Origin of the sequence: Candidatus Dorea massiliensis AP6, assembly GCF_964245105.1 — a bacterium.
GTDB classification, from domain to species: domain Bacteria; phylum Bacillota; class Clostridia; order Lachnospirales; family Lachnospiraceae; genus Laedolimicola; species Laedolimicola intestinihominis.
In genome coordinates this window covers 1-54,432 of the sequence record NZ_CAXTKW010000002.1, presented here as the reverse complement: position 1 = coordinate 54,432, position 54,432 = coordinate 1, and the positions used below count along the sequence as shown (strand labels likewise).

Here is a 54,432-nt window from a genome sequence, read left to right as displayed (position 1 = left end):
GCACCTTATCGTCGTAGGACGGCGCGCCCTGCAGCGGCATAATCTCATCCCACCACGCGGTTACACGGTCATCCTTGGAAAAGAAACGATGGCCGCCGATATCCATACGGTTACCGTTGTAACGCACTGTTCGCGAGATACCGCCGATCTCCTGGCTCTCCTCAAGAATCAGCACCTCGTACTCGTCAGATTTCTTCAATAATTCATATGCAGCCGTCACACCTGCCGGTCCGGCTCCTATAATCACTGCTTTCTTCATGTAAAGCTCCTTTTTCTTTCCGTTTATTCTCCATGGGCAGATCAGCCCATATTTCTTATATTGTACACGATCTGTCTGTATCCGTCAATCATATCAATTTCTGAAAATTCTATTAGCTGATTTTAGGCATTTCTACTCTTGAACCCGATTTTTCCCGATGCTATACTGGAACCATAAAAACGAGATTTCAAAACGCAGGAGAAAGGCAGGAGAACAGGCCATGTACTATTTTATTGTGAATCCCGGTTCCCGTTCCGGCAACGGAAAATACGTATGGCAGAAGGCGGAACGCATACTGGATCAGGAGGATGTGGAATACCGGGTATTTTTCACCGCCTACCGGACTCATGCTACCGAACTGGCCGCTGAAATCACTGCGCGGACGGAACGCCTGACACTGATTGCCGTGGGCGGAGACGGAACGGTCAATGAAGTAATAAATGGCATCCGGGATTTTTCCCGTGTAACCCTCGGCTACATCCCCACCGGATCCAGCAATGATTTTGCCCGGTGTATGGGGCTGCCCACCGATACCGAAGCTGCGGTTCAGAATATCCTGCATCCCACCCGCTTCGATAAGCTCGACCTGGGATTGATGGAGCTCGGCAGACAGAAGCGCTATTTTGCCGTAAGCTGCGGCTGTGGCTTTGACGCCGCAGTCTGCCATGAGGCACTGAATTCCCGGATGAAAAACTTTCTGAACCATCTGCATCTGGGCAAGCTTACCTACGCCGGTATTGCGCTGAAGCAGTTGATTTTATGTAAACCAGTCCCTGTAACTATTACTCTGAGCAATGGGAAATCACGGACTTTCTCGAAGGCCTATTTCGTATCCGGCATGAACTGCGACTGCGAGGGCGGCGGACTGAAGCTGGCTCCTCATGCGGATATCCACGACGGAGTTCTTGATATCTTCGTGGTCAACCGTCTCGGAAAGCTTCTGATCGCCCTGATGCTTCCGACTGCTTACGCGGGTTTCCACACCATTTTCCCGGGCGTCCACATCTTCCGGGCCAGGAGCGCGGAAGTGACTGTCACCGGCACGCTGCCGCTCCATACGGACGGTGAAACCTGCCTTATGGAAGGCACTGTAAAAATGGCCTGCTGCCCCCAGATCCTGACTTTGATTGCAGCCGGAAAGAACGCATAATTCTGATTTTATTTACATAACATTACTTTGCGGAACGCTTTTGTATATTATGGAGAATGTCCTGTAAAATGTGATTTTTTTCTTAAAAAATTATGAACCTGATTGAACCGGAAATAGCTTTGTGCTATACTGCGATTCAGAAATGAACAGCCCCGTTTTTCACAGGGTTTCTGATAAATTTTATTGTTCATAGAAGGAGGTTGACAGCATGAAAGCATTTTTCCAGAAATATAAGCACGCCTGGGTTCTGCTTTACGGCTTTATCTATCTGCCCTGGTTTTTCTGGCTGGAAAGCCGGGCCAACCAGCCCTACCATGTGATTCATGTATGGCTGGACGATAAGATTCCTTTCGTGGAATATTTCATTGTGCCGTATCTGCTATGGTTTGTATACATTGCCGCCGTATTCCTGTATCTGTTCTTCAAGGGAACGAAAAAAGAGTTTTACCGCTACTGTTTCTTCCTGTTTACCGGAATGACACTGTTTCTGGTAATCTCCACCATCTATCCGAACGGACACCTGCTGCGGCCCACCGAGCTTCCACGGCACAATATCTTCACCTTTGCGGTGCAGATTCTGTACCAGGCGGATACCCCGACGAACATTTTCCCGAGTATCCATGTATTCAATTCCATTGCAGCCCACCGGGCTGTGGTGAATAACCCGAAGCTTGGCCGCAATCGCCTGATTTACGGCGGTTCCTTTATATTGATGATTTCCATCATCCTGGCGACCATGTTCCTGAAGCAGCACTCCGCCCTGGACGTGATGGCCGGTATCGTGCTGGGTACTTTGATGGATCAGATCGTGTATCGGATGGAGTTCTCGTTCACACGGGAACGGGTGCCGAAGAGGAAGAGAGAGACCGTTATTTAAAAAGAATTTTATGAGAAATGAGAACGGCTGGCAGATCAGATATGTGTCTGATCTGCCAGCCTGATTTTGTTTTTTATTCTGATTCAGCGCCATTTGTCTCAATTATTTTTTATACCAGTAGAAAGAATCCTTCCGATAACGCTTGTAAGTGCCGTTTCCTTCGTCATCTGCGTCCACATATACGAATCCGCAGCGTTTCTTCATTTCTTTCTAGTTAAATCCAACAAACTTATTCGCAATCTTATAAGCCACTTCCGATATCTTCCGGCCTGTTCTGCCCGGCAGGTTCATAGTACGGCCCAGGACGCCCCATTTGAGCTCATAGTAGGTCTTCGGGTCTTTCTTTTTCAGGTATTTCCAGAGCTCGTACTTCTTCTCCAGGTTCTCCTCGGTACCGGAACGAATGGCAATAATCGAAGATACCACCATGATGATCTCCAGGTAATTCTTCATATAGTGGCGCAGCTTCCGGTTGGGAATCTGACGCACGTCGGAGAGCTTGTAGTCATCGATCATGATGCGGTTGACCTTCAGCTGCTGGTCGATGCGGCCAATCATAACGCTCTCGTTGACAGACTGATCACTGCGGCCAATGAAATAGCGGTAAAAGTTCACATCCAGATAGTACAGATACTTCACATGGGGCAACGGATGGTACACAAAGATGTTATCCACATAGAAGGTGTGCTTTGGCAGATCCAGTCCACATTCCCGGAGCAGCTTGGTGCGATAAATAACCGAATGCATCAGAATATACTGCCCCTTGTGCAGGAATTTCACATCATCCCAGGTAAAGACCTGATCCTGGGGAAACGCAGAGCGGTAGCTCATGACTTTTTTATGCTTTGCGCCCTCTTTTTCATAGACGAAATTACTGATAAGCATATCCACCATAGGCTTTGCGCCGGCCAGCTTCTCCAGAGTCTTTAATACCTCCTTGTAAGCGGAAATAGATACCCAGTCATCGCTGTCTACCACCTTGAAGTAAAGACCGGTGGCGTTGCGAAGGCCTGCGTTGACTGCCTCACCGTGACCGCCGTTTTCCTGATGAACCGCCTTCACGATGGTCGGATATTTTTCAGCATATTCGTCGGCAATGGCCGCGGTGCCGTCCCTGGAACCGTCGTCCACGATGATAATCTCCACTTCCTCGCCGCCTGCCAGCAGGGAATGAATACAGTTACGCATATAAGCCTCGGAATTGTAACAGGGAATTGCTACGGATAAAAGTTTCATGCTTCCTCCTTTTTACGCCAGAGAGCGGGCAAGGGCGATGGCCTTTGCCGCCATGGCGTCGATATTGTAGTATTTGTACTCTGCGAGTCTGCCCAGAAGGTGGAAATCCGGTATCTGCGCCGCCAGATCCGCATACTTTCGGTACAATGCGTTATTTTCCTCATTCATGATGGCGTAGTAGGGAATCTCGCCCTCTGCGCCGGTATACGCGAAGGGATATTCCTTCACAATCGTAGTGCTGTCGGCCTTCTGACCGGTCAGATATTTGAACTCGGTGATACGGGTGTAATCCTCGCTGACCGTGTAGTTCACCACGCTGTGCCCCTGGTAATCGGGCTTGTCATAGTGTTCAAAATCAAAGCGCAGAGTCCGATACGGCAGCCGTCCGAAGCGGCAGTCGAAGAGCTCGTCCACCGGGCCGGTATAAATAACTGTGCCATGGAACTCCTGACCTTCCAGCAGTACCTTGCCCTCCTTTTCGGAAATGACCAGTGCGTCCTTCGCGTTGGTATTGGTGCGGATCTCAATGTTCGGGTGAGCCAGCATTTTCTCAAACATGGGCGTAAAACCATCCCTGGGCATACCCTGATATTTGTCCCCGAAATACCGGTTATCATAGGAAATGACCACCGGAACGCGGCCAGTGACTGCCGGGTCGATCTCCTCCGGGGTCTGACCCCACTGCTTCATGGTGTAGCGCAGGAAAACATTTTCATAGACGTAGTCCGCGATGGCCCGCAGATCCTCGTCCTGCTGCTCCCGCAGCTTCAGAATCGGCACCCGCGCGCCGAAGCCGAAGGTATCCACCAGCTTTTTCTCCAATACTGCGGCTTTTTCCTCGCCGTAGACCATTTTCAGGGTATTCAGGTTGAAGGGAACCGGCAGAAGCTTGTCGCCCACCCGGGCTACTACCTCGTGGCCGAAGGCGTACCAGTCGGTGAAACGGGACAGCCACTCATAGACCTCCTCGTTGCCGGTGTGGAAGATGTGCGGGCCGTACCAGTGTACCAGGATGCCGTACTCGTCCTTCCCGTCGTAGCAGTTGCCGCCGATATGGTGTTTCTTTTCCAGTACCAGAACCTTCTTGCCCTGCTCCTCCGCCAGCACTCTGGCCGCCGCAGCGCCTGCGATTCCGGAACCGATGATAATGCAGTCGTACATGATAAATCGTTCCTCCATAAAACCTCTAGTATCTATGCTTAAAATATTCCGTATAGGCCGCAAAAGCCGCCGGAATCGAATATTTCTCTTCCATCTGCTGCTTTTCCACGAAGAACAGCTTTCCCGGGGAATCGTGGCTGTCCGAAGCGTCATTTTCCTGCTGCTCCGGCTCCTCTACCTTCACCACATATCCGGCCATATGCCATTCAATGTGGCTGAAAATATGCTTTGCCGCCGGAAGCGCCTGGATTCGGATGGCGGACAGACCTTCCGCTTTCACATAATCCAGCACCTGCTCCGAGTTCAGATAGCCTTCCAGGTTCGGCAACTCGTAGAGCCCTGCCAGAAGCCCTTTCGCTGGCCGTTTGCGGAGGGCAGCCTGATTGTCCGACACCAGTACCAAAACCGTCTTATCTTCGATTCTGCGGCTTTTGGGCGGAGTTTTCTTCGGGAGTTCCGTCTCCACGCCATTTTTATGTGCCTCGCATAATGCCGCCAGCGGACATTCTCCGCATTTGGGCGCGCCGTTAGGGACACAGACGATAGCTCCCAGCTCGATCAATGACTGGCTGAAATCACCGGCCCGGTCTGCCGGGATTACTGCCTTCACTTCCTGCTCAAAGCGCCGTTTTACCGACTGCTTCAGGATATCGTCATAGTTCTTTTCAATGCGGGACAGAACCCGGAGCACATTGCCGTCCACAGCCGGGTAGGGCAGGCCGAAGGCAATGGACGCGATGGCGCCCGCCGTGTAGCTTCCGATGCCCGGCAGTGCCAGAATCGCATCAAAATCCGCAGGCATCTGACCGTCGTATTCTGCCACCAGCTTCCGGGCGGCTTTCTGCATATTTCGGACACGGTTATAATATCCTAACCCTTCCCACAGCTTCAGGATGACATCCTCGGGAGCCTCCGCCAGATCGCGGATGGTGGGAAGCGCCGTCATAAAGCGCTCAAAATAGGGCTTTACCGCCTCCACTCTCGTCTGCTGCAGCATGATTTCCGATACCCAGACCCGATAGGGAGCCGGGTGCTCCCGCCAAGGTAGGACGCGGGCGTGGGTGTCATACCAGGACAGGAGCGGCTGCACGATAGCGGCCAACTGGCTGTCGCCCACTGCTGTAACATCCGATTTTTTCTGCTGTTCCTCTTTTTTTGTATTGCAGTCTACATTCAAATCTTTCTTCAAAAATAAACCTCTATTTTCTACTAAAAATAACTTTAAATTTTTTACTTAAAGACAAACCTCTATTTTCTTGTCTATCTTCAGCTCATCCGGCTTCACCAGGCAGTCATAAGCCAGCACCTTCACGCCGGCCTTCGCTGCTCTCCGCAGCGCCTCTCCAAAGGCCGGATGAGTCCGGTCGTTGGGCTCCAGCCGCGTGACGCCCTTCATCTGTATCACGAAGCAGACATACGCATCATATCCGTCCTCGACACAGCGCATCAGCTCCTCCATATGCTTCACGCCCCGCTCGGTGGGCGCGTCCGGAAAACGGGCCACGCCATCCTCCTCCAGGGTCACGCCCTTGACCTCCATAAAGGCCTTACGGCCCGCATATTCCAGATAAAAGTCAAATCGGGAATTCTCATACTTGCACTCGGGCTTCACAAAGATGTCTGTCATGCCCAGTCCGCCTGCCTTCAGCCATTCCGCCACCACCTTGTTGGGAGCCTGGGAATCCATATTCACCCACTGCTTACCTTTTTTCACGGAAACCAGGTCGAGCGCCGTCTTCCGGGCCGGGTTATCGAAGCGCTGCACATACAGCTCCGCGCCGGGAATCAGCAGCTCCTTACAGCGGCCCGTGTTTTTCACATGGCAGATCTCCTGCTGGCCGTTCTGCTCCACGTAAGCCACAAACCGATTGGACCGGGAGACGAAGCGGGCAGGCTCCATATGTTCGTATTTCATTTCTTACCTCTGCTGTTGCTGTTCCCGCTCTTCCTTCCAAATTTTCTGTCGAAAAAAGTAACTCAGAACAGCAACTGTTTTTATTCTAGCGATATATTTTTAATATGTCATAGAATCTTTCTTAATATTTTGTAAATTACCCTGTTTTTTTATCATCTATCTCGCCTGCTGCATCCTTAAAAATATATATTTTGCGAGACTGTTTTTGCATTAATGCACACAGGTATATCCGTTCTCAGCGTCAAAACCCACCGCCGTCACCAGACTCTCGGTGAAATGGTCATACACCAGCACATTGATACCATTAAGCGTTTTTAACTCACTCTCACCACTATACACGACAGACTGATTTCCCCCGCTGCCCTTCACTTCCAGATCGGAAGCCGCAAACTCCAGCACACAGGAACCATCCGCTCCGCCAGGCAACACGGTTCCGCCGTCCACGCCACCGATAAAGACACCACCCTGTTCCAGCACCTCCTCCGGCACGCCAAGCTCCGAGAGCACCTCGCCGATGGGCTGCTCTCCATTGTCATAAGCGCCGGTCAGACCAATCACATAGGTATAGGTTCCCTCATTTTCCGAAAGTAGCTGCAGGAAATCATACCAGCCTTCCTCCTCTGTCAGCATCTGGTTTGCGTCCTTCTGCTTCCAGTCGGCCGCATTTTCCTCCCAACTGGCATAAGTCTCATCGCCCCGATGATCGGCCAGATCATAGTTTGACGCCAGCCACCCAGCCAGATAACGGCTCAGCTTCCCGGTTCCCCGATAATTCAGATGGGAAGCCTCCGCCATATCCGTCTCCGGGTTAAGCCCCAGTTCATCGTACATCCGGTTGAAATCCAGGAACGGAATACCCTCCTCCTCCGCGATTTCCCCGCATCGGTTAAAAATCATCTGCTCGCTCTCGATGATGCCCTGATAAGGGGAAATCATAAACACCAGCGGAATGTCCTCTTCTTTTGCCAATGCAATGATTTTCCGCAGATATTCCTCGGACTTGGGAGCCAGGTCGCTGCTTTCGGTGATCTCACTCATATCTGCCATGGAGTCATAGGCTTTCGTCACATACAGCGGATAATAGCCCTTGGAGGCCTTGCCGTGGGGATCACCCCGATACGCCGCGAAATCCGCCCGGGAAAGCTCCGTATACCGGGAATGATACACCGGATAACCCAACAGATAGGGAATCAGATTGTCCGGCGTGCTGACCCGAATAGCTTCGATCTTATCTTTCGAAAATTTCATGCCGAAGGTGTTGGTTACCGTCCGGGCCTCCTCGATGTAGTCCCGGCCCTCGATGGCCCGCACCAGCTCCACCACCATGACCTTAGGTGTCTGATACTTCAGGCTCTCCTTCATGTAATAATAGGTGTTCCAGAGGGGCTGCAGGCTCCCCGCCAGATCGTAGGAGGAGATCCCCTCCTGATCCCAAAGCACCGCCGGGTTGATATCGGAATAGGTATGGCTGCTTCCGTAGAACATCACGTCGATGGTCCCCGGCTCCTGCTCGTAAAAGAGCTCCATGGGAACGATGCCGTCCTCCTGCTTGAGACGGAACGCATCGTTCAGCTTCCACAGAAGCCCCGCCGCCAGCGCCAGAAATACAACCGTACCGATTAGTTTCTTTTTCATGTAATTCTCCTAAAACTGGAAATAGATAAACTGCTGGGCGTCATATCCCGGCCCGTAGATGCCAAAGATGGCCACCGCCGCAATCAGCGCCAGCAGCACGCCCCACCGGAACCAGAGATTCTGCTTTGCCAAATAAACATCCAACTGCTGCTTTTTGAAGTATCGAACCAAATCCACCAGCAGTAAAATCAGAAGACCAACGAACAATACATTCATTTCTACCCGATCCAGGCCCAGATTATAAAGTTCTCCATTAAACAGACACCAGGGATCCGGCTTGGTCACCATCCGACGGATATAGCCGAAAGCATCCCTGAGGCTGCCCGCCCGGAAAAAGATCCAGGCAAAGGCCGTCAGGCAGAAGGTTACCAGCACCTGCCCCAGCTTGTAGCTGAGACAATCCGTCTTTGTATGCAGCTTTTCATTGATACGGTCCTTCATACCCCGCAGTTCATATCCAATGACCTGATAAAGCCCATGCAGTCCGCCCCAGACCACGAAGCTCCAGCTGGCGCCGTGCCACAGACCGCTGGCCAGGAAGGTCACCATCAGATTGAAATATCTGCGCCATTTCCCACAGCGGCTGCCGCCCAGGGGAATATAGAGATAATCCCGGAACCAGCTGCTTAAGGAGATGTGCCATCTGCGCCAGAACTCCCGCATGGACCGCGAGAAATAGGGCGTCTGGAAGTTCTCGATGATCCCAAAATCCAGCACCTTCGCCACGCCGAAGGCCATCATGGAATAGCTGGCGAAATCGCAGTAAATCTGAATCGTATAGGCAATGGCTCCCACGGTCAGGCCGAAGGTGCCATACATGTGATAGTTGTCAAAGACCTGATTGGCCAGAATGGCAATCCGGTCCGCGATGACCATTTTCTGGAACAGGCCAAATAAGAGCAGCGTCAGGCCGCCCGCCACCCGCCCATAATTCCACAGGGCTTTCTCCGGAAGCTCTCGAATCTGGCGGAGCAGATTGCCGGAGCGCTCGATGGGGCCAGACAAAATCACCGGGAAGAAGGACACGAACAGGGCGTAATTCAGAATGTTCCGTTCTGCCCTTGTGTCGCCCCGATAGACGTCCACCATATAGCCCAGGGACTGGAAGGTATAAAAGGAGATTCCCACCGGCAGGCCGATGCTGAAAGGCTTGTTTACAGGAGCAATCCCCGCAAGCCCAAGCAATGCATTTACATTACCCAGCAGGAAATCAAAATACTTCAAAAGGCCCAACACGCCCAGGCTGCACAGAAAGGTCAGCCCCATATAAAATTTCTTCTTTTTCGCTTCCGCCCGCTCCACCAATAGGCCGCCAGCGTAGGTGACCAGCGTGGAGAACAGCAGAAAGACCACGTATTTCGGGCTGGCGCTCATATAAAATACGTAGCTTGCAAGAAGAAGCCAGAGACAGCGCATTTTCTTCGGAATTACGAAGTAAATAAGCGCCGCCACAGGGAAAAAGATTGCAAATTGCAGCGAATTAAACAGCATTCGTTCTATATTCCTCCATCAGCTTCTCAAAGGCCGGCATGGAATCCACAATGGTCTTCTCGGATACGCAGTAGGAAATCCGCACATAGCCCGGGCAGCCAAAATCGTCGCTGGGTACCAGAAGCAGGTCAAACTTCTTTGCACGCTCACAAAAAGCGTAGGCGTCCTCCTCCAACGCCTTCATGAACAGATAGAAGGCTCCCTGAGGTTTTACACAAGTGTAGCCGATTTGCTTGAGGCCGTCCACCAGAATGTCCCGATTCTTCTTATAGGCGGAAATATCTCCGGTATCGTCCACGCACTTTGCCACCACCTGCTGAAACAGGGACGGCGCGCACACAAAGCCCAGCACCCGGGCAGCGCCCGCGATGGCCGGAGCCACATGCTCATGGTCGGCAATGCGATCCGGAATGACAATATACCCGATACGCTCGCCCGGCAGGGACAGAGATTTGCTGTAGGAATAGCAAACCAACGTGTTGTCATAATACTTTGTCAGGTAAGGCACCTTAATATCATCGTACACGATCTCCCGGTAAGGTTCATCAGTAATCAGATAAATGGGCGCACCATACTCCTCGGATTTCTTTTTCAGTATTGTGCAAAGATTCTTGATTGTTTCCTCGGAATAGACAACTCCTGAGGGATTATTCGGGGTATTTACAATAACCACCTTGGTCTTCGGTGTGATAGCCTGCCCGAAGGCTGCTGCGTCGATCTGGAAATCCGGCAACTTCGCCGGGATTACGTTCAGGGTAGCACCCACGCCCTCGACCCAGACACGATACTCCGGGAAGAACGGCGCAAAGGTAATGACTTCTTCTCCTGCGTTTAGCAGGGCTTTCAGACAGATATTCAGGGAAGCTGCAGCTCCGCAGGTCATAAAGATATTTTCCATTCGGAAGCTCTCGCCGAAACGACGATTCAAAGAATCTGCAATGGCCGTACGCACCTTCGGATCACCCGGTGCCGGAGAATATGCGTGAACTTTTTCCGGCGGCAGCTCCATCAGCTCCAAAATCGCCTTTTTCACGGATTCCGGCGCCGGGATGCTGGGATTGCCCAGGCTGAAATCATAGACTTTATCCTCGCCTATCTCAGCCTTTCTCTTCAGTCCGTAGGAAAAAATCTCTCTTATAACAGAACTTTTGCTGCCAAGCTCGTAGCATTCCTGTGATATCATAATTTGTCCTCCTCTGTGGATCCTTTTTATCCAGACTGCATGATGAAAAGTGCGCCTTATGCGCAGGCGCATTACATACTTGATATTATTTTACTATCCATGGAAAGAAAGTGCAAGAAAAATGCATATTTCACCCATATTCTGCGCCGGATGGTTCACCCAGAATTTTCCAGTTCGTATCATAAAAATGCCCCCGCGTCGGATTTCTCCAGCCCGGGGGCATTCTAAGTTCAATCAAAGAATCTCGAACAATTCGTTAAGGCTTATACCAGCTCCAGAACTACTTCCATAGCTGCATCGCCCTTACGCTGGCCGATCTTTACGATTCTGGTGTAACCACCATTGCGGCTTGCGTACTTCGGTGCGATCTCGTCGAACAGCTTCGCTGTCAGGTCAACCTTCTTGGTGTTCTTCTTCTTTCCTGCAGCTGCGGTCGGAACCTCAGTTACAGTGTAGAGAACCTTCAGCATCTGACGTCTGGCATGCAGTCTGGACGGCTGATCCTTTTTGATGGTCTTCTCTACTTCGTCGTATACGGTAACCTTCTTGCCGTCTACAACTTCCTTTACGCGCTTTCCGTCAGCGTCCTTACGCGGAACCTTAGCGGTTACAGTAACAGTATCGAAGTTGTCCTTCTCTCTTACTGCCAGTGCGATCAGTCCCTCAGCAATCTTGCGAACTTCCTTCGCCTTAGCCTCGGTTGTTACAATCTTGCCGTTCTCCAGAAGAGCGGTTACCTGATTTCTCAGGAGAGCCTTTCTCTGGCTGGATGTTCTGCTCAGTTTTCTATACTTTGCCATTTTGATTTTCCTCCATCTGTGGAGCCGCATCCCCATGCGTCTTCGGTCTTACTGGGGAGGGCTTTCTTCCATAGTGTTTACGTATCACCCAAGCGAAGATTACTCTTCGCTTGGGTTCAGCTGGAGACCCAGCTCCTTCAGTTTTGCAAGTACCTCCTCCAGGGACTTACGACCCAGGTTACGAACCTTCATCATATCCTCCGGAGTTCTGTTGCAAAGTTCTTCTACTGTATTGATTCCTGCTCTCTTCAAGCAGTTGAAGGAACGAACGGAAAGCTCCAGCTCGTCAATGCTCATTTCAAGCACTTTTTCCTTCTCATTGTCCTCTTTCTCTACCATAACCTCTGCGGTCTTGGCATTCTCGGACAGGTCGATGAACAGGCTCAGATGCTCGCTCAGTACCTTTGCAGCAAGGCTGACAGCCTCATCCGGAACCAGGGTTCCGTTGGTATATACGTCAAGTGTCAGCTTATCGTAGTCAGTTACCTGACCTACACGGGTATCCTGCACTGTCATATTTACACGCTCAACGGGTGTATAGATAGAATCGATCGCGATCACTCCGATGGGGAGATCCGGATTCTTATTCTTATCTGCACTCACATAGCCTCTGCCCTTCGTAATCGTCAGCTCCATGTACAGCTTGCTGTCTGCGCCGCCGTTCAGATGAGCGATGACAAGCTCCGGGTTCAGAATCTCGATATCGGGATCTGCCTGAATATCAGCTGCTGTGACTACGCCCTCTCCATCGAACTCGATGTAGGCGACTTTCGCTTCGTTGCTGTCGCTTGTATTCCGAATGGCCAGATTCTTGATGTTCATGATGATCTCAGTTACATCTTCCTTAACTCCCGGAATAGAACTGAACTCATGCAGAACGCCTTCGATCTTCACCTGGCTGACTGCTGCACCCGGTAACGAAGAAAGCATGATTCTTCTCAGTGAATTGCCCAGTGTCGTACCATAGCCTCTCTCAAGCGGCTCAACCACAAATTTTCCATACTTCTTATCATTTGAAATCTCTGCAATCTCAATTTTCGGTTTATTAAACTCGAACACTAAAAGGCTCCTCCTTCACATTTTGTTTGGGTGTTATGCTGTCGATATATATTCAGAATTACTTAGAATACAGCTCGACGATAAGCATCTCATCAACCGGAACGTCGATGACTTCTCTGCTCGGAAGCTCTTTTACAGTTCCCTTCAGAGCCTCGAGGTCAGCCTCAAGCCACTCCGGAACCAGTCTTCCTGCAGTTGCCTCTACGATATCCTTGTATCTCTGAGAGCCCTTGCACTTCTCTTTGATTTCGATCACATCGCCAGCCTTTACAAGGTAGGACGGGATGTTCACCTGCTTGCCGTTTACCAGAATGTGCTTGTGGTCAACGATCTGACGAGCCTCTCTTCTGGTTCTCGCAAGGCCAAGACGGAAAACAACGTTGTCCAGTCTGCTCTCCAGGATAACCATCAGGTTCTCACCGGTCTGGCCCTTCATTCTGTCCGCTCTCTTGTAGTAGTTGCGGAACGGCTTCTCAAGTACGCCGTAGATGAATTTCGCTTTCTGCTTCTCACGAAGCTGAAGTCCGTACTCGGACATCTTTCTGTTTGCTCTCTTTAACTCTCTTGTGGACTTCTTATCAATTCCTAATACTGTCGGCTCCAGACCAAGGGAACGACATCTTTTTAAAACCGGAACACGATTGACTGCCATAACTTACGTACCTCCTAAATTAGACTCTTCTACGCTTGGGCGGACGGCATCCGTTGTGCGGAACGGGTGTTACGTCACGAATACTGGTTACCTCCAGACCACATGCCTGAAGTGCACGGATTGCTGCCTCACGGCCTGAACCCGGTCCCTTAACCATAACGTCTACAGTCTTGAGTCCATGTACTAAAGCTGCCTTGGTTGCAGTCTCAGCTGCCATCTGTGCAGCATACGGAGTAGATTTCCTTGAACCTCTAAATCCCAGACCACCGGCACTTGCCCATGACAGAGCGTTTCCTTCGGTATCTGTCAGGGTAACGATTGTGTTGTTAAAAGATGACTGAATATGTGCCTGTCCGCGTTCAACGTTTTTCTTTACGCGCTTTTTTGTCACTTTCTTTGTAACTTTCGCCATTTTAAACTAACCTACTTTCTTAATTATTAAGGTAACACCACGGTCACTAAATTCATTCTCTCGCTTTGCTCGGAATTCATTAAGTGTCCGGGTGGGCTTTCGCACTAACCTCATGCTGCGCGCCTTGCGCTTGCATTCGCTAAGTGCTCAATGCCTACTTTTTCTTGTTTGCTACTGTTCTCTTCGGACCCTTGCGAGTTCTTGCATTGGTCTTTGTCTTCTGACCACGAACCGGCAGTCCCTTACGATGACGGATACCTCTGTAGCATCCAATCTCCTGCAGACGCTTGATGTTCATCGCGATCTCACGTCTTAAATCTCCCTCTACCATGTAGTCAGCATCGATTACTTCGCTGATTCTCTTGACTTCATCGTCAGTCAGGTCTCTTACACGGGTATCCGGATTTACCTTTGCTGCTTCCAGAATCTTGGTTGCGCTTACGCGGCCGATGCCGTATACGTAAGTCAGACCAATCTCTACACGCTTTTCTCTTGGTAAGTCTACACCAGAAATACGAGCCATTTGATTATTCCTCCATTTAATAAAAAATTGGGTTCGGGCGTTTTTTAATAGGTGCCCGCTGACACTTTCCTAAATGGGATACGAAAGTTCGCATCCAGCCGGATATTTTATCCGACCTTTCAGATACTCTGCGGTACGCATTTCTCCGTTTTAAGCAATATCATTGTGAATAATCTCCTGCTCACAAATATATATGAAAGCATTGTGTCCACCGAAGTGTTCAATGCCAGCCGCTCATACCTATTGTACTACAAGATTATCACAATCTGCGGAATTAACCCTGGCGCTGCTTGTGCTTCGGATTCTCGCAAATTACTCTGATACTACCTTTTCTCTTGATGATTTTGCACTTCTCGCAAATGGGTTTTACAGATGATCTTACTTTCATCGTAAAAATCCTCCTTTCACATCTTTCGTTCTTCTTCACTCTTCCACAACTGGGTTTTGAAGTGGAAAAATGCCGAAAAACAAGGCGTTTCTTGTTCCCGATCTCACGAATCTTCCAAAAACGCGCACTTAAAAACAGGCGCAGAATCCCCGTGGAGATCATACGTCTAGTATGATAACACACGGGGATTCAGAATGCAAGTACTTTTTTTATTTATACCGCTAATTTTTTCGCTATCTTTTTAGCGCTCCAGGCTGTTCAGCCACTGACGGCCCACCTCGATCTGGCGGCGTACCTCGGACGGAGCGGTTCCGCCGAAGGATACCCGGGCGTCTACGCAGTTCTTGATGCTGATGTCGCCCAGCAGCTCTTTGGTCACGCGTTTGTCGATGGCCTGCAGATCCTCGTCGGTCAGATCTTCGAAATCGCAGCCCTTGTTCTCGCAGGTCTTTACCATATGGCCCACGATGGAGTGCGCCTCCCGGAACGGAATGCCCTGCTTTGCGAAATGCTCCGCGATGTCGGTGGCGTTCAGGAAGCCCTTGCCCAGCTGCTTCTCGATCTGATCCATCCGGAACTCAGTCTTGTCCAGCATCTTCGCGAAAATGTCGATGGTGGCCTTCCAGGTGTCGATGGCGTCGAAGACGCTCTCCTTGTCCTCCTGGAAGTCCTTATTGTACGCCAGAGCTGTTCCCTTCATAACGGTTAGAAGCTGCATCAGGTCACCGTATACACGGCCTACCTTACCACGAATCAGCTCCGCCATATCCGGGTTCTTCTTCTGGGGCATAATGCTGCTTCCGGTGCAGAAGCTGTCGTCGATGGCGATATAGGAAAACTCAGAAGAGTTCCACCATGCGAACTCCTCTGCCCAGCGGGACAGATGCATCATGGAGATAGAAGCGTCGCTTAAAAACTCCAGGCTGTAGTCACGGTCGCTGACGGTATCCATGGCATTCTCCGTGGGTGCTTTAAAATGAAGCAGCTCACTGGTCAGATGACGGTCAATCGGCATGGTAGTTCCGGCCAGGGCGCAGGCGCCCAGCGGGTTGTAATTCAGACGCTCTACGGTATCCATCAGACGCTCAATATCTCTCTTGAACATCTGGAAATAAGCCATAAATACAAAGCCAATGGTAATGGGCTGCGCATGCTGCAAATGGGTAAAGCCCACGGTAATCTGATCCGCGTACTTCTCCGCCTTCTCCAGAATGACACTCTCCAGATAACACAGGCTGTTCAAAATCTCATAAATCTCTTTTCTCAGATACAGACGGATGTCCACCTGACACTGATCGTTCCGGCTTCTGGAAGTATGCAGCTTCTTACCCACGTCCCCGATGCGCTCGATGAGACGGCTCTCGATTCCCATATGGATATCCTCATCATCCACATTGAATACAATCTTTCCGTCCGCGATATCCTGACGAATCGCCTTCAGACCTGCGATAATCTGCTCCTTCTCCTCCTCAGACACGATGCCCTGCTTACCCAGCATGGTCACATGGGCAATACTGCCGTCGATGTCCTCGTTGTACATTCTCTGATCAAAAAAAATAGATGCATTGTATTTCTTTACAATATCATCCATATCTTTCTCAAATCTTCCGCCCCACAGACTTGCCATTTGTAATTACTCCTTTGATCCACTGTATTTGTATTGAAATTCCTGTTTAATCAGTTTATTATACTGTGACAGCTCTCTATTCGTCAAGTTTTTCACCATAAAAACAGGCCCTCTGCCCGTCTCTGAACCTTCATTCACGGGCAAAAGGCCTGTTCTCATAAAAGCTTATTTATCTCTCCAGATAATCCGTCCCTTGGACAGATCATACGGGGACATCTCAATCGTTACCTTGTCACCCGGCAGAATCCGGATGAAGTTCATGCGGAGCTTTCCGCTGATGTGGGCGAGAACCTGGTGTCCGTTCTCCAGCTCTACCTGAAACATTGCGTTCGGCAGCTTCTCCACTACTGTTCCTTCGATTTCAATTACATCCGCTTTTGACATGTTCTTCCTCCTTTTCGTGAAGCACAATGGCCCGTTTTACGTCAACATCGGTTATTTTCGTCAGGTCCCGGCCTTCGGGTGTCCTGTACATAGGCTGGATATGCTTGATCTTCTTCTTTTTCGGGTTCGCCATAGGGCGAAGCTTCCCATCTGTCAGATATACATATTCGCCTTCTGTTCTTAATATGATATATAATTTACCTTTATCATGTCCGGCCTTTGATCTGGCGAACATTCCTGTCTCCACTCTCTCCATAGATTTCTCCATCGGTCACTTTTTACAGTGTCAGAGTCAGAATTTCCGGCTCACCATCGGTAATCAAAATGGTGTTCTCGTAATGAGCGGAAAGGGAACCGTCATCGGTCACTACGGTCCAGTCGTCGTCCAGCCATGCGACCTCCCAGGTACCCGCATTGATCATGGGCTCGATAGCCAGGGTCATACCCGGCACCAGCTTAATGCCTCTGCGGTGCTGACGGAAGTTCGGAATCTGCGGATCCTCATGCAGATGGGTTCCGATTCCATGGCCTACCAGATCACGGACAACGCCGTAGCCGAACTGGTCAACGTAATCGTTAATCGCTGCGGAAATCTGATGCAGATGATTTCCGGCCTTCGCCATCTTGATGCCCTCGAAGAAGCTCTGCTTGGTAACGTCCATCAGCTTCTGGGCTTCGGGACTTACCTTGCCTACCGCATGGGTGCGGGCCGCGTCGGAGTGATAGCCCTTGTAAATCAGACCTGCGTCCAGGCTGACGATATCGCCCTCCTGAAGGATATGCTCCGCATGGGGAATTCCATGTACGACCTCGTCATTCACAGATACACAGATAGAAGCCGGATATCCGTTATAGTTCAGGAAGTTTGGAATACATCCTCTCTCCCGGATGAGCTTCTCGCCCAAACGATCAATATCCAGGGTAGAAATGCCCGGCTTTACAAAAGCCGCAAGCTCGTTGTGAACCTCTTCCAGCAGCTTGCCTGCTGTGCGCATCAATTCGATTTCTCTGGCAGATTTAATTGTAACCGACATAATTACGCTCCTAAAATCTTGACAATGGCGTTAAACACGTCTTCCATACTCTGAGTTCCGTCCACCTCTGCAAGCTTGCCCTGCTTGGTGTAATACTCGATCAGCGGCTGGGTCTGATTGTGATATACATTCAGACGGTTCTTTACGGTCTCCGGCTTGTCGTCATCACGCAGAACCAGCTTCTCGCCGCAGCGATCGCAGATGCCCTCAACCTTGGTCGGAGCATATACAATATGATAAGTGGAGCCGCATGCCAGGCAGGCTCTCCGGCCGCCCATACGGTTGATGATATTCTCATCCGGTACTTCCACGTTGATTGCGTAGTCAATGGTCTCACCCTTCTTTGCCAGTGCTTCGGTCAGTGCCTCAGCCTGCGGAATGGTACGGGGGAAACCGTCCAGCACATAGCCGTTCTTGCAGTCCGGATTCTGGAACCGATCCATGATAAGCTCCAGTGTCAGCTCATCCGGTACCAGCTGTCCCTGATCCATGTAGGACTTTGCTTTCTTGCCAAGCTCTGTGCCTTCCTTTATATTTGCTCTGAAAATATCGCCCGTGGAAATGTGCGGGATCTGATATTTGTCAGCTATTTTCTTCGCCTGTGTGCCTTTTCCGGCGCCCGGTGCTCCTAACATGATGATTTTCATAATGTTACTCCTCTTCTCGAAATGCGCTGTTCGCATTTCCTCTGCAAAATTGCCATAAAACTTCCGAAAGCCTGTACGGAAACGGGGTCCCGCACAGGCCGGAAGTGTGTTACTGTTCACTTCGTTCACAGTAACAGAAGTTTACCTCTTAGTCGTTCAAGAAGCCCTTGTAGTAACGTACTGCCATCTGAGATTCGATCTGCTTGATGGTCTCCAGAACAACACCTACTACGATGATGATGGATGTTCCTCCGAAAGAAACACTTGCTCCGAATACTCCATTGAAGAAGATCGGTACGACACATACAATAATCAGGCCGATTGCACCGACAAAAATAATGTAATTCAGAATTTTTGTCAGATAGTCTGAAGTAGGCCGGCCCGGACGGATGCCGGGGATGAAGCCACCCTGCTTCTTCATGTTATCCGCAATCTCCAACGGGTTGAAGGTAATGGATGTATAGAAGTAAGCAAAGAAGACTACCAATACGATGTAAAGCAGCAATCCCAGCGAATAGATGGGCTGCTGAGGATTACACCAGCTGCTGGAACTTAAGCCGGTGATAATCTTGCCACCGATTCCGGTTCCTGCACTCTTACCCAGAAGAGCAAGAATGATACCCGGGAATGACATCAGGGATGAAGCGAAGATGACCGGAATAACTCCTGCGGTGTTGACCTTCATCGGAATGTTGGTGCTCTGTCCGCCAATCACCTTTCTGCCCTGAAGCTTTTTGCTGTACTGAACGGGGATTCTGCGCTCTCCGTCTTGAAGAATGATAACGAATACGACTGTTACAATGATGACAGCGATGATAATCAAAGCTGCCAGAACTGCCATAGCCACGCTCTTGCCACTCATAAACTTTGTATACAGCGTTACAAAGTCATCCGGCATACGGGATACGATGTTGATCAGGAGGACGATAGAGATACCGTTTCCTACACCGTTCTGGTTGATACGCTCACCGACCCACATTAAGAATGCGGAACCGGCTGTCAGCGCAACCACTACAACAGCCATGTTGTACCAGGTCGCGTTCTCCAGAAGACCCTGATTACCAAAACCTACGGTCATGGCAATACCCTCGATGAGAGCCAGCGCTACAGTTACGTAACGGGTGATATTCTGAAGCTTCTTCCGTCCGTCCTCGCCATCCTTCTGCATTTCCTCAAGCTTGGGAATTGCGATGGTAAGGAGCTGGATGATAATGGAAGATGTAATGTACGGGTTGATTCCTAACGCAAAAATGGACATGCTGGCCAGAGAGCCGCCGGTGAAAGCATCCAGAAGATTGAATGCATCACCGGTCTGAGCTGCAAGCCAGTTCGCAAAAAAGGTGCGATTCACGCCCGGAACCGGCAGCTGAGAACCAAGTCTGACAACCACAAGCATCAGAAAGGTATAAATCAGCTTCTGTCGGATATCCTTGATCTTAAATGCGTTCTGTAATGTTTTGAACATTAGATCACCTCTGCTTTTCCACCAAGAGCCTCAATTTTTGCTTTTGCTCCCTCGGAGAAAGCATTTGCCTGTACTGTGAGCTTCTTTGTAAGCTCGCCATTTCCAAGGATCTTAACGCCATCCTTCGGATTCTTAACGATTCCCTGCTCCAGCAGAGTCTCTACAGATACAACTGCGTCGTTCTCGAATACTTCCAGAGCGCTTACATTAATTCCAACGATAACCTTGGAATTTCTGTTTGTGAAGCCTCTCTTCGGAAGTCTTCTGTATAACGGCATCTGACCGCCCTCAAAGCCCGGTCTCGGTGCTCCAGAACGAGCCTTCTGACCCTTATGACCCTTACCAGCTGTCTTACCATTTCCTGAACCGTGTCCACGACCTCTACGGAAGTTTCCGCTCTGCTTGGAACCTTCTGCGTACTGCAAATTTGATAAGTCCATTGTGACACCTCCTATTCCGTTATTATAATTAAATCTCTTCTACCTTTACCAGATGTCTTACATGCCAGATCATTCCTCTGACTGCCTCGTTATCCGGCATCTCAACTGTCTTGTTTACCTTACGAAGGCCAAGTGCCTCTACAGTTGCGCGCTGCTTCGGGATGGCTCCGATCGGGGATTTTACCAATGTAATCTTTAACTTATCTGCCATTGTCCGTATCCTCCTAGTTCGTGATCTCTTCTACGGATTTTCCACGGTTCTTAGCAACTTCTTCCGGAGTCTTCAGTGCCTTCAGACCCTCGATGGTAGCCAGAACAACGTTCTGCTTGTTGTTGGAACCAAGAGACTTGGTACGGATATTCTTGATACCTGCAAGCTCCAGCACGTTACGGGCCGGGCCTCCAGCGATAACACCAGTACCTTCCGGTGCTCTCTTCAGCAGTACGGATGCGCTGCCGAACTTTCCGATATAATCATGTGTAATACTGTTGTTCTCGTCAATTGCAACGGTTACCAGCTTCTTCATGGCATCCTCTTTGCCCTTGCGGATTGCTTCCGGAATCTCAGTCGCTTTTCCAAGACCGGCGCCAACATGTCCGTTGCCGTCACCGACAACTACCAGAGCGGTGAAACGCATGGTACGACCACCCTTGACAGTTTTGCTTACACGCTTAATTGACACTACCTTGTCAGTTAATTCAAGCTGACTCGGGTCGATAATCTCATGTCTCATCTGTCTTTTTCCTTCCTTTCCTAGAATTCCAATCCAGCCTCACGGGCTGCGTCTGCCAGTGCCTGAATCTTGCCCTGATAGATAAAGCCGCCTCTGTCAAAGACAACGGTCTTGATACCCTTTTCCAGAGCCTTCTCTGCGATTACTTTTCCAAGGTATGCTGCTGCATCAACGTTGTTGGTTTTCTCAAGCTCAGCCTTTACACTCTTTTCCATAGTGGATGCTGCTACCAGAGTATTTCCGACTGTATCGTCAATAATTTGAGCATACATATGATTATTGCTTCTAAACACAGCCAAACGCGGTCTCTCAGCAGTTCCGCTGATATGATTACGTAATTTTCTATGCTTATTTACGCGAACTTCGCTTCTTGATTTCTTACTAACCATTTTTATACTCTCCTTACTTATTTTTTACCAGTCTTACCGACTTTACGTCTGATAACTTCATCAGCATACTTGATTCCCTTGCCCTTGTACGGCTCAGGTCTTCTCTTGTCGCGGATCTCTGCTGCGTACTGGCCAACCTTTTCCTTATCGATACCCTTAACGATAATCTTGTTGCCGTCTACTGCAGACTCAAGTCCTTCCGGATCGATCATCTCTACCGGATGAGAATATCCAAGAGACAGGGTCAGCTTATTGCCGGACTTCTGTGCCTTGTAACCTACACCGTTTACTTCAAGAGTCTTCTGATATCCCTCGCTTACGCCAACTACCATGTTGTGAATCAGAGTTCTTGTCAGACCATGTAAGGATTTCATCTTCTTCAGGTCATTCGGTCTTGTAACGACTACCTGACCATCTTCAAGCTTAATTTCCATCTCTGCGGGCAGTACTCTTACCAGTTCGCCCTTCGGACCTTTAACGGTCACCTTGTTGCCTTCCTCGATGGTTACTGTTACGCCAGCGGGAACGGCTACCGGATGTCTACCAATTCGTGACATGCCTTTTTCCTCCTAAAACTTAGATTTTCGGAGAAGCTGCTTTGGCTTCTCTGTTTTCAGTTGCGACCACCCGAATTTACTCAGTGGCCATATATACACTTCCACGAAAGCTTTATGCTGCCGTCGCCTTTCGGCTCGGCACCATGAAGTTTCGGGAAGGGCTTTCACACTAACCTCAACCTTCGTCCTACGGACTTCAGTTTCGCTAAGTGTTCAATGCCTACCAAACAAATGCAAGTACTTCTCCGCCTACGCCCTGTGCGCGAGCTTCCTTGTCTGTGATTACGCCCTTGTTTGTGGAGATGATAGCAACTCCCAGGCCGCCCAGTACCTTCGGCAGCTCCTCTTTGTTAGCGTATACACGCAGACCCGGCTTGGAGATTCTCTTCAGACCGGAGATGATCTTCTCGTTCTTATCCTTACCATACTTCAGGGTAATGCGGATGGTCTTGAAGTTTCCGTCTTCTACGAGATCGTATTTTGCAATGTATCCCTCGTCTACCAGAATGTTCGCGATAGCGATCTTCATCTTGGAAGCGGGTACATCAACGGTATCATGTTTAGCGGTGTTTGCATTACGAATTCTTGTAAGCATATCCGCGATGGGATCATTCGTTGTTAATGCCATGACTTGTTTTATACCTCCTATTTTGGTTCTTACAAGCGGTAAATCGGTAAATCAATCGGTACACCATGGTCACTAAGCTCAGCCTTCGCCCTGCGGGCTTGGCTTCACTAAGTGTCCAGGTGGATTTTCACACTAAATTCAAGCTTCGCCTTCGGCTCGCTTTCATTAAGTGTTCAATATCACCAGCTTGCTTTCTTAACGCCAGGGATCTGGCCCTTGTATGCTAACTCACGGAAGCAGATTCTGCAGATTCCGTATTTTCTCAGATATGCATGCGGACGGCCGCAGATTCTGCAGCGATTGTACTCTCTAACTGCGAATTTCTGTTTCCGCTGCTGCTTAACCTTCATTGCTGTCTTAGCCATGAAATTTTCCTCCTATCCTATTTTGTGAACGGCATATTGAATAATGTCAGTAACTCGCGGGCTTCTTCGTCAGTCTTTGCAGTTGTAACGAAGATAACGTCCATACCTCTTACCTTGTCTACCTTATCGTATTCAATTTCGGGGAAAATTAACTGCTCTTTGATACCCAGCGCATAGTTTCCGCGTCCGTCAAATGCGTTCGGGTTTACACCACGGAAGTCACGCACACGGGGAAGTGCCAGGTTGATCAGACGGTCAGCAAACTCGTACATTTTCTCGCCGCGAAGTGTAACCTTGCAGCCGATTGCCATACCCTCTCTGATCTTGAAGTTCGCAACAGAGTTCTTTGCTCTGGTCAGAACTGCTTTCTGTCCGGTAATGGTCTCCATATCCTTTACAGCAGATTCCAGAACCTTCGCATTGTCCTTTGCCTCGCCAACGCCCATGTTGATGACGATCTTGTCGAGCTTCGGAACTTCCATAATGTTCTTGTATCCAAATTTCTTTGTCATTGCGTCTACGATTTCATTCGTATACTTTTCTTTCAGTCTACTCAACTTTCTGCGACCTCCTTCCTTGATTAATCAATTACTTCGCCAGTTGCTTTCGCATAGCGGACTTTCTTGTCTCCATCCATCTTGAAGCCAACTCTTGTAGCTTTGCCCTTCAGGCTGTACATTACGTTGGACAGGTCGATAGGAGCCTCCTGGTGAATAATTCCGCCATTCTGGTTTGCCATGGAAGGCTTGGTGTGCTTTGTAATCATATTAACGCCTTCTACGATTACAGTGTTGTTTTTATGATTGACGGCAATAACTTTGCCCTCTTTATCCTTGTCTGCGCCGGCAATAACCTTAACGGTATCACCTTTTTTAATCTTAACTGTAGACATTTGGCACCCTCCTATAATACTTCCGGAGCAAGTGAAACAATTTTCATAAACTGCTTTTCACGAAGCTCTCTTGCTACTGGTCCAAAAATACGGGTTCCTCTCGGATTCTTGTCATCCTTGATGATAACTGCCGCATTCTCGTCAAACTTGATGTAAGATCCGTCTTTACGACGAGCGCCCTTTACTGTACGAACGACTACGGCTTTTACAACGTCGCCCTTCTTTACAACTCCGCCGGGTGTTGCATCTTTGACGCTGGCAACGATGATGTCACCGATGTTTGCATATCTTCTGGTGGAACCGCCCATTACGCGGATGCAAAGAAGCTCTTTTGCACCGGTATTGTCTGCCACCTTGAGTCTGGTTTCCTGCTGTACCATTCCGGTAACCTCCTTACCTTATTTCGCTTTCTCCATGATTTCAACGAGTCTCCATCTCTTGTCCTTGGACAGCGGTCTCGTCTCCATAACCTTTACGGTATCACCTACGTGGCACTCATTGTTCTCGTCATGAGCCTTCAGCTTGTAAGTATCCTTCACAATCTTCTTGTACAGCGGATGCTTAACGTGCTCCTCAACAGCAACAACGATGGTCTTGTCCATTTTATCGCTTACGACCTTGCCGACACGTGTTTTTCTCAGATTTCTTTCCACGATAATTCTCCTTCCGCCTTATTACGCATTCGCCTTCTGCGCGATAACAGTCTGAATTCTGGCGATGTTCTTGCGAACTTCCTTAATTCTGCTAGTGTTATCAAGCTGATTGGTTGCGTTCTGGAATCTTAAGTTGAACAGTTCCTTTTTCGCAGCTACTAATTCCTCATTTAATTCCGCAGCAGATTTTGCCTTTAATTCTTCAACATACTTATTACTCTTCACTGTTATCACCGCCTTCTAAGTCTGCTTTAGAAACGATCTTACACTTGCAGGGCAGCTTGTGCATTGCAAGACGAAGTGCTTCTCTAGCTGTTTCCTCCGGTACGCCTGCAACTTCGAACATTACACGGCCCGGCTTAACGACTGCTACCCAGTACTCCAGTGTACCCTTTCCGGAACCCATACGAGTCTCGGCAGGCTTTGCTGTAACCGGCTTATCCGGGAAAATTTTGATCCAGACTTTACCGCCACGCTTCATGTAACGGGTCATGGCAATACGGGCTGCCTCAATCTGGTTTGATTTAATCCAACACGGCTCTGTAGCGACGATACCGAACTCGCCCATGGTGATCTTGTTGCCTCTCAGGGCCTTACCAGCCATGGAACCGCGGAACTGTTTACGACGCTTTACTCTCTTCGGCATTAACATTATTTATCGCTCCCTTCCTTGTTTCCTTTCGTCGGAAGTACCTCGCCTTTGTAGATCCATACCTTTACGCCAATCTTGCCGTAGGTGGTATCTGCCTCAGCGAATCCGTAGTCAATATCTGCTCTCAGTGTCTGCAGCGGGATAGTTCCCTCGCTGTAAAACTCGGTACGAGCCATATCGGCTCCGCCAACACGGCCTGCAACAGCCGTCTTGATTCCCTTAGCGCCTGCCTTCATGGTTCTGCCCATGGTGGACTTCATAGCGCGGCGGAAGGACACACGGTTCTCCAGCTGAAGTGCGATGTTCTCAGCAACCAGCTGTGCGTCGCGGTCCGGTCTCTTAATCTCTTTGATATCTACGATAAGCTTCTTATCGGTGTACTGAGCAAGCTCAGCCTTTACCTTCTCAATCTCAGAACCGCCCTTACCGATAACAACGCCCGGCTTTGCGGTGTAGATGATAATCTTTACTCTGTCAGAAGCGCGCTCGATTTCGATCTTGGAAACACCTGCGCTGTAAAGCTTCTTCTTCAGGAATTTACGGATGTTGTAGTCCTCTACAAGATAATCAGCAAAGGAATCTTCTGCATACCATCTGGAATCCCAATCTTTAATAACGCCGACTCTGAGGCCGTGCGGATTAACTTTCTGTCCCATGCTTTACCTCCTATTTCTCATCAAGCACGATTGTGATGTGGCTCATTCTCTTCTCGATTCTGTATGCCCGGCCCTGTGCTCTCGGTCTGATTCTCTTCATTGTCGGTCCCTTGTTTGCGTAGCACTCTGCTACGTAAAGGTTATCACGGTTCATTCCGTTGTTGTTCTCAGCATTTGCGATTGCTGACTTTAATAATTTCTCTACCAGAGTGGAAGCGTAACGCGGATTGTACATTACAATACCAAGTGCTGTCTCCACATCTTTGCCACGAATGGCATCTAATACGAAGCATGCCTTCTGAACAGATACGCGAGCGTAGGAAAGCTTTGCTGACGGTCTTGTATCCTTCTGGGCATTTCTTTCTCTCTTAATCTGACTTCTATGTCCCTTAGCCATTTGGATGAGTCTCCTTTCAAATGATTTGACGCTTTAATTAACGCTTAGACTTCTTCTCGTCTTTTCCGTGTCCACGGTAGGTTCTGGTCGGAACGAACTCTCCGAGCTTATGTCCTACCATATCCTCTGTGATATATACCGGAACGTGTCTTCTTCCGTCGTGAACTGCGATTGTATGACCAACCATCTGCGGGAAGATAGTGGAGCGGCGGGACCAGGTCTTAATAACGGACTTGTCGCCTGCTTCATTCATTGCGTCTACCTTTTTCAGTAAGCTCTCATCTGCAAATGGTCCTTTTTTTAATGAGCGAGCCATGTGTTTTCCTCCTTACTTGAATGTTCTGCCGTCTCTTCTTCTAACGATCAGCTTATTGGACTTCTTGTTCTTCTTTCTCGTCTTCAAACCAAGAGCGGGCTTGCCCCACGGTGTGCAGGGACCAGGACGACCAATACCGGTCTTTCCTTCTCCACCACCATGCGGATGGTCGTTCGGGTTCATTACGGAACCGCGGACTGTCGGACGGATACCCATGTGACGCTTGCGTCCAGCCTTACCGATGTTGATCAGGTTGTGCTCAGCATTTCCTACAACTCCGATAGTAGCTCTGCAATTTAAAGGAACCATTCTCATCTCTCCGGACGGCAGACGAAGTGTTGCGTACTTGCCTTCCTTAGCCATGAGCTGTGCGCTGTTTCCTGCGGAACGAACCATCTGTCCGCCCTTGCCCGGGTGCAGCTCAATGTTGTGTACCTGAGTACCTACAGGAATCTCGGAAAGGGGCAGGCAGTTTCCTACTCTTACCTCGGCTTCCGGTCCGTTCATGACCTTCATGCCATCCTTCAGGCCCTGGGGTGCAAGGATATATGCTTTCTCGCCGTCTGCGTAGCAGATCAGTGCGATGTTTGCTGTACGGTTCGGGTCATACTCTACACCGATTACAGTTGCGGGGATACCGTCTTTATTTCTCTTGAAATCGATGATTCTGTATTTTCTTCTGCTTCCGCCTCCGCGGTGTCTTACAGTGATTTTACCCTGGTTGTTACGACCTGCGTTCTTGCTCAGGGATACCAGCAGTGCCTTCTCCGGCTCCTTCTTGGTAATCTCAGAGAAATCAGAACCAGTCATGTGTCTTCTGGAAGGTGTATATGGATTATATGTCTTGATACCCATTACATTTCTCTCCTTTCGTTCTGTTCAAATTATTAGTTGTCAGGCGGTTGGAGCCGCCTATATGGTGCGCTTCTTGTCTGGGACGTTCGCTCCACTAAGCTCGGCAATGCCTCGCTAAGGTTCGCGAACGGGGTCCGACTAAGGCTCAACTATCGCCTTCAGCTCTGTTTCGCTAAGTCTTATAACCCCTCGAAAATCTCGATATCTGCGCTCTCAGCGGTCAGCTGTACGATAGCCTTCTTAGTCTTAGCGGTCTTACCTACTGCTGTTCCACGTCTCTTCTTCTTTCCGTCCAGATTCATGGTGTTGACGCTCTTTACCTTTGTGCCGGCAAACATCTTCTCAACAGCCTCTTTAATCTGAGTCTTGGTTGCATCTGTATGAACCAGGAAAGTATACTTCTTATCGCCCATAGCATCCATGCTCTTCTCGGTGATAACCGGCTTCTGGATGACATCATAGTACTTTACGTCTGCCATTATGCGTACACCTCCTCGATTGTTGCTACAGCTGCCTTGGTTACGATAACCGTGTTGTACTTCAGGATATCGAATACGTTGATGGTATTGGTCAAAGCAGTCTTAACTGTAGGAATATTTCTTGCGGATAATACTACGTTTGCATCGTTCTCGTTCAGAACTACCAGAGCCTTGGAAGCCTTCAGGTTGTTCATTACGTTTGCGAAATTCTTTGTCTTAACTTCGTCGAACTTCAGCTCGTCTACTACGATAAGCTTGTTCTCAAGAACTCTGGAGGTCAGAGCAGACTTAAGTGCCAGTCTCTTCTCCTTCTTGTTCAGACGAATGGTGTAATCTCTCGGTGTGGGTGCGAACACAACGCCGCCGCCAGTCCACTGGGGAGCTCTTGTTGAACCCTGTCTTGCATGACCGGTTCCCTTCTGTCTCCAGGGCTTTCTTCCGCCGCCGGATACTTCAGAACGGGTCTTTGCTTTCTGCGTTCCCTGACGCTTATTTGCAAGCTGTGCTACAACCGCCATGTGTACCAGGTGCTCGTTTACTTCCACACCGAATACAGCATCGTTTAAGTCGATTGTGCCAACTTCATTTCCTTCCATATTGTAAACAGATACTGTTGCCATCTGTAAGTCCTCCTTTCCGCTAAAGATTATTTGCTAACCTTTACTGTTTCCTTGATAGTAACCAGAGACTTCTTGGGGCCCGGTACTGCGCCTTTTACCAGAAGCAGATTCTTCTCTGCGTCTACGCGGACAACCTCAAGGTTCTGGATGGTGATCTTCTTGTGACCCATCTGACCAGGCATTCCTTTTCCCTTGAATACCTTGCTCGGATCGGAGCAGGCACCATTGGAACCAGCATGACGGTGGAACTTGGAACCGTGAGCCATGGGTCCTCTGTGCTGACCATGTCTCTTGATAGCACCCTGGAATCCTTTACCCTTGGAAATAGCGGTTGCGTCAATCTTATCGCCAGCGGCAAAGATGTCAGCCTTAATCTCCTGTGCCAGAGCGTAGCTCTCAGCATCTTCAAATCTGAACTCTCTCACATATCTCTTGTAAGATACGCCTGCTTTGTTGAAATGACCCTTCTGAGCCTTGTTCACAAGCTTCTCTCTCTTGTCTGTGAATCCGACCTGCACTGCGCTGTATCCGTCGTTCTCTACAGTCTTAACCTGAGTTACTACACAGGGGCCTGCCTGAAGAACTGTAACCGGTGTCAGTACGCCGTCTTCATTGAAAATCTGCGTCATTCCGACTTTTGTTGCTAAAATAGCTTTCTTCATTTCTTTTCCTCCTTATTTCTCTACAGCGGAACACGAATGTGTTCATTCTAGCTGAAGGATTACTTGTTTTTCATTTTGATATCGATGTAAACACCTGCCGGCATCTCCAGTCTGGACAGAGCATCTACTGTCTTCTGGGTCGGGGTAATGATATCAATCAGTCTCTTATGAGTTCTCTGCTCGAACTGCTCTCTGGAGTCTTTGTACTTGTGTACAGCTCTCAGAATGGTAACTACCTCTTTCTTGGTAGGAAGGGGAACCGGTCCGCTCACCTGTGCTCCATTCTTCTTTACAGTTTCGATGATCTTCTTTGCGGATGCATCCACCAGCTGATGGTCATACGCTTTCAGTGTGATTCTCATTACTTGACTTGCCATAAAAAAAGTCGCCTCCTTTTCGTACTTTTAAAGACCAGTACGACAAGCGGTGACTGTACACTCTCCCGTGTGTGTCCCAACTCTGAATTCGAACAACACGTTGTTTCCATGGCTCTGCATGGACAGTTATTTTGTACAGTGACTTGTCGCCAGTTTCCTAACTTGACATTCGCTCCACGGAAAACCTGCCTCATGGGCAGCAACCTCACGCTTCATAGCTATCAATGTCACAACAGTTGCAATTATACAGGAAGTTCCGGGGAATTGCAAGGTTTTTTTCAAAAAAAGTGGAGGAAAAGTTTTTATAAATTTCACAAACTTTCCGCCCACTTTTTAGTGATTTTAACCAATTTCAAGTTTCCGTTTTTTGTTCTGCCGCCAATACATCACGCCCAGGCAGACAGCCGTAGTTATCCAGGTGATCGGATAGATTCCGGCCACTCCTTCCGCGCTGTGATAATGCCGCATCAGGAACCAGAGACTCAGCATACGGATTCCGCACATATTTACAAGGATAACCGCCATCGGCCCCATTGTTTTTCCCGTTCCCCGCAGCGCTCCGGAAAAGCCCTCCAGAAATACATATATAAAATAGAAGGGAAAGGTTACCTGCGCAATGCGGATTCCCAGCTCTATCACTTCCGCATTCTGGGAAAACAGGCTGAATACGCCATATCCGTGCGTCAGAAGGAGCGTGCTTATGGTCACGGTAACAAGGATTCCCATCAGAATGCTGACTCCCGTTCCCTTCCGCATTCTTTCCCATTTTCCCGCTCCGTAGTTCTGCCCGCAGAACGTTGTGTTGGCCTGCCCAAACGCCATGATGGGAAGATATACAAAATTTTCCACCTTAAAATAAGCAGTGAAGGCCGCAATGCTTACGATTCCGAGGCTGTTGATCTGCGCCTGGACAATCAGGTTGCTCAGCGTAATCACCATAGACTGAATTGCCGCCGGAATCCCGATTTTCAGGATTCTCCCGCAGACCTGCTTCTTAAGCGCAATATCACTGATCCGTAACCGGCATTCGAAATCCGGCTTCATTAGATGGCCTACCGTAAATACAGCCGCCATCATCTGCGATACCAGGGAGGCCAGCGCCACTCCTTCCACTCCCATGTGCAGCACGCACAGGAAGAACGCATTTCCCGCCACATTGGCAATTCCGCCCAGCAGCTGATAATTCATCGGCGAACGCGAATTTCCGAAGGCTCTTAAGATTCCGGAACCGATATTATAAAAAACCATCGGGAGCATACTGAGAAAATAAATTCTGATGTAGACAACGGCCAGATCCATAATATCTTCCGGCGTATTCATCAGACGCAGCATAGCCGGCGTAAGAAATATCCCGAACAGAATCAGCAGGGCAGAAGCCGCCAGCGCCAGTCCCGCCGCGCAATGAATCAGATCATGCAGTTCTTTCTGATTTCCTGCTCCGTACGCATGGGATACCGACACGCTTACTCCCACGCTCATTCCGGTAAAGAAGCCCAGAACCAGGGTAATCAGAAGACTTCCCGCGCCGACGGCTGCCGCCGAGTCCGTGCCCAGAAGCCTTCCCACAAAAATCAGATCGACGGTATTATACAGCTGCTGAATCAGGCTGCTCCCCAGAAACGGCAGCGCAAATAAAAGCATTCCTCTGCCAATGGCTCCCTGTGTTAAATCTCCCCGCTCAGCCTGCCTCATCTGCTATCATATACTCCCTTATTCCATACGCGACCAGGGCTGTGCCTTCTTCCACAGATAAACCTGTATTATAATAGAAGACAACCCCATCCTCTTCCGCGTAATAGTTCTTGATTACCTCTCCATAAAAATCCGTACAGTATCCCAGAAGTTCTCCCCGGGCCACTTCCACATTTTCATGGAGATCCGTATGCCAGATTCCCTTCGTATCCGAGGTAAGATAGATGGTTCTGGGAACTACCGTTTTTTTACACACCTGTTCCTCTGTTTCAACATCACCATACATTTCCAAATGCTTCAAAAGCAGGAAAATATCTCTGTAATAAGCGTCTACCCACTCCTTTTTGCAGAATCCGCCATATCCCCGTTCTACCAGAAGTCCGGGAACCTTATGATAATTCGCGGCGTAAGAATACTGCCCAGCCGTAGCCGTCGAAGCTATCAGCCACGGGATATCCAGGGCGCGCGCCGCAGCCAGCGCTTCCTCCGTCACAGCCTCCGCCAGCGGATAGAAGAGACAGGGCGTCAGGGGCTCCTGCTGCCCCCCGGAATGCATATCCATCATAAAATCAATCTCATCGAAAAAATTGCGCACAAAATAATCCGCAATCCGTTCTCCCGTGGTTCCGCCCTCTTTTCCCGGATACTGTCCGTTCAGATTGAAATCGTCCTCCGGAATCAGGCCAAAGGTTCTCTTAAAAAATCCGCTGGTATTGACGCAGTGAATAAAAATCAGGTTTCCGTTCAGCTCCTCCGGCTGAATCTCCCCTGCCGCCCGTATCACGGCGGGAATAGCCGGGTATTCTCCCGCATGGATTCCCGCTGTAATCAGAACGGTCTTTCCTTTTCCGCAGCCACAAATCAATGTCGCCGGCATCGGATACATTTTTTCCTCTCCTGCTTCTTCCACCGGGATTTCTATCGTCACTCTTCTTTTTTCTCCCGGCTGTAAAGAAAATCCTGCAATCTTCCACATGATATGGTCCTCTCTTTCTTGTCATGCATACAGATGACAGGCAATCCAATGCCCTTTTTCCACCTCCCGGAGCTGCGGCCTCTCTGCAGCGCAGATCTCCATGCATTTTTCACAGCGGTTCCGGAACGGACAGCCTGTCGGACGTTCCAAGGGGCTTGGAATCTCGGAATCCAGGCTTTCTATCTCTTTTTCAAAATCCATATCCAGGGAAAACACCGCGCTTTTTAAGGCCTCTGTATAGGGGTGGCAGACGCCGCGTCCCAGCTTCTTTCCTTCCGCAAGCTCCACCACAAAGCCCAGATACATAATGGCCGTTCTGTGGGACACGGAGCGGATCAGCGCCACATCATGACAGATGAAAATAATCGACGTATGCTTCTCTCTCTGAAGCTTTACCAGCAGCTCCACGATACTTTTCTGAACCGATACGTCCAGCGCCGATGTGGCTTCATCGCAAATCAGGATTTCCGGCTCCAGGGCCAATGCGCGCGCAATCGCCACACGCTGCTTCTGACCGCCTGACATACTGCGCGGATACCGCTCTGCAAATTCCTCCGGAAGCTCCACCATCTTCAGAAGCTCCCGCGCCTTCGCCGCTTTTTCCGACGGTTTTATCAGCCCATAATTTTCCAGCGGTTCGCACAAAATATCCTTTACCTTCATTCTGGGAGAAAATGAGTCCGTCGGATCCTGAAATACCATCTGAATATGACGGCGCATTTTCCGCTTTCTCTCCCCCTTCCAATCCGCGACATTTTCGCCGAACAGGAGAAGCTCCCCATCGGTAGGCGGCTCAAGCAGCGACAGCACGCGCACCAGCGTACTCTTGCCGCATCCGCTTTCCCCGGCAATTCCAAGGGTCTCGCCTTCATAAAATTTTAAAGATATATCGTTGTTTGCGTACAAAGGGCGTCCGTCGGGGGCTGTAAATACCTTATTTAAATGACGAGTCTCCAAAATTGGTGTTTTTTCCTTACACATAGCCTTCTCCATACATATTCGGAACCGCAGCCAGCAGTTTTCTGGTATACGCACAGCCCGGCTGCTCCAGTATCGTCTTACGGTCTCCCTCTTCCACGATCCTTCCATTCTGCATAACCACAATCCGATCTGAAATATATGCCGCCACGCCCAGATTATGGGTTACCAGGATAATGGAGGTTCCGTGATTTTTCCGCAGCTCCATCATCTGACGCACGATCTGTGCCTGTGTCGTCACGTCCAGGGCCGCCGTGGGCTCATCGGCCAGCAACAGCTCCGGCTCAAAGGTCATGGCCATGGCAATCCCGACCCTCTGACGCATACCGCCGGACAGTTGGAAGCTGTAGCTCTTCATGATACGCTCCGGCTCCGACAGCCGCATGGCCTCCAGCATAGCCACTGCCTTTTCTTCCGCCGCTTTATGGCCCAGCTTTTCATGCTTCTGAATGTATTCTATATACTGCGAGCCGATTTTACGTATCGGATTCAGCATGGCTCCGGAATCCTGGAAGATCATGGATATCCTGGATCCCCGGAGCTTCTGCATTTCCTTTTCGCTGTATTCAGGGAGAGACTTTCCCTCAAACAAAATATCGCCGGATACCAGCTCTCCTTCCTGTGGCAGAAGTCCCAGAATGGAACGTATCGCCGTAGTCTTTCCGCTTCCGCTTTCACCTACCAGGCTGATAATTTCCCCTCTTTTCATATGCAGGGAGAAATCACGCAAAAACGGCTGTCCATGATATGCAACTGTTATGTTCTCTATATCCAGCATGGGAAAATCCCCTTTTCTATATATTCTTCTTTATGACGCCGGTGTGATATCCTTTGTTACCCAGTAGTAGTCGCACACATAGCTGTGAACGCCTTCTACAGAAGCCGCGGAGCAGAGATTGAAATTATAGGCGCCGCTGCAGATGGTCGCCACGTCCTCCATCAGGATTTCCTGCATCTGTGTAAAGATTTCCGTCCGCTTTTCCATATCAAATTCGCCGATCAACTGTTCATACAGCGCGTCGTATTCTTCATTATGATAATTTCCGTAATTAAAGCTTGTATCGGTAATCTTTCCGTACCAGTGCTTCAGGAAGTTCTCCGGATCTCCGGTAGGTGTGGTTACTTCATTGTTGAACATCAGATCAAAGCCCTGGGATACCCGCAGATCTACTACATTTTCCGGCATGGAAATGGTGCTCTTGATTCCGATTGCTTCCAGCTGAACCCCATACGCCTGCGCAATCACGTCCTGCTGACGGCTGGTTGTCGCTACAATACTGATGTCGATGTTTTTGCCGTCCAGTTCGCGGTATCCGTCTCCATCGCCGTCTACGATACCGGCCTCGTCCAGCATAGCCTTGGCTGCCTCCGGATCGTAGCTGTACGGGTTATCCAAATCATAGCCGGGCACCGGCGTATTATTGGTGTAAGTATAGGAACCGCCTGTGGATACATCACACACGGTCTGACCGTCAATTGCCGTCATCACTGCTTTTCTCAGGGTATCATTGCCCAGCACTCCGTCAAAATTGATAAACCAGTTGCACACACGGTTTCCACCGGTGACGTCAATCTGATAGGTACCCGCATTCTCCAGAACCGCTCTGTCAGACGCCGCAATGTTGATTCCCATGTCGGCAGAACCGTCCTGCAGGGCCATTGCGCGGGCAGAAGCCTCCCCAAGCTTCATGACATTGACCGTCTCAAAGGGTACTTCACCGTCCCAGTAATTGTCATTTTTTACCAGCTGGATATCATGCTCCGGATCGTTGGATACAAAGCAGTAGGGTCCTGTACAAATCGGTCCGTCCGCAGCGATATCGCGATCCGCAGAGCCAGCCACATCGATAATACCATACCAGGGATACGCAAGGCAGCCCGGCAGGTCTACCGTCGGCTCACTTGTTACAATCGTCACAGTCCAGGCTTCATCGTCTGCGCTGATACTGTCATATGTAAAATAATTCCAGGGGTTTCCATTTCCGCCCTTATTGGGATCTGTCACCTCAAATAATCTCTCCAGGGATTCCTGAACCTTTGTCGCCGTCATCGGTTCTCCATTGGAGAAGGTTACATTTTCTTTCAGCTTTATAGTCCAGGTCAGCTGATCGTCCGCTACAGACCAGTCTTCTGCCAGCCACGGCGACACGGTGCCGTCGTCCTCAAAACGTGTCAGCGTTTCCAGCGCGCCCCAGCGCATTACAAACCAGCTGTTCCACTCATCTGCCGGATCCAGGGTTGCGCTGGTCAGCTCTGTCGCCACATTCAGCTGTGTTTTCGCGTTTCCTCCGTCTGCCGCTGCTTTCTGCTCTGTTCCTGCGCTGCCGCCGCATGCTGTGATACTGCCCGCAAGGCACAGGCTAAGGGCAAGGGCAATCAGTTTTTTTCCATTCATGTTCTCTTTCTCCTCTTCTTTCTTCGTTTTTCTGTTGCATTTGGATCTATCATATCTCTAATACAGTCACCCCAGAGATTAAAGATGACCACCGTAATAAAGACCGCAAGTCCCGGACAAAACAGCAGCCACGGGCTGCTCAGTATATAAGTTCTTCCCTCGCTCAGCATATATCCCCACTCCGGTGTGGGGGGCTGGATTCCAAAGCCAAGGAAGGACAGGCTTGCCAGCGACAGCATGATGGTGCCGATATCCGTCGCCGCCGTAATAATCATCGTGGGAAGCGCGTTGGGCAGCATATATCTCCTAAGGATTCTGCTGTGTCTGGATCCTGAGATTTCCGCCGCGGATATATAAGTCCTGTTCCGTATCTTCAGCACCAGGCTTCTGGAAAGTCTGGCGTATCTGGTCCAGCTTACCGCCGCGATTGCAATCATGGAATTTTTCAGGCTTGGCCCAAGAATTCCCGCGATTGCCATAGCCAGAATCAGATCCGGGAAGGCGATCATCATATCGCCCACTCTCATGATTACCGCGTCTGCCACTCCGCCGAAATACCCTGCTATAATTCCAAGAAAGGTACCCACAACCAGGATTACCGCCACAAGAATCAGCACGCTGTATACACTGGTGGTCGCCCCGCAGATCACCCGGGAGAACACGTCCCGCCCCAGCGCGTCGGTTCCGAAATAGTGATCTTTTCCGGGCGCCTGGAATGCGTCGCTCAGTGACGCGCTCAACGGATCGTAGGGAACGATTTTGTCCGCCAGGAACGCCACTGCCAGAATAAGGAAAACCAGAATGGAAAGCACCGCAAATCTTGTATTCTTTTTCATCCGTTCTCCCCCTCCCTGGTCCTCGGATCAATATAATGATAGGATATATCCACCAGCAGATTTACCACCATATAGATCAGGGCTATCCACAATACGAAGCCCTGGATCAACGGATAATCCCGCGCTTTCACCGCTCCCACCGCCAGAATACCCAGTCCCGGGTAGGAAAAAATAATCTCCACCACCGAGGTTCCTCCGAGAAGTGATCCAAAGGAAAGCCCCAGCATGGTAACCAGCGGAAGCATGGCGTTGGGAAGAACCTGGCGGAACAGTATTTCCCATTGATTCATTCCCCGGGCTCTCGCGCCCGTCACGTAATCCTGGTGCAGCTCCTCCAGTACCGCCGTACGCACCTGTCTGGAATATTTGGAGGCCATGGCAATGGCCAGCGTAATCCCCGGCAGCAGCATCTGTTCCATTCCGACGGAGCTGCTCGCCACCTTTACCAGTCCCAGCTTCAAAGCGAAGACATATAATAAGATCAGGCCAATCAGGAAGCCCGGAAGCGAAATACCCAGGAAAGAAAGAAAGCGAACGATATAATCCGCTATCCCGTCCTGTCTGACCGCTGAAAGAATTCCAAGGGGAACCGAAATAATTAACATCAGTCCCAGGGAAAACAGGGCCAGCCGGAACGTTGCCGGCAGTCTTTTCATCAGCAGATCCAGTACCGGGGCGCTTTTACTGAAGGAGGTTCCAAAATCTCCGTGAAAAATACCGCCTATCCAGTCCACATATTGCTGTAAAAAGGGTTTGTCCAGTCCCATGGACTGCCTGGCCTGCTCCAGCATTTCCGGACTCGGAGTAATTCCCAGGGAATCATACATAGCTGTGGCCGGATCGCCCGGCGCAAGGTAGGTTAATAAAAAGGTCAGAAAGGAAATGCCTATCAGCACTACGCACATCTGGATAAGTCTGGATACGAGCCTGTTCTTTTTCACTGTTTTCCTCCGTTTCAATAAGAAAAGCGACTTCATTACACAAAAAAGCCATGGATGCTTTTGCATCCATGACCGATTTTACATGGGAAATAAGCCTTCGCAAATAGATCGTCCGCTAAGGTTGCTGCATAGCAGTTCTCCTGACTCACATATTCAGGGAAGAAGCCCAGCGAACTCTCCACGCCTTCTCAGGTTTACCCCAATGGCGGACTTTCATCTAAGGATCATTCTTTATGTATACAGTGGCGGTACCGTCCATGATTTCCACATGATTCTCTATTCTTTATCAGCCGCCGTACGCGACTGACAACACTATGCCCGTTTATTTTACTTGATTCCTCTATATCTGTCAAGATTTTTCCATTTTTGTCTTCCGGTAATTCAGCCTGTCCCTTCGGAAACAGGAATTATTTCTCTTTCTATCCATACTTTCCTTGACCCGCTTCTCTTACATAGGTATAATGGGCATAGATTATTCTCAATACAAAATCAGGTATAAGGAAATCAGACAAATGGATTACAAACTTTTGCTCGACACCGCCGTCATGGCGGGGGAGCTGATGCTGGCCAACGGGGCTGAGACCTACCGGGTGGAGGATACCATGCAGCGGATGCTGGAGCTGTCGGGGCTGAAGACCGCCGAAGCTTTCGTGATGGTGACCGGCTTTCTGGTCACTCTGGACGACCCGTCCATCCAGTCCATGACGGTGACCCGCCGGATTCACAGCCGTGGCACGAACCTGAGTATCATCGACGAAATTAACAGTATTTCCAGAGGACTCTGCAGCGGGGAGCTGGAACTGAAGGAAGCCTTCCGGCAGATAAAAAAGCTGAAAAAGGAACCGCACCCTCCCCAGGCCTTTCTGCTGGCCAACGCGGGCGTGGCCGCGGCCTTTGCACTGACCTACGGCGGAACCTGGCAGGAGGCCTTTGTGGCGGGCGTGGCCGGATTTTTCATGGCCATCTGCCTGTATCTGTGCAACCGCATGAAGCTGCCCGCCTTCTTCGGAATCCTGCTGAGCGCCGTGGTAATCTCACTGTTCGCAGGCGGACTTCTGAAGTTTCTTCCTATTATAGGGAACCTGGATTCCATCATCATCGCGGCCATCATGCCCCTGGTTCCCGGCGTAGCCATCACCAACGCGGTCTTTGACACCCTGCACGGGGATTATATCTCCGGCTCCGCCCGGATGATGGAGGCCTTTGTGGTCGCCGCCTCTGTAGCTATGGGTATTGTCATCGGACTTCGTTTCATTCAGTAAGGAGGCTTTTATGCTGATACAGGTTATCGGCGCGTTTTTTTCCGTTGTGGCCTTTTCTTTTCTGCTGCACGTACCGCGCAAATATATCATCTGGGCCGGTTTCACCGGCGCGGTGGGCTGGTGGATCTATCTGTTTCTCATCGGAATCAATCTGTCTGTGGCCATGTCCACCTTTCTGTCCGGCTGTCTCGTCTCCCTCTGCGGCCAGATTTTCGCAAGGGTCCTGAAGGCTCCGGTCACGATTTTCGTCATCCCGGGCATCTTACCGCTGGTGCCGGGCGCGGGCATGTTCCGCATCGCCCACTCTGTCATCCGTTCCGACGGAATGACTTCCTATTATATTATTCAGACACTGATTGTGGCGGGAATGATCGCCCTGTCTATCATGGTGGTGGACAGTATTTTCCGCTTATTTTTAAAGACCAAAGGAGATTGTCATGTGGATCGCAGATAACTGGACCGATTATGAGATACTGGATACTTCGAAAGGAGAAAAGCTGGAACGCTGGGGCAGCTACCTGCTGGTGCGTCCGGATCCCCAGGTTATCTGGGATACGGAGCGAAAGCTGCCTGGCTGGAAGCGCATGAACGGCCATTACCACCGCAGCAAAAAGGGCGGCGGCGAGTGGGAATTCTTCGACCTGCCGGAACAATGGACCATCCAGTATCCCCTCTGCCAGGGCAAGAATACCTTAACATTCAATCTGAAGCCCTTCAGCTTCAAGCATACAGGCCTCTTCCCCGAGCAGGCTGCCAACTGGGACTGGTTCGGTGAAAAAATCCGCAATGCCGGACGTCCCGTAAAGGTACTGAATCTCTTCGCCTACACCGGCGGAGCCACACTGGCCGCCGCTGCCTCCGGAGCTTCTGTCACCCATGTGGACGCTTCCAAGGGCATGGTAGGCTGGGCAAAGGAAAACGCCCGTTCTTCCGGACTGGGTGAGGCTCCTATCCGCTGGATTGTGGACGACTGTGTGAAGTTCGTAGAACGTGAAATTCGCCGTGGAAATCATTATGACGGCATCATCATGGACCCTCCCTCTTACGGCAGAGGCCCAAAAGGAGAAATCTGGAAAATTGAAGAGGCCATTCACCCGCTGATCCGTCTCTGCGCCCAGCTTTTGAGCGATGAGCCGCTGTTTTTCCTGGTAAATTCCTATACCACCGGACTGGCCCCGGCGGTGCTGACTTATATGATCGCCACAGAGCTGAAGAAATATAACGGTACTGTCGATTCCCAGGAGGTGGGGCTGCCCGTAACCGCATCCGGACTGGTGCTGCCCTGCGGCGCAAGCGGACGCTGGGAAACTAAATAGCTTTTTACAAAGTCAATGGCGGCTGGAGGTTCCGGCCGCTGTGTTTCTGTCTAAATGCTAAGGTTTCTTTTACATTCCAGATTATGTTTCATGGGATGCCCATTCGAAGCCTCTGTAATATTTAAAAGTTCAAAGGAGGAATCATTATGAGTAGCATTTATATTGACCCGCAGGTTTACACCGGCCGTCCCGTCAGCCCGGAGGGCCGTCTGGAAAAGGAAATGGCTGTCTATGACCTGCTGGATGAACTTCGGATTCCCTACACCCGTGTGGATCATGGAGTAGCCATGACCATCGAGGAATGTCAGGGCGTGGATCAGCTTCTCGGTATTGAGATCTGTAAAAATCTGGTGCTCTGCAACGCCCAAAAAACGAAATTCTACCTGCTGCTGATGCCCGGGGATAAGCAGTTCAAGACCAAAGACCTGTCCAAACAGATCGGTTCTTCCCGCCTTTCCTTTGCCCCGGCGGAGTATATGGAGAAACTGCTGAATGTGACGCCGGGATCCGCCACGGTTATGGCCTTGATGAATGACCCGCACAATCAGGTACAGCTCATCATCGATGAGGACGTGGCCGCCCATGAGGAATTTGGCTGCCATCCCTGCATCAATACGTCCAGTCTGCGGATGAAGACGGAGGATATGCTGGAGAAGTTTCTGCCGGCGGTGCATCATGAAGCTATTTTTGTGAAGCTGTAATAAAGCCTCTGGCGTTCCAGGGTTAAAATTTCACCTGCCACGCCGATTCTTTGATTCTATTTATATTTGATTTCAGTTTTCTAAGCATTAAAAAAAGAGAGGCGTTCTTCTATTATTATATATGGAAAGAACGAATCTCTTTTATTTTCACACTCTGCTTAGCATCTGCAGAACATACAGAACAGCTGCGCCAGACAGAAGCTCCTGCACAGCTTATCCATGCCTTCCGCCTGCCGCTGATAGGACTGACTGTTCTGGCTGTACACATTTTCCGCATAACGGAAGCTCTGGAGTGTCCGCTGATAAAGCGGGTTATTCGGCTCTAACTGCAATGCTTTCTGAATCTGTGCCACCGCCAGCATCTGATTATTCAGACCATAGTTGGCCAGGGAGCTTAAATAGTACCATCGGGCGTTCCGCTCAGCGCCGGGCATACCGTTCAGCACCGAATCCGCGAACTGGTATTTTCCCATATTGATGAAGTCTATGGCCTGACGCATGGTTTCGCTGTCGGTGCAGACCTGCTGGGGGCGCTCCGGTCCCATGCGCATCCCCCAGAAACCGAAGAAATCCTCGAAGCTTCCGAAACCGCCGTAAGGACCGCTGCTATAAGTGCCATTTCCACTATTTCCATACGGACCGCTGCCAAAGGGACCGTTTCCAAAAGGATTCTGCCCGTAACCGCCTGCTCTGCCATAGCTGCTCTGCCCATAGCCGCCATAGGTCTGCTGCTGTCTCCGGTATTTCTCCGGGTTATTCAGCATATCGTAGGCCTCGTTAATCTCGTTCATTTTCTCCGCTGCCTGCGGATCGTCCGGATGAAGATCAGGATGGTATAATTTTGCCTTCTGACGATAGGCTTTTTTTATCTCTTCCCTGGTGGCGTCCCGGGACACCCCAAGTACTCTGTATGGATCGTCAACCATCCGTTTTCTCCTTTCCACGTATTTTCGCGTAATACTGCTGCCAGACGCCGCCGTAGAGGATATTGCGGAGCAGGTGTTCGTCCTGCACCAGCGGCAGCTTTTCAAAGACCTCCATGGCATTACCCAATGGAAGCCCCAACACCGGTTCCATCTCTTCCGGTTTTTTCTTCATCTCAAAAAGAGGGTTATAGTTACCCGTTTTCATGTCCTTTTTATAATCCATAGTCGCATCCATCAGATAGATGAAGCGGCCCAACTCGTAGCCGAAGACCCTGAGACTGTTGCTCCAGAAATCCTCCTCGTATACAAAGAGCTCCGAGAGCATCTTGCCGGAACAGTTGATGGCCTGATCTGCATTGGCGCCCGGCGCCTGCTCGATAAAATCCAACTCCTGGAGACTGTCTGTGATGGCCTTGCACTGACGGGGGTAAGCCTTTTCCACTTCGTCATAGGCCTTTTTCAGCTTATCACCATACCAGCGTTTTCCGGTCTTTTTTTCATCCTTCCAGTCATCCAGAGCCTTATAATAAGCCAGGGCCACGGTCATATCCGCCGCGTATTCTGTAAAACGGTTCTCCACGCCGCTGCGGGGCCGCAATGGATGGATGCCGCAGCGGAAATCCGTCGTCTTCTCTTTCGGCTCATACAAAGAAGAAAGGAACAGAATCACAAAAGTCATATCGTAGCTTAAGCTCATCCGCTCCAGTTCCCCATATCTCATTTTCAAATTTCTGCAGAGTCCACAGTAGACGCTCTGGTAGCGTTCCTGCTCTTCCTTTGAAAGCTTCGAACGATTACATTCTATATATCCGAACATTCGCTCACTCCTTTATGCTTCACGGCTTCGCGAATTCATTTTCCTCACAATGCTGCTTAGTATTTAATCTTACCATGCATCCTGTCAATGTCAATGGCTTTCACAGTTCTTTTAGACTCTTTCTTCTTTTTTAATTTTTTACAGATTTCTCTAAAGGAATTCTACCCGGCCATCCTCGATGTGGTAAACCGCGCCGACCACCTGCATTCCTTTCTCTTCCATTTTCGCGATATCCAGGCTGTGCTCAATGAGCGCCATACTGCGCCGGACATTCAGACAGCAGGCTTTGAAATCATCCTTCTCGTCGCCGATGGCCAGCTTAATCTCGTCGGTAATGAACTTGATATAGCCTTCCGGATCGTGATGAATCGCCGCGTCCACCGCGCCGCAACAGGTGTGGCCCAGCACGACGATAAGAGGACTTCCCAGATGGCTGGCTGCATATTCAATGCTGCCCAGCTGATGGTCGTCGATGACATTTCCGGCTACCCGAATCACAAACAGGTCGCCGATGCCTGCCGAGAAGATGCTTTCGGGAATCACCCGCGAATCGGAACAGGTGACAACGATCGCGTAGGGATGCTGGCCGTGCTCTTTGGTATACAAGCGCAGCGCTCTGGAGATATTGCCCTTTCCGGTCTCGGAGTCCAGGTACTTTTTGTTGCCGTCCTTCAGTTTCTTCATGGCCTTATCAGCCGTCATGATAAATGGTTTCATACACTCCGCCCTTTCCTCTGTTTGCGCATGTTTCCAGCGCATCCAGGTATCCCCGTAGGGGGTTTCCTCGATTTGCGCATGTTTTCAGCGCATCCAGGTATCCCCGTAGGGGGTTCCTCTGTTTTCTCTATTATAAAGTGTAGGTTTACAGCCTGTCAAATAAAGCCTTTTCTCCAATTATTAAGTTTTTATGAATCCTATTGACAAGATAATATTATATAGCGTATAGTATAGGCATCCGATAATACTATATGATGTATAATATTATATCTTATTACAGCATAAAATAAGGAGTGGATCACATGGTTTTTAACACAGGAGCCGCTCTCCTGGACGCAATTGTGCTGGCGGTTGTATCCCATGAAGCCCAGGGCACCTACGGGTACAAGATTACCCAGGACGTCCGGCAGGCCATCGACATTTCCGAATCAACACTGTATCCGGTCCTCCGACGGCTTCAGAAGGATGGCTGTCTGGAGACCTACGATATGGAATTCGGTGGACGGAACCGCCGCTATTACCGGATTACAGAGGCCGGAACGGCGCAGTTGAATCTGTACAGGAACGAGTGGACAATTTATTCCATCAGGATTTCCAATTTGTTTGCGGGGAGTGAGGAGACATGACAAGAACAGAATTTATGAAGCAACTTCAGGATTTGCTCTCAGATATTTCTAAAAATGAGCGGGAGGAAGCCCTTCAGTATTATAATGATTATTTTGACGATGCGGGATCTGGGGAGGAAGCCCGGATTCTGACAGAGCTTGGAAGCCCGGAGCAGGTGGCCCGGAAAATCAAAGCCGGACTGTCCGACGACGCTTCGGAGTTTTCCGAGCAGGGCTACCGGGATACGCGTTTTGACGGAAATGAGGCTGCACATGCCGCTTCCTCTTTCATGGATTCCGAAAGCGCCGGGAAAACCGCTCCGAAAAAGGAACGGAATCTGTGGAAGCTGCTGGCCATTGTGCTTTTGTGCATTGTGCTTGGTCCCTTTGTGATTCCGGTTGGCTTTGGCCTTCTGGCAGTTCTTTTCTGCGTCCTCCTGGCAGCGCTTCTGACTGTGGCAGCTGTTCTGGTTTCCGGAATTGTCATTTTCGTTGCCGGAATCTTTGTCATCGGCGTGGGGCTCATTCAGTTCTTTACAGCACCGGTCCTGGGAATCGCTACCGCAGGCGCCGGCTGCCTGCTGACAGCTCTTGGCATTCTACTGTCGCTGGCACTGTTATGGATTGCCCTTAAAGTAGTGCCGGTACTGGTACAGGGGCTTGTCAATCTGGTTAAGCTTCCTTTTCGAAAGGCAGGTGTGATTCGATGAAGCGTTTTACGAAAATTTCTCTTATTGCAGCCGCGGTACTGACAGTACTGGGAATTGTCGGCGTCGGCGTTGGTTTCCTGTTTGGAGCGAAGCCAAGTCAGCTTGCACAGAATCTCCATGTTCCCGCCTCTTCTTTTGCCGGGATCCGGGAACATGACAGAAACGACTCCGGCGGCGATTCTGCTGAGCGCACTTATGATTCCACTATCCGCAAGCTGGAATTGGATGTAACGAATGCATCCGTTTCCATTGGCACCTCGGAAGACAATCTTATTTCCATAAAAACGCGGAACGCCGGAAAATATTTCAAAGAATCTGTTCGAGATGGCGATACATTAATTCTGGAGGATGACCGTCCGAACGGAAATACTGCCCTGGAACTTCAGATTCTGCTTCCGGATCGGATGTTTGACGATATGGATTTGGATCTCGGCGCTGCCGAACTGACTGCCGGAAAGCTGCAGGCCCGGGAGTTTTCCCTGGATATGGGAGCCGGATCAGGAAGCATTGATACGCTGCTGGCATCAGAGGATGCGTCTATTGATGTGGGTGTAGGGGAATTGACCATCGGATATTTTGATGGTTCTGAGCTGGAACTGGAGTGCGGCACCGGTTCGCTTGCCATCATGGTTGCCGGTGAAGAACCGGATTATAATTATGAACTGGAGTGCGGCATTGGTTCCATTGATATCGGTGGTTCCAGCTATTCCGGCTTATCTTCGGAGCATTCCGTAGATAATGGCGCGCCACACACCATCAGCGCTGACTGTGGCATTGGAGAAATATCCCTGCAGTTTGACGGGGCACAGCATCGGAATCGGGAATCCGAAACGAAACATCATGGTTCTGAATTATAAGTATTACATTCGATAAAGAGACAGATAATGGAGGTTTTTATATGGGACCGAAAAAGTTATTACGTTCTAATGAAAATAAGATGATTTGCGGCGTCTGCGGAGGCATCGGTGAGTATTTTAATATGGATCCTACGCTGATTCGGCTTCTGTGGGTACTGCTGTCACTCGGAAGCTGCGGTACAGGGCTGTTGGCCTATATTATTGCCGCAGTTATTATTCCGGAAGACAATTAAAATGATACCGATTAAGATAAGGGGCTGCTATAAAGGCCCCTTATCTTATTGAATCCACTTTATCAGCTGCTCCTGCTTACCTACATTCTCCCATGCTGATGCAGATATTTTTCCCGGGTCGCCAGGCCGCCCCGGATATGCCGCTCGGACTTATTTACGTCCAAAACCTTCCTGGCCTGTCTCGCGAGACCGGGATTAATATGCAACAGACGTTCTGCCACATCCTTATGTATAGTTGTCGTTAATTAGAACGGATTCTTCTAATCCCAAATCACCAAGAATTCGCAGGTAAATGTCCACATTTCCATCCTTGTCCACCACGATTTTCTGGATAATCTTTTTTAACTGTGTATTCGTCATCTGATGTACGTCGGTAATGTCCTCTATTTCTTTAAATGTGTTATTTAATACCGCTTCCAGTTGTTCACCCTTCGTTATATGATAGGAAATCAGTTTCAGCTCATTTTCCAGACGCTCGATCTCTTTCCGCATTCCGCCGATTTTATCGTTCAGTTCTTCGCGGCTGATCAGATCATCCGTATACATGTCCATATATTTTTCACGGGTTTTCTGTAGTCTGGATAGTTCGCTATTCAGTTCCTTTTCATACTCCAGGTTTTCATCCTTTGCCTTGTAAATGCGCTGGAACTCATTTACCACGTACCGGATAACTTTCTTTTTCTGCTTCAGAACCTCTGTAAAATATTCCTGAAGAACCTCAATCAGTTCTTCTTCATCCACTGTAACCCCATTGGGACAGCTTTCTGCTCCCCTGCCGTTATGACCGGAGCACACCCAGCGAATATAGGTATTTTTATATTTGCGGACAGTTCTGCGGAATGACCAACCACACTCTTTACACTTAATCAAAGTAGAAAACAGATGCCTGTTGCTCTGTCGCTCATGGGAAATATGAAACGTGTCATGTCTGGAATGAAGAATTTCCTGCACCCGTTCAAAGGTTTCGTCCTCAATAATACGCAGCTCCGGGCGTTCTACTACCATCCACTCTGTTTCGTCCTTTTCTTTCCGCTGGCCGGTCAGAAAATCAGCGACCTCCTGCTTCCCATTGATGATCTTCCCGGTATACAGCTCATTGGTCAGGATTCTTGTGGTAGCATTCTGACTCCACTTACAATTCCGCTTCGTTTTCAGCCCTTTTTCATTGAGCATATTGGCAATTTTAGCTGTTCCGTAGCCTTCTTCCGTATACCAGTGATAAATCTGACGGACAATATCCGCCTCTTTTTCATTGATGGTTAAATTAAAGTAGTCTCCAATGGTCTTATCGTATCCATAGACAATGTTTGGCACACGTCCTTTTTCTGCATTCATTTTCTTGCCGAATTTTACACGCTTAGATGTGTTTGCGCTCTCTTCCTGGGCCAGGGCGCCGAATAGCGTCAGCACAAATTCGCTGTTACCCATGCTGGTCATATTCGCCGTAAGAAACTGCGTTTCAATGCCCAGCGCTTTCAGCTTGCGGACATTTTGCAATAAATCCACGGTATTTCTGGCAAAACGGGAAATATCTTTTACGACTACCATATCAAACAGTCCATGCTCCGCATCCGCCATCATACGCAGGAATTCTTTCCGGTTTTTAATCTTTGTACCAGAGATTCCTTCGTCTGCATAAAGGCGGATCAGTGTGTCACCGGTGCGCTTTGTGTATTCGTAAAAGAAATCTTTCTGCGCTTCCAGACTGTTAAGCTGGTCGGCTTTATCTGTGGAAACACGGCAGTAAGCTGCTATATTCATATTTCAAGCCTTTCTGTTACATTTGAATCGTTCTGTTACAACTTTATTATATCACGCAGAAGACCTGTGTAAACAGAAATTTTCAACTATTCTTTTCCTGGCTCCATACTTTCTCCTGAATTACTCTCTCCACCTTTGCAGCATTGACTTCCAATAATACTTTCAACAAATAAGCAGTGGTCGCCTCTGCTGTGTTGGGATTATGAAATCTGTAATTCAGCTTCCGCTTCTTCATTCCCGGCTCCCACTCCCCTCATTTCCATTTCTTTATCCATTCCTATGACAGAATTTCTTAGAATAGTCCTGTGAAATATCCGGCGGTTGAGACATATTCTTACGGGGATAGTATATTCTATTGAGTTCAGGAATTTTATACCGTAGCAGTGACAAATCAGCGTGATATCCACGCAGCTTTACTGCGAGATGGTATTTTTATGCTTATCATCATTATCCAACGTAACCCCAGGGGGTCTACGGCCAGATACGCATTTGTGACGTCACCGTCCAAATACCCTCTGGTTAGGGGAAAATCCCCTAAAACCCCTGATATAACAAAATGGTGCCGTTTTTCGACACCATTTCTCGCTTTAGACACCACTTTTTAATGTCACTTTTTCGTTTTGACACTACTTTTTGGCACCAAATCAGTTTTCTCTGCTACCCCAATGGCTGCCTGCCGCATACTGCCCCAGGAGTCTCACAACCTCTGCGCGCGTCTCATCCAGTAATTCCTTTCGCAGCTCTTCTTTCAATTCTTTTTTCATCGTCTCCTGTTCTTCCATTGTCACATACCTTTTTTCTTCTGAAGCTTTCTGTTCCATCAACACATCCGCTCCACTATCATTGATTATATCTTGATGGCAATTTACAGATGTGGGTGGATGCAGAAGATTCACTTGAATTATAGGCAATTTAAACAAAAGTTTATATCTGATTTTCGATTATCCATATGAACACTTTACTTTCAAGCATTTTGAGAAATATAGACAAACGCTAATTTTACCACTAATAAATGAGCCTTGATATGACACTAAAAACAATATGGGAGATAGCACAATATCTGTGTATCTCCCGTTTTTCATTTTTGTAATATAATTACTTCACTCTAATTTTTATATTTTCTTATTTTTCAATAATCATAGGACTTATTTCTAAATCTGCCATAGACTGCTTTGTTTGGTATGGCTTTCGGGATATGATTACACACATCATAGTGTGGATAGTAATAGAGCATAAAACATGTAGAGTAAGGTTGCTACAACTCATATTGCCATATATAATAACTAATGACATCGAAAATTAAAGAAATTGATTAGAAATAGATTTTTGTTTGATAATCTTAAATCAGATATTCACAATGGAGGCATATTTATGGCGCAGAGTATTTTAATTGTAGACGATGAAAAAGAAATTGTATCAATGCTGTATTGCTATTTCAGCAAACTTGGATATGCAGTATATTAAACTGCGGTATCAGACGGACGAAGTTGATTTGTTTTCGGATGAGGACATGGACGGAAATATCCAACCAATTTCACGAGAAGATTATGAAAGACTGCTTGCGTATCTTCAAAAAAAGAACCCAGCCGCAATACTTCCAATCCAGATAGCCTATTATGCCGGGCTTCGTATTGGAGAAGCCTGTGGTTTGGCATGGCAGGACGTAAATCTGGAAGAACAATGCCTTACCATAAGACGTAGCATCCGATATGATGGCTCAAAGCGCAAATATATCATCGGACCAACCAAGCGGAAAAAAGTGAGGATTGTTGATTTTGGAGATACGCTGGTAGAGATTTTCCGCAATGCCCGGAAAGAGCAGTTAAAAAATCGAATGCAGTACGGAGAACTTTATCACACGAACTACTACAAAGAGGTCAAAGAGAAAAACAGAGTGTACTACGAATATTACTGCTTAGACAGAACAGAGGAAGTCCCGGCAGATTATAAAGAAATTTCTTTCGTCTGCTTAAGACCGGATGGTTGTCTGGAACTTCCGACTACTTTGGGGACGGTATGCAGAAAGGTGGCAAAAACATTAGAGGGATTTGAAGGCTTTCATTTCCACCAGTTACGTCACACCTATACAAGCAACCTTTTGGCAAATGGAGCTGCTCCAAAAGATGTGCAGGAATTATTAGGACACTCAGATGTAAGTACCACAATGAATGTCTATGCTCACTCCACAAGAGATGCGAAACGAAAATCGGTTCGGCTTCTTGATAAAGTGGTAGGCAATGATTAAAAAAAATTCCCTTATTTCCCTTGTGATTATCTCATAAGGGCAAAAATAAGGGAAACTACATATCATTTCACTAATGGACAGGCAGGAAAGCCTATAAAATGGGGAAAGTTAGAGGAATAATTATATAAATTTCAGTTTACAGAACTGAATCAAAAGAGCTCGAAGGAGCTCTTTTTCCTTTTTTATAATAGTATCATTATGGTATAATAGAGACATTAAAATCGGAAGTTGGAGGATACACGCATGAAAATTGTAATCATTAATGGAAGTGCCAGAAAAGGAAATACGCTGGCAGCAATCAATGCATTTATAAAAGGAGCGTCAGAAAAGAATAAAATTGAAATCATTGAACCCGACAAACTCAACATTGCACCATGCAAGGGATGTGGTGTCTGTCAATGCTCTAAGGGATGCGTCGATAAGGATGATACAAATTCTACCATTGATAAAATTGCTGCCGCAGATATGATTCTTTTTGCTACACCAGTTTATTGGTGGGGAATGTCAGCACAATTGAAACTTATCATTGATAAGTGCTACTGCCGTGGATTGCAGTTAAAAAACAAAAAAGTTGGCACAATTGTTGTAGGTGGTTCTCCCGTAGGCAACATTCAGTATGAGCTGATTGATAAGCAGTTTGACTGTATGGCAAAATATCTTTCATGGGATATGCTTTTCAAAAAATCATATTATGCAACAGCCAGAGATGAACTTGAAAAAAATAAGGATTCCATGAATGAACTTGAGTGGATTGGAAAAAATTTATAAAGCACACACCAAAATCCAGTTTTTGAAACTGAGAAATCGGGATTTATAAAGGAGAATATTGATGAAACTATTTTTATGTTCGCATTTTTCAAGTGTAGGGAGTCTGATAAAGGAAGAAATTGAAAATAAGAAAGTCGCATTTATTCCAACAGCTTCGCTGCGTGAAGGCTACACCGGTTATGTCGGCTCGGCTCGAAAATTATTCAAAAAGTTGGGAGCAATCGTAACTGAAATTGATATTTCAACGGAGGCTTATTCAACGATACAGTCTGTTTTTGAAGATGCAGATGTGATATATTTTACCGGCGGAAATTCTTTTTTTCTTATGGACCGGCTCCGTAAAACGGGAACTGATGGGCTGCTGAAAAAGGAATTGGCAAATGGAAAATTGATGATCGGCGAGTCGGCAGGCGCAATTATATGCGCTCCAAGCATCCAATATATCCAGCAAATGGATGAAAAGCCGGAGGACTACTCACAAGAAGATGATGCAGGGCTTGATTTGATTGATTTCTATGTTCTTCCGCATTATCTTACAGCGCCATTTAAGAAAGTTACCGAGAAAATAATGACTGAGTTTTCGGATTTGAATCTATGCCCAATTAACAACCGTCAGGGAATTGTAATTGACGGTGAAGGTTCAAAGGTTATTTGCAAAGACTAATTTGAAAATTCAAGTTTGTGAGGGCAAAATGGATATTAAATTATATTATCAGGAAAAAGGAACCGGCGAACCGCTTATACTCTTGCATGGAAATGGCGAAGATAGCTCCTACTTCATAAATCAAATAGATTATTTTCAAAACGCATATCATGTAATTGCGCTAGATACAAGAGGTCATGGAAAATCTCCGAGAGGTGAGGCACCCTTTACCATTGAGCAATTCTCCTGCGATTTATACGATTTTATGCAGGGGCATCAGATTTCAAATGCGATAATTTTGGGGTTTTCGGACGGAGCAAACATTGCAATGAAATTTGCAATGAAGCATCCCAGTATGGTGAAGGGCCTAATCTTGAACGGCGGTAACCTAGAACCAATGGGCGTGAAACGAACAACGCAAATCCCAATTGAAATTGGATATAAGATTGCAAGCCGCTTTGCCGGTAAGTCTGAAGCTGCCAAAAGAAATGCCGAAATGCTCGGCTTAATGATAAACGAGCCGAATATCAAGCCGTCTGAATTGTCGCTAATCTCAATGCCTGCGTTGGTCATTTGCGGAACAAAGGATATGATCAAAGAATCACATACAAAGAAAATCGCTGAATATCTTCCAAATGCGAAATTAGCCATCATTCGAGGAAATCATTTTATTGCAAACAAGAATCCAAAGACATTTAATCAGGAGGTTGATGCGTTTCTGAAAACGGTTTGACATCTTCCCATTTGTTACGTGTTTGAACAGAGTGGAAACTTCCACTTTATCAACCTTACATCACGCCATGAACGAGGGGCTGCTGTAAATACAGCCCTTTCCTTTTATATCGCTATTCTAGCCAATACACCACTCTGGTTTGTCGTTCTATTTCATCACCACTATATGTACCGTACTCTTACTAATTCCAAACTTCTTCGCCGTCTGACGCACTGTCGCATTGTTTTCTATGATATAATTCGCAATGTTTACCGCGCGTTCTTCGATATAATCCTTCAAGGTTTTCCCCCATAAGAACGTTTTTTACATCTTATGAAGGGAGAACTGCGGTTATACCCTGCCGGAAACAGATTCTCTATAGAAACAAAACCCGGTATTGAAACCATACCTCTTTTCAGGTATAATAAATTGGGTATAAGTCTGCAAAATGGGCAGACGTTTCTACCAACCGCCAAACTGGTTGACTACCCTATTGGTAGTCATTTTTTTATTTCAGGAGGTAACGGAAATGTATGATGTATTGATTGTAGGCGCAGGGCCGGGAGGCATCTTCACCGCATATGAATTATTGGAAAAAAGACCGGATTTACGGATTGCTGTTTTTGAAATGGGAAATGAATTAAAAAAACGTCACTGTCCCATTGACGGGGATAAAATCAAATCCTGTATTCACTGCAAAAACTGTTCTATTATGAGCGGCTTTGGCGGCGCAGGGGCATTCTCAGACGGAAAATACAATATCACCAACGATTTTGGCGGTACCTTGTATGAGTATATCGGAAAAAAATCCGCCCTGGAATTGATGGAATATGTAGACAAGATTAATCTGGCCTTCGGCGGCGAGGGCACAAAGCTGTATACCACTGCCGGTTCCAGTCTGAAAACCAGCTGTATGCAAAATGGCCTGCATCTTTTGGACGCTTCTGTCCGACACCTGGGAACGGATATTAACTATATCGTTCTGGAGCACTTATATGATCATCTGAAAAAGAACGTGGATTTTCATTTTAACTGCTTTATCAATAAGGTGGAAAAGCTGGAGCGGGGATATCGGATCTATCACGGGGATTCCTGTTATGAGGGAAAAGAATGTGTAATTTCCGCAGGACGGAGCGGCAGCAAATGGATGGAGCAGGTATGTCGTGATCTGAATATCCATACCAATTCCAACCGCGTGGATATCGGCGTGCGTGTGGAGCTTCCTGCCGGAATTTTCTCCCATCTGACAGACGAATTATACGAAAGCAAGATTGTATACCGTACCTCCAAATACGAGGATCTGGTGCGTACCTTCTGTATGAATCCCAAGGGAGAAGTCGTAAACGAGAACACCAACGGAATTGTCACCGTAAACGGACACAGCTATGAGGATCCGGCCAAGCAGACCAATAATACCAACTTCGCGTTACTGGTCGCAAAGCATTTCTCAGAGCCCTTCAAGGATTCCAACGGATACGGAGAAAGTATCGCGAGATTAAGCAATATGCTGGGCGGCGGAGTCATTGTCCAGCGCTTCGGCGATCTGATCCGGGGCCGCAGAAGCACTCCGGAAAGAATCAGCGAATCCTTTACTGTGCCCACCTTGAACGCCGCGGCGGGAGACTTAAGTCTGGTTCTTCCGAAACGAATCCTGGACGGTATTATCGAAATGATTTACGCACTGGATAAGATTGCGCCCGGAACCGCCAACGATGATACCCTGCTGTATGGCGTAGAAGTAAAATTCTACAATATGGAAGTCGAGCTGGATCACAATCTTATGACCTGTCACGAGGGCTTATATATCATCGGCGACGGAAGCGGTATTACCCATTCGCTGTCCCACGCTTCCGCAAGCGGAGTCTACGTGGCCAGACAGATTTCCGCCAGATTATAAAATCCCAATCATTCTGAGGTAGTAAATGAAAAAAAATCACGACTTAAGCGCCGCGGCGCTGCATATCCTTGCCATGACGCTGATGCTGATGGATCATCTCTGGGCTACGCTTCTCCCGTCCCTGGACTGGCTGACCTGCGCCGGAAGACTGGCCTTTCCCATCTTTGCGTTTATGGCGGTAGAAGGATATTTTCACACCCACAGTTTTAAAAAATACGCCCAGCGTCTGCTGTTATTCGCGGTTCTCTCTGAGATCCCCTTTGATCTGATGTACGGCGGAACCTGGTTTTATCCGGTTCACCAGAACGTAATCTGGACGCTGCTTCTGGCTCTTCTCGGTGTCCGTCTGATGGAGACTGTACGTAAAAAGCAGAAAACCTGGCTGTACCTGCTTATGGCAGCCCTGGTCACGGTAATCTGGACGCTGCTGGGAACCCTGGGCATGGTTGACTACTACGGTGCGGGCATACTGACGGTATTTATTTTCTATTTTTTCCGGGGACGGAAATGGTGGTGCCTGCTGGGACAACTCCTTGCGCTTTACTGGGTCAATGTGGAGATGCTGGGTGGTCTGATGTATCCTATTCACCTGTTTGGGAACGAATTTGAGATCTGTCAGCAGGGACTGGCGCTGTTGGCGCTGATTCCTATCTGGCTATACCGCGGACGGCAGGGCTACCACAGCAAGCCCTTCCAGTATCTGTGCTATGGATTTTATCCGGTGCATATGCTGACGCTGGCAATGATTCTGAATTATGTAAACCGCTAAGTAAAGGGGCTGCCGCACGAATTTAAGTTTGATATGTACCCTCTTTACTGGACAAAATCCAGTAAGGAGGGTTATTTTATGCACTATTCACCTGAATACAAATTA

General features: G+C 48.6%; 66 protein-coding genes, 5 pseudogenes and 2 riboswitches (1 of these 73 only partly in view). Of the genes and pseudogenes, 16 read left to right on the top strand and 55 right to left on the bottom strand.

Going from position 1 to position 54,432, the window contains the following annotated elements; translation table 11 throughout:
- Window positions 1–259, bottom strand: partial view of an FAD-dependent oxidoreductase gene (locus ACESZP_RS02700; RefSeq protein WP_178039229.1) — the 5' end (the start) only. 1,304 nt of this gene lie to the left of the window's left edge; only the first 259 of its 1,563 coding nucleotides appear in the window; the start codon lies at window positions 257–259; the stop codon falls past the left edge of the window.
- Window positions 260–479: 220 nt separating this feature from the next.
- On the opposite strand from ACESZP_RS02700, the gene ACESZP_RS02695 reads away from it, so the two are divergent.
- The gene (locus ACESZP_RS02695) at window positions 480–1,409 is read left to right on the top strand and encodes a diacylglycerol/lipid kinase family protein (protein WP_499707947.1); all 930 of its coding nucleotides are present in this window, start codon (window positions 480–482) and stop codon (window positions 1,407–1,409) included.
- Window positions 1,410–1,617: 208 nt separating this feature from the next.
- Window positions 1,618–2,286: a phosphatase PAP2 family protein gene (locus ACESZP_RS02690; protein ID WP_499707946.1), complete on the top strand. Its 669-nt coding sequence runs from the start codon at window positions 1,618–1,620 to the stop codon at window positions 2,284–2,286.
- A gap of 73 nt (window positions 2,287–2,359) precedes the next feature.
- On the opposite strand, the pseudogene ACESZP_RS02685 reads toward ACESZP_RS02690, so the two are convergent.
- The 47 genes and pseudogenes from ACESZP_RS02685 to nikB form a co-directional block, all read right to left on the bottom strand.
- Window positions 2,360–2,493 (bottom strand): annotated as a pseudogene (locus ACESZP_RS02685) (family 1 glycosylhydrolase); the annotation flags it as partial.
- Window positions 2,494–2,496: 3 nt separating this feature from the next.
- A complete protein-coding gene (locus ACESZP_RS02680) occupies window positions 2,497–3,522 on the bottom strand; it encodes a glycosyltransferase (protein ID WP_178039232.1) in 1,026 nt (341 codons plus the stop codon).
- A gap of 12 nt (window positions 3,523–3,534) precedes the next feature.
- Window positions 3,535–4,701, bottom strand: coding sequence for a UDP-galactopyranose mutase (gene glf, locus ACESZP_RS02675; RefSeq protein ID WP_499707945.1), 1,167 nt, complete (start codon window positions 4,699–4,701; stop codon window positions 3,535–3,537).
- 7 nt (window positions 4,702–4,708) lie between these two features.
- Window positions 4,709–6,598: pseudogene (mutY, locus tag ACESZP_RS02670) on the bottom strand (A/G-specific adenine glycosylase).
- Window positions 6,599–6,808: 210 nt separating this feature from the next.
- Window positions 6,809–8,233, bottom strand: a complete 1,425-nt coding sequence (locus tag ACESZP_RS02665; RefSeq protein ID WP_178039235.1) for a hypothetical protein — start codon at window positions 8,231–8,233, stop codon at window positions 6,809–6,811.
- Between the two features lie 9 nt (window positions 8,234–8,242).
- Entirely contained in the window at window positions 8,243–9,724 is a 1,482-nt protein-coding gene (locus ACESZP_RS02660) for an MBOAT family O-acyltransferase (RefSeq protein WP_178039236.1), read from the bottom strand.
- The gene (locus tag ACESZP_RS02655; protein ID WP_178039237.1) at window positions 9,714–10,907 is read right to left on the bottom strand and encodes a pyridoxal phosphate-dependent aminotransferase; all 1,194 of its coding nucleotides are present in this window, start codon (window positions 10,905–10,907) and stop codon (window positions 9,714–9,716) included. The genes ACESZP_RS02660 and ACESZP_RS02655 overlap by 11 nt, the downstream gene beginning before the upstream one ends.
- Window positions 10,908–11,170: 263 nt before the next feature.
- Window positions 11,171–11,707, bottom strand: a complete 537-nt coding sequence (locus ACESZP_RS02650; protein ID WP_178039238.1) for a L17 family ribosomal protein — start codon at window positions 11,705–11,707, stop codon at window positions 11,171–11,173.
- A gap of 99 nt (window positions 11,708–11,806) precedes the next feature.
- Window positions 11,807–12,766, bottom strand: a complete 960-nt coding sequence (locus ACESZP_RS02645; protein ID WP_178039239.1) for a DNA-directed RNA polymerase subunit alpha — start codon at window positions 12,764–12,766, stop codon at window positions 11,807–11,809.
- Between the two features lie 58 nt (window positions 12,767–12,824).
- Window positions 12,825–13,418: a 30S ribosomal protein S4 gene (rpsD, locus tag ACESZP_RS02640; protein ID WP_349163825.1), complete on the bottom strand. Its 594-nt coding sequence runs from the start codon at window positions 13,416–13,418 to the stop codon at window positions 12,825–12,827.
- 19 nt (window positions 13,419–13,437) lie between these two features.
- Window positions 13,438–13,830, bottom strand: coding sequence for a 30S ribosomal protein S11 (gene rpsK / locus ACESZP_RS02635; RefSeq protein ID WP_087308020.1), 393 nt, complete (start codon window positions 13,828–13,830; stop codon window positions 13,438–13,440).
- A 154-nt stretch (window positions 13,831–13,984) separates the two neighbouring features.
- Window positions 13,985–14,353: a 30S ribosomal protein S13 gene (gene rpsM, locus ACESZP_RS02630; RefSeq protein WP_158363568.1), complete on the bottom strand. Its 369-nt coding sequence runs from the start codon at window positions 14,351–14,353 to the stop codon at window positions 13,985–13,987.
- A gap of 274 nt (window positions 14,354–14,627) precedes the next feature.
- A complete protein-coding gene (rpmJ, locus tag ACESZP_RS02625; protein WP_003497809.1) occupies window positions 14,628–14,741 on the bottom strand; it encodes a 50S ribosomal protein L36 in 114 nt (37 codons plus the stop codon).
- 241 nt (window positions 14,742–14,982) lie between these two features.
- Window positions 14,983–16,368 carry an argininosuccinate lyase gene (gene argH, locus ACESZP_RS02620; RefSeq protein WP_499707944.1) on the bottom strand — a complete coding sequence of 462 codons (1,386 nt, stop codon included), beginning with the start codon at window positions 16,366–16,368 and terminating at the stop codon, window positions 14,983–14,985.
- A gap of 165 nt (window positions 16,369–16,533) precedes the next feature.
- The gene (gene infA / locus ACESZP_RS02615) at window positions 16,534–16,752 is read right to left on the bottom strand and encodes a translation initiation factor IF-1 (protein ID WP_158363570.1); all 219 of its coding nucleotides are present in this window, start codon (window positions 16,750–16,752) and stop codon (window positions 16,534–16,536) included.
- A complete protein-coding gene (locus ACESZP_RS02610) occupies window positions 16,730–17,008 on the bottom strand; it encodes a KOW domain-containing RNA-binding protein (protein WP_178039241.1) in 279 nt (92 codons plus the stop codon). The genes infA and ACESZP_RS02610 overlap by 23 nt, the downstream gene beginning before the upstream one ends.
- 22 nt (window positions 17,009–17,030) lie before the next feature.
- The gene (gene map / locus ACESZP_RS02605; protein WP_178039242.1) at window positions 17,031–17,786 is read right to left on the bottom strand and encodes a type I methionyl aminopeptidase; all 756 of its coding nucleotides are present in this window, start codon (window positions 17,784–17,786) and stop codon (window positions 17,031–17,033) included.
- 2 nt (window positions 17,787–17,788) lie between these two features.
- Window positions 17,789–18,433 (bottom strand): adenylate kinase, encoded by a 645-nt coding sequence (locus ACESZP_RS02600; RefSeq protein WP_178039243.1) that lies wholly within the window; start codon window positions 18,431–18,433, stop codon window positions 17,789–17,791.
- A 148-nt stretch (window positions 18,434–18,581) separates the two neighbouring features.
- The gene (gene secY, locus ACESZP_RS02595; protein WP_499707943.1) at window positions 18,582–19,898 is read right to left on the bottom strand and encodes a preprotein translocase subunit SecY; all 1,317 of its coding nucleotides are present in this window, start codon (window positions 19,896–19,898) and stop codon (window positions 18,582–18,584) included.
- Complete coding sequence (gene rplO, locus ACESZP_RS02590; protein ID WP_178039245.1) at window positions 19,898–20,338, bottom strand: 50S ribosomal protein L15; 441 nt, start codon at window positions 20,336–20,338, stop codon at window positions 19,898–19,900. The genes secY and rplO overlap by 1 nt, the downstream gene beginning before the upstream one ends.
- Window positions 20,339–20,366: 28 nt before the next feature.
- Window positions 20,367–20,549, bottom strand: a complete 183-nt coding sequence (gene rpmD, locus ACESZP_RS02585) for a 50S ribosomal protein L30 (RefSeq protein ID WP_158363576.1) — start codon at window positions 20,547–20,549, stop codon at window positions 20,367–20,369.
- 13 nt (window positions 20,550–20,562) lie between these two features.
- Complete coding sequence (rpsE, locus tag ACESZP_RS02580) at window positions 20,563–21,072, bottom strand: 30S ribosomal protein S5 (protein ID WP_158363577.1); 510 nt, start codon at window positions 21,070–21,072, stop codon at window positions 20,563–20,565.
- A 20-nt stretch (window positions 21,073–21,092) separates the two neighbouring features.
- Window positions 21,093–21,461, bottom strand: a complete 369-nt coding sequence (rplR, locus tag ACESZP_RS02575; protein WP_158363578.1) for a 50S ribosomal protein L18 — start codon at window positions 21,459–21,461, stop codon at window positions 21,093–21,095.
- Window positions 21,462–21,478: 17 nt separating this feature from the next.
- A complete protein-coding gene (rplF, locus tag ACESZP_RS02570; RefSeq protein ID WP_178039246.1) occupies window positions 21,479–22,018 on the bottom strand; it encodes a 50S ribosomal protein L6 in 540 nt (179 codons plus the stop codon).
- A gap of 220 nt (window positions 22,019–22,238) precedes the next feature.
- Complete coding sequence (rpsH, locus tag ACESZP_RS02565; RefSeq protein WP_158363580.1) at window positions 22,239–22,646, bottom strand: 30S ribosomal protein S8; 408 nt, start codon at window positions 22,644–22,646, stop codon at window positions 22,239–22,241.
- A 179-nt stretch (window positions 22,647–22,825) separates the two neighbouring features.
- Window positions 22,826–23,011 carry a type Z 30S ribosomal protein S14 gene (locus ACESZP_RS02560; RefSeq protein WP_158363581.1) on the bottom strand — a complete coding sequence of 62 codons (186 nt, stop codon included), beginning with the start codon at window positions 23,009–23,011 and terminating at the stop codon, window positions 22,826–22,828.
- A gap of 17 nt (window positions 23,012–23,028) precedes the next feature.
- Window positions 23,029–23,568, bottom strand: coding sequence for a 50S ribosomal protein L5 (gene rplE, locus ACESZP_RS02555; RefSeq protein WP_158363582.1), 540 nt, complete (start codon window positions 23,566–23,568; stop codon window positions 23,029–23,031).
- Between the two features lie 23 nt (window positions 23,569–23,591).
- Window positions 23,592–23,903 (bottom strand): 50S ribosomal protein L24, encoded by a 312-nt coding sequence (rplX, locus tag ACESZP_RS02550; protein WP_158363583.1) that lies wholly within the window; start codon window positions 23,901–23,903, stop codon window positions 23,592–23,594.
- Window positions 23,904–23,914: 11 nt separating this feature from the next.
- Window positions 23,915–24,283 (bottom strand): 50S ribosomal protein L14, encoded by a 369-nt coding sequence (gene rplN / locus ACESZP_RS02545; protein ID WP_158363584.1) that lies wholly within the window; start codon window positions 24,281–24,283, stop codon window positions 23,915–23,917.
- A gap of 18 nt (window positions 24,284–24,301) precedes the next feature.
- Complete coding sequence (rpsQ, locus tag ACESZP_RS02540; RefSeq protein ID WP_158363585.1) at window positions 24,302–24,556, bottom strand: 30S ribosomal protein S17; 255 nt, start codon at window positions 24,554–24,556, stop codon at window positions 24,302–24,304.
- A gap of 21 nt (window positions 24,557–24,577) precedes the next feature.
- On the bottom strand, window positions 24,578–24,781 hold the full coding sequence (gene rpmC, locus ACESZP_RS02535; RefSeq protein WP_158363586.1) for a 50S ribosomal protein L29: 204 nt from the start codon (window positions 24,779–24,781) through the stop codon (window positions 24,578–24,580).
- Window positions 24,771–25,208, bottom strand: a complete 438-nt coding sequence (rplP, locus tag ACESZP_RS02530) for a 50S ribosomal protein L16 (protein WP_158363587.1) — start codon at window positions 25,206–25,208, stop codon at window positions 24,771–24,773. The genes rpmC and rplP overlap by 11 nt, the downstream gene beginning before the upstream one ends.
- Complete coding sequence (gene rpsC, locus ACESZP_RS02525; RefSeq protein ID WP_499707942.1) at window positions 25,208–25,864, bottom strand: 30S ribosomal protein S3; 657 nt, start codon at window positions 25,862–25,864, stop codon at window positions 25,208–25,210. The genes rplP and rpsC overlap by 1 nt, the downstream gene beginning before the upstream one ends.
- Window positions 25,865–25,874: 10 nt before the next feature.
- Window positions 25,875–26,261, bottom strand: coding sequence for a 50S ribosomal protein L22 (gene rplV / locus ACESZP_RS02520; protein ID WP_178039247.1), 387 nt, complete (start codon window positions 26,259–26,261; stop codon window positions 25,875–25,877).
- A 37-nt stretch (window positions 26,262–26,298) separates the two neighbouring features.
- Entirely contained in the window at window positions 26,299–26,577 is a 279-nt protein-coding gene (rpsS, locus tag ACESZP_RS02515; RefSeq protein WP_158363590.1) for a 30S ribosomal protein S19, read from the bottom strand.
- 12 nt (window positions 26,578–26,589) lie between these two features.
- Window positions 26,590–27,432 carry a 50S ribosomal protein L2 gene (gene rplB, locus ACESZP_RS02510; protein WP_178039249.1) on the bottom strand — a complete coding sequence of 281 codons (843 nt, stop codon included), beginning with the start codon at window positions 27,430–27,432 and terminating at the stop codon, window positions 26,590–26,592.
- Window positions 27,433–27,611: 179 nt separating this feature from the next.
- Window positions 27,612–27,911 carry a 50S ribosomal protein L23 gene (rplW, locus tag ACESZP_RS02505; RefSeq protein WP_349163835.1) on the bottom strand — a complete coding sequence of 100 codons (300 nt, stop codon included), beginning with the start codon at window positions 27,909–27,911 and terminating at the stop codon, window positions 27,612–27,614.
- Window positions 27,911–28,531: a 50S ribosomal protein L4 gene (rplD, locus tag ACESZP_RS02500; RefSeq protein ID WP_158363593.1), complete on the bottom strand. Its 621-nt coding sequence runs from the start codon at window positions 28,529–28,531 to the stop codon at window positions 27,911–27,913. Before rplD ends, rplW begins: the two co-directional genes overlap by 1 nt.
- A 26-nt stretch (window positions 28,532–28,557) precedes the next feature.
- The gene (rplC, locus tag ACESZP_RS02495) at window positions 28,558–29,193 is read right to left on the bottom strand and encodes a 50S ribosomal protein L3 (RefSeq protein ID WP_178039251.1); all 636 of its coding nucleotides are present in this window, start codon (window positions 29,191–29,193) and stop codon (window positions 28,558–28,560) included.
- Window positions 29,194–29,252: 59 nt separating this feature from the next.
- Window positions 29,253–29,570: a 30S ribosomal protein S10 gene (rpsJ, locus tag ACESZP_RS02490; RefSeq protein ID WP_087157539.1), complete on the bottom strand. Its 318-nt coding sequence runs from the start codon at window positions 29,568–29,570 to the stop codon at window positions 29,253–29,255.
- A 342-nt stretch (window positions 29,571–29,912) separates the two neighbouring features.
- Window positions 29,913–31,262: an MATE family efflux transporter gene (locus ACESZP_RS02485; RefSeq protein ID WP_499707941.1), complete on the bottom strand. Its 1,350-nt coding sequence runs from the start codon at window positions 31,260–31,262 to the stop codon at window positions 29,913–29,915.
- On the bottom strand, window positions 31,249–32,238 hold the full coding sequence (locus ACESZP_RS02480) for a succinylglutamate desuccinylase/aspartoacylase domain-containing protein (protein WP_178039253.1): 990 nt from the start codon (window positions 32,236–32,238) through the stop codon (window positions 31,249–31,251). Before ACESZP_RS02480 ends, ACESZP_RS02485 begins: the two co-directional genes overlap by 14 nt.
- 21 nt (window positions 32,239–32,259) lie before the next feature.
- Window positions 32,260–33,219 (bottom strand): oligopeptide/dipeptide ABC transporter ATP-binding protein, encoded by a 960-nt coding sequence (locus ACESZP_RS02475; RefSeq protein ID WP_499707940.1) that lies wholly within the window; start codon window positions 33,217–33,219, stop codon window positions 32,260–32,262.
- Window positions 33,212–33,994 (bottom strand): ABC transporter ATP-binding protein, encoded by a 783-nt coding sequence (locus ACESZP_RS02470; RefSeq protein ID WP_499707939.1) that lies wholly within the window; start codon window positions 33,992–33,994, stop codon window positions 33,212–33,214. The genes ACESZP_RS02475 and ACESZP_RS02470 overlap by 8 nt, the downstream gene beginning before the upstream one ends.
- A gap of 30 nt (window positions 33,995–34,024) precedes the next feature.
- The gene (locus ACESZP_RS02465; protein WP_178039256.1) at window positions 34,025–35,611 is read right to left on the bottom strand and encodes an ABC transporter substrate-binding protein; all 1,587 of its coding nucleotides are present in this window, start codon (window positions 35,609–35,611) and stop codon (window positions 34,025–34,027) included.
- Window positions 35,608–36,447, bottom strand: coding sequence for a nickel transporter permease (gene nikC / locus ACESZP_RS02460; protein ID WP_499707938.1), 840 nt, complete (start codon window positions 36,445–36,447; stop codon window positions 35,608–35,610). The genes ACESZP_RS02465 and nikC overlap by 4 nt, the downstream gene beginning before the upstream one ends.
- The gene (gene nikB / locus ACESZP_RS02455) at window positions 36,444–37,388 is read right to left on the bottom strand and encodes a nickel ABC transporter permease (protein ID WP_499707937.1); all 945 of its coding nucleotides are present in this window, start codon (window positions 37,386–37,388) and stop codon (window positions 36,444–36,446) included. Before nikB ends, nikC begins: the two co-directional genes overlap by 4 nt.
- Before the next feature lie 113 nt (window positions 37,389–37,501).
- A riboswitch (cobalamin riboswitch) is annotated at window positions 37,502–37,720 on the bottom strand.
- Window positions 37,721–37,900: 180 nt separating this feature from the next.
- Between nikB and ACESZP_RS02450 the strand changes: the two genes are divergently transcribed.
- From ACESZP_RS02450 to ACESZP_RS02435, 4 genes are all read left to right on the top strand, one after another.
- Window positions 37,901–38,650, top strand: coding sequence for a threonine/serine exporter family protein (locus tag ACESZP_RS02450; protein WP_349163844.1), 750 nt, complete (start codon window positions 37,901–37,903; stop codon window positions 38,648–38,650).
- A gap of 10 nt (window positions 38,651–38,660) precedes the next feature.
- Window positions 38,661–39,104: a threonine/serine exporter family protein gene (locus tag ACESZP_RS02445; RefSeq protein ID WP_349163845.1), complete on the top strand. Its 444-nt coding sequence runs from the start codon at window positions 38,661–38,663 to the stop codon at window positions 39,102–39,104.
- Window positions 39,088–39,966, top strand: a complete 879-nt coding sequence (locus ACESZP_RS02440) for a class I SAM-dependent methyltransferase (RefSeq protein WP_499707936.1) — start codon at window positions 39,088–39,090, stop codon at window positions 39,964–39,966. Before ACESZP_RS02445 ends, ACESZP_RS02440 begins: the two co-directional genes overlap by 17 nt.
- 146 nt (window positions 39,967–40,112) lie before the next feature.
- Window positions 40,113–40,667 (top strand): prolyl-tRNA synthetase associated domain-containing protein, encoded by a 555-nt coding sequence (locus ACESZP_RS02435; RefSeq protein WP_499707935.1) that lies wholly within the window; start codon window positions 40,113–40,115, stop codon window positions 40,665–40,667.
- 158 nt (window positions 40,668–40,825) lie between these two features.
- On the opposite strand, the gene ACESZP_RS02430 is transcribed toward ACESZP_RS02435, so the two are convergent.
- The 3 genes from ACESZP_RS02430 to ACESZP_RS02420 all read right to left on the bottom strand — a co-directional run bounded on the left by ACESZP_RS02430 (window position 40,826) and on the right by ACESZP_RS02420 (window position 43,127).
- Window positions 40,826–41,593, bottom strand: a complete 768-nt coding sequence (locus ACESZP_RS02430) for a DnaJ domain-containing protein (RefSeq protein WP_499707934.1) — start codon at window positions 41,591–41,593, stop codon at window positions 40,826–40,828.
- Window positions 41,586–42,410, bottom strand: coding sequence for a DUF5685 family protein (locus ACESZP_RS02425; RefSeq protein WP_499707933.1), 825 nt, complete (start codon window positions 42,408–42,410; stop codon window positions 41,586–41,588). Before ACESZP_RS02425 ends, ACESZP_RS02430 begins: the two co-directional genes overlap by 8 nt.
- A 150-nt stretch (window positions 42,411–42,560) precedes the next feature.
- Window positions 42,561–43,127: a carbonic anhydrase gene (locus tag ACESZP_RS02420; protein WP_178039264.1), complete on the bottom strand. Its 567-nt coding sequence runs from the start codon at window positions 43,125–43,127 to the stop codon at window positions 42,561–42,563.
- Window positions 43,128–43,429: 302 nt separating this feature from the next.
- On the opposite strand from ACESZP_RS02420, the gene ACESZP_RS02415 reads away from it, so the two are divergent.
- From ACESZP_RS02415 to ACESZP_RS02400, 4 genes are read left to right on the top strand one after another with little or no spacing between them, the layout of a single operon-like run.
- Window positions 43,430–43,753 carry a helix-turn-helix transcriptional regulator gene (locus tag ACESZP_RS02415; RefSeq protein ID WP_178038238.1) on the top strand — a complete coding sequence of 108 codons (324 nt, stop codon included), beginning with the start codon at window positions 43,430–43,432 and terminating at the stop codon, window positions 43,751–43,753.
- Window positions 43,750–44,442 (top strand): DUF1700 domain-containing protein, encoded by a 693-nt coding sequence (locus ACESZP_RS02410; protein ID WP_499707932.1) that lies wholly within the window; start codon window positions 43,750–43,752, stop codon window positions 44,440–44,442. Before ACESZP_RS02415 ends, ACESZP_RS02410 begins: the two co-directional genes overlap by 4 nt.
- On the top strand, window positions 44,439–45,299 hold the full coding sequence (locus ACESZP_RS02405; RefSeq protein WP_499707931.1) for a DUF4097 family beta strand repeat-containing protein: 861 nt from the start codon (window positions 44,439–44,441) through the stop codon (window positions 45,297–45,299). Before ACESZP_RS02410 ends, ACESZP_RS02405 begins: the two co-directional genes overlap by 4 nt.
- Window positions 45,300–45,340: 41 nt before the next feature.
- A complete protein-coding gene (locus ACESZP_RS02400) occupies window positions 45,341–45,532 on the top strand; it encodes a PspC domain-containing protein (RefSeq protein WP_499707930.1) in 192 nt (63 codons plus the stop codon).
- Window positions 45,533–45,612: 80 nt separating this feature from the next.
- Here the strand turns inward: ACESZP_RS02400 and ACESZP_RS02395 are convergent.
- The 3 genes and pseudogenes from ACESZP_RS02395 to ACESZP_RS02385 form a co-directional block, all read right to left on the bottom strand.
- A pseudogene (locus ACESZP_RS02395) lies at window positions 45,613–45,771 on the bottom strand (sporulation transcriptional regulator SpoIIID); the annotation flags it as partial.
- Complete coding sequence (locus ACESZP_RS02390; protein WP_499707929.1) at window positions 45,758–47,293, bottom strand: recombinase family protein; 1,536 nt, start codon at window positions 47,291–47,293, stop codon at window positions 45,758–45,760. The pseudogene ACESZP_RS02395 and the gene ACESZP_RS02390, both read right to left, overlap by 14 nt.
- A gap of 82 nt (window positions 47,294–47,375) precedes the next feature.
- Entirely contained in the window at window positions 47,376–47,528 is a 153-nt protein-coding gene (locus ACESZP_RS02385) for a hypothetical protein (RefSeq protein WP_349163858.1), read from the bottom strand.
- 1,215 nt (window positions 47,529–48,743) lie between these two features.
- On the opposite strand from ACESZP_RS02385, the pseudogene ACESZP_RS02380 reads away from it, so the two are divergent.
- From ACESZP_RS02380 to ACESZP_RS02365, 4 genes and pseudogenes are all read left to right on the top strand, one after another.
- Window positions 48,744–49,538: pseudogene (locus ACESZP_RS02380) on the top strand (site-specific integrase); the annotation flags it as partial.
- 243 nt (window positions 49,539–49,781) lie between these two features.
- The gene (locus ACESZP_RS02375) at window positions 49,782–50,306 is read left to right on the top strand and encodes a flavodoxin family protein (RefSeq protein ID WP_349163860.1); all 525 of its coding nucleotides are present in this window, start codon (window positions 49,782–49,784) and stop codon (window positions 50,304–50,306) included.
- 61 nt (window positions 50,307–50,367) lie between these two features.
- On the top strand, window positions 50,368–50,970 hold the full coding sequence (locus tag ACESZP_RS02370; protein WP_021651673.1) for a Type 1 glutamine amidotransferase-like domain-containing protein: 603 nt from the start codon (window positions 50,368–50,370) through the stop codon (window positions 50,968–50,970).
- A gap of 28 nt (window positions 50,971–50,998) precedes the next feature.
- Window positions 50,999–51,682 (top strand): alpha/beta fold hydrolase, encoded by a 684-nt coding sequence (locus tag ACESZP_RS02365; RefSeq protein WP_499707928.1) that lies wholly within the window; start codon window positions 50,999–51,001, stop codon window positions 51,680–51,682.
- Between the two features lie 165 nt (window positions 51,683–51,847).
- On the opposite strand, the pseudogene ACESZP_RS02360 reads toward ACESZP_RS02365, so the two are convergent.
- A pseudogene (locus ACESZP_RS02360) lies at window positions 51,848–51,961 on the bottom strand (sporulation transcriptional regulator SpoIIID); the annotation flags it as partial.
- A gap of 111 nt (window positions 51,962–52,072) precedes the next feature.
- Window positions 52,073–52,169, top strand: a riboswitch (purine riboswitch).
- 21 nt (window positions 52,170–52,190) lie between these two features.
- Here ACESZP_RS02360 and ACESZP_RS02355 point away from each other — a divergent pair.
- Window positions 52,191–53,558 carry an NAD(P)/FAD-dependent oxidoreductase gene (locus ACESZP_RS02355; RefSeq protein ID WP_499707927.1) on the top strand — a complete coding sequence of 456 codons (1,368 nt, stop codon included), beginning with the start codon at window positions 52,191–52,193 and terminating at the stop codon, window positions 53,556–53,558.
- A gap of 25 nt (window positions 53,559–53,583) precedes the next feature.
- Window positions 53,584–54,327, top strand: a complete 744-nt coding sequence (locus ACESZP_RS02350; protein ID WP_349163863.1) for a TraX family protein — start codon at window positions 53,584–53,586, stop codon at window positions 54,325–54,327.
- Window positions 54,328–54,432: the final 105 nt, after the last annotated feature.

Excerpts from the sequence above, each read along its gene's own strand:
- ACESZP_RS02695 (WP_499707947.1), top strand. The coding sequence starts at position 480 with ATGTACTATTTTATTGTGAATCCCGGTTCCCGTTCCGGCAACGGAAAA.
- ACESZP_RS02690 (WP_499707946.1), top strand. The coding sequence starts at position 1,618 with ATGAAAGCATTTTTCCAGAAATATAAGCACGCCTGGGTTCTGCTTTAC.
- ACESZP_RS02680 (WP_178039232.1), bottom strand. The coding sequence starts at position 3,522 with ATGAAACTTTTATCCGTAGCAATTCCCTGTTACAATTCCGAGGCTTAT.
- glf (WP_499707945.1), bottom strand. The coding sequence starts at position 4,701 with ATGGAGGAACGATTTATCATGTACGACTGCATTATCATCGGTTCCGGA.
- ACESZP_RS02665 (WP_178039235.1), bottom strand. The coding sequence starts at position 8,233 with ATGAAAAAGAAACTAATCGGTACGGTTGTATTTCTGGCGCTGGCGGCG.
- ACESZP_RS02660 (WP_178039236.1), bottom strand. The coding sequence starts at position 9,724 with ATGCTGTTTAATTCGCTGCAATTTGCAATCTTTTTCCCTGTGGCGGCG.
- ACESZP_RS02655 (WP_178039237.1), bottom strand. The coding sequence starts at position 10,907 with ATGATATCACAGGAATGCTACGAGCTTGGCAGCAAAAGTTCTGTTATA.
- ACESZP_RS02650 (WP_178039238.1), bottom strand. The coding sequence starts at position 11,707 with ATGGCAAAGTATAGAAAACTGAGCAGAACATCCAGCCAGAGAAAGGCT.
- rpsD (WP_349163825.1), bottom strand. The coding sequence starts at position 13,418 with ATGGCAGTCAATCGTGTTCCGGTTTTAAAAAGATGTCGTTCCCTTGGT.
- rpsK (WP_087308020.1), bottom strand. The coding sequence starts at position 13,830 with ATGGCGAAAGTTACAAAGAAAGTGACAAAAAAGCGCGTAAAGAAAAAC.
- rpsM (WP_158363568.1), bottom strand. The coding sequence starts at position 14,353 with ATGGCTCGTATTTCTGGTGTAGACTTACCAAGAGAAAAGCGTGTAGAG.
- rpmJ (WP_003497809.1), bottom strand. The coding sequence starts at position 14,741 with ATGAAAGTAAGATCATCTGTAAAACCCATTTGCGAGAAGTGCAAAATC.
- argH (WP_499707944.1), bottom strand. The coding sequence starts at position 16,368 with ATGGCAAGTCTGTGGGGCGGAAGATTTGAGAAAGATATGGATGATATT.
- infA (WP_158363570.1), bottom strand. The coding sequence starts at position 16,752 with ATGTCAAAAGCGGATGTAATTGAAATCGAAGGAACAGTAGTGGAGAAG.
- ACESZP_RS02610 (WP_178039241.1), bottom strand. The coding sequence starts at position 17,008 with ATGGAGAGAGTGGAGACAGGAATGTTCGCCAGATCAAAGGCCGGACAT.
- map (WP_178039242.1), bottom strand. The coding sequence starts at position 17,786 with ATGTCGGTTACAATTAAATCTGCCAGAGAAATCGAATTGATGCGCACA.
- ACESZP_RS02600 (WP_178039243.1), bottom strand. The coding sequence starts at position 18,433 with ATGAAAATCATCATGTTAGGAGCACCGGGCGCCGGAAAAGGCACACAG.
- secY (WP_499707943.1), bottom strand. The coding sequence starts at position 19,898 with ATGTTCAAAACATTACAGAACGCATTTAAGATCAAGGATATCCGACAG.
- rplO (WP_178039245.1), bottom strand. The coding sequence starts at position 20,338 with ATGGACTTATCAAATTTGCAGTACGCAGAAGGTTCCAAGCAGAGCGGA.
- rpmD (WP_158363576.1), bottom strand. The coding sequence starts at position 20,549 with ATGGCAGATAAGTTAAAGATTACATTGGTAAAATCCCCGATCGGAGCC.
- rpsE (WP_158363577.1), bottom strand. The coding sequence starts at position 21,072 with ATGAGACATGAGATTATCGACCCGAGTCAGCTTGAATTAACTGACAAG.
- rplR (WP_158363578.1), bottom strand. The coding sequence starts at position 21,461 with ATGGTTAGTAAGAAATCAAGAAGCGAAGTTCGCGTAAATAAGCATAGA.
- rplF (WP_178039246.1), bottom strand. The coding sequence starts at position 22,018 with ATGTCACGAATTGGTAGACATCCGGTAGCCGTTCCCGCTGGCGTAACA.
- rpsH (WP_158363580.1), bottom strand. The coding sequence starts at position 22,646 with ATGGCATTAACAACGAATGATCCCATCGCGGATATGCTTACAAGAATT.
- ACESZP_RS02560 (WP_158363581.1), bottom strand. The coding sequence starts at position 23,011 with ATGGCTAAGACAGCAATGAAGGTTAAGCAGCAGCGGAAACAGAAATTC.
- rplX (WP_158363583.1), bottom strand. The coding sequence starts at position 23,903 with ATGTCTACAGTTAAGATTAAAAAAGGTGATACCGTTAAGGTTATTGCC.
- rplN (WP_158363584.1), bottom strand. The coding sequence starts at position 24,283 with ATGGTACAGCAGGAAACCAGACTCAAGGTGGCAGACAATACCGGTGCA.
- rplP (WP_158363587.1), bottom strand. The coding sequence starts at position 25,208 with ATGTTAATGCCGAAGAGAGTAAAGCGTCGTAAACAGTTCCGCGGTTCC.
- rpsC (WP_499707942.1), bottom strand. The coding sequence starts at position 25,864 with ATGGGACAGAAAGTTAATCCGCACGGCCTCAGAGTCGGCGTTATTAAA.
- rplV (WP_178039247.1), bottom strand. The coding sequence starts at position 26,261 with ATGGCTAAGGGACATAGAAGTCAGATTAAGAGAGAAAGAAATGCCCAG.
- rpsS (WP_158363590.1), bottom strand. The coding sequence starts at position 26,577 with ATGGCTCGCTCATTAAAAAAAGGACCATTTGCAGATGAGAGCTTACTG.
- rplB (WP_178039249.1), bottom strand. The coding sequence starts at position 27,432 with ATGGGTATCAAGACATATAATCCATATACACCTTCCAGAAGACACATG.
- rplW (WP_349163835.1), bottom strand. The coding sequence starts at position 27,911 with ATGGCAGACGTAAAGTACTATGATGTCATCCAGAAGCCGGTTATCACC.
- rplD (WP_158363593.1), bottom strand. The coding sequence starts at position 28,531 with ATGGCAACAGTATCTGTTTACAATATGGAAGGAAATGAAGTTGGCACA.
- rplC (WP_178039251.1), bottom strand. The coding sequence starts at position 29,193 with ATGAAGAAAGCTATTTTAGCAACAAAAGTCGGAATGACGCAGATTTTC.
- rpsJ (WP_087157539.1), bottom strand. The coding sequence starts at position 29,570 with ATGGCAAGTCAAGTAATGAGAATCACACTGAAAGCGTATGACCATCAG.
- ACESZP_RS02485 (WP_499707941.1), bottom strand. The coding sequence starts at position 31,262 with ATGAGGCAGGCTGAGCGGGGAGATTTAACACAGGGAGCCATTGGCAGA.
- ACESZP_RS02480 (WP_178039253.1), bottom strand. The coding sequence starts at position 32,238 with ATGTGGAAGATTGCAGGATTTTCTTTACAGCCGGGAGAAAAAAGAAGA.
- ACESZP_RS02475 (WP_499707940.1), bottom strand. The coding sequence starts at position 33,219 with ATGTGTAAGGAAAAAACACCAATTTTGGAGACTCGTCATTTAAATAAG.
- ACESZP_RS02470 (WP_499707939.1), bottom strand. The coding sequence starts at position 33,994 with ATGCTGGATATAGAGAACATAACAGTTGCATATCATGGACAGCCGTTT.
- ACESZP_RS02465 (WP_178039256.1), bottom strand. The coding sequence starts at position 35,611 with ATGAATGGAAAAAAACTGATTGCCCTTGCCCTTAGCCTGTGCCTTGCG.
- nikC (WP_499707938.1), bottom strand. The coding sequence starts at position 36,447 with ATGAAAAAGAATACAAGATTTGCGGTGCTTTCCATTCTGGTTTTCCTT.
- ACESZP_RS02450 (WP_349163844.1), top strand. The coding sequence starts at position 37,901 with ATGGATTACAAACTTTTGCTCGACACCGCCGTCATGGCGGGGGAGCTG.
- ACESZP_RS02445 (WP_349163845.1), top strand. The coding sequence starts at position 38,661 with ATGCTGATACAGGTTATCGGCGCGTTTTTTTCCGTTGTGGCCTTTTCT.
- ACESZP_RS02440 (WP_499707936.1), top strand. The coding sequence starts at position 39,088 with ATGTGGATCGCAGATAACTGGACCGATTATGAGATACTGGATACTTCG.
- ACESZP_RS02435 (WP_499707935.1), top strand. The coding sequence starts at position 40,113 with ATGAGTAGCATTTATATTGACCCGCAGGTTTACACCGGCCGTCCCGTC.
- ACESZP_RS02430 (WP_499707934.1), bottom strand. The coding sequence starts at position 41,593 with ATGGTTGACGATCCATACAGAGTACTTGGGGTGTCCCGGGACGCCACC.
- ACESZP_RS02425 (WP_499707933.1), bottom strand. The coding sequence starts at position 42,410 with ATGTTCGGATATATAGAATGTAATCGTTCGAAGCTTTCAAAGGAAGAG.
- ACESZP_RS02420 (WP_178039264.1), bottom strand. The coding sequence starts at position 43,127 with ATGAAACCATTTATCATGACGGCTGATAAGGCCATGAAGAAACTGAAG.
- ACESZP_RS02415 (WP_178038238.1), top strand. The coding sequence starts at position 43,430 with ATGGTTTTTAACACAGGAGCCGCTCTCCTGGACGCAATTGTGCTGGCG.
- ACESZP_RS02410 (WP_499707932.1), top strand. The coding sequence starts at position 43,750 with ATGACAAGAACAGAATTTATGAAGCAACTTCAGGATTTGCTCTCAGAT.
- ACESZP_RS02405 (WP_499707931.1), top strand. The coding sequence starts at position 44,439 with ATGAAGCGTTTTACGAAAATTTCTCTTATTGCAGCCGCGGTACTGACA.
- ACESZP_RS02400 (WP_499707930.1), top strand. The coding sequence starts at position 45,341 with ATGGGACCGAAAAAGTTATTACGTTCTAATGAAAATAAGATGATTTGC.
- ACESZP_RS02390 (WP_499707929.1), bottom strand. The coding sequence starts at position 47,293 with ATGAATATAGCAGCTTACTGCCGTGTTTCCACAGATAAAGCCGACCAG.
- ACESZP_RS02385 (WP_349163858.1), bottom strand. The coding sequence starts at position 47,528 with ATGAAGAAGCGGAAGCTGAATTACAGATTTCATAATCCCAACACAGCA.
- ACESZP_RS02375 (WP_349163860.1), top strand. The coding sequence starts at position 49,782 with ATGAAAATTGTAATCATTAATGGAAGTGCCAGAAAAGGAAATACGCTG.
- ACESZP_RS02370 (WP_021651673.1), top strand. The coding sequence starts at position 50,368 with ATGAAACTATTTTTATGTTCGCATTTTTCAAGTGTAGGGAGTCTGATA.
- ACESZP_RS02365 (WP_499707928.1), top strand. The coding sequence starts at position 50,999 with ATGGATATTAAATTATATTATCAGGAAAAAGGAACCGGCGAACCGCTT.
- ACESZP_RS02355 (WP_499707927.1), top strand. The coding sequence starts at position 52,191 with ATGTATGATGTATTGATTGTAGGCGCAGGGCCGGGAGGCATCTTCACC.
- ACESZP_RS02350 (WP_349163863.1), top strand. The coding sequence starts at position 53,584 with ATGAAAAAAAATCACGACTTAAGCGCCGCGGCGCTGCATATCCTTGCC.